At 70.6% G+C, this 56405-nt stretch carries 62 protein-coding genes, 2 pseudogenes and 1 riboswitch (2 of these 65 running past the window's edge); of the genes and pseudogenes, 20 read left to right on the forward strand and 44 right to left on the reverse strand.

Features of this window, described 5'->3' with window-relative positions; translation table 11 throughout:
• The 25 genes from KK483_RS26090 to KK483_RS26210 form a co-directional block, all read right to left on the reverse strand.
• A protein-coding gene (locus tag KK483_RS26090; RefSeq protein ID WP_262007647.1) for a helix-turn-helix domain-containing protein crosses the window boundary here: on the reverse strand, positions 1-832 show its 5' portion. Its footprint begins 398 nt before the window's first position; only the first 832 of its 1230 coding nucleotides appear in the window; it begins with the start codon at positions 830-832; the stop codon falls past the left edge of the window.
• A gap of 209 nt (positions 833-1041) precedes the next feature.
• Entirely contained in the window at positions 1042-1365 is a 324-nt protein-coding gene (locus KK483_RS26095) for a hypothetical protein (RefSeq protein WP_262007648.1), read from the reverse strand.
• Positions 1362-1595 carry a hypothetical protein gene (locus KK483_RS26100; RefSeq protein WP_262007649.1) on the reverse strand — a complete coding sequence of 78 codons (234 nt, stop codon included), beginning with the start codon at positions 1593-1595 and terminating at the stop codon, positions 1362-1364. The genes KK483_RS26095 and KK483_RS26100 overlap by 4 nt, the downstream gene beginning before the upstream one ends.
• Positions 1596-1623: 28 nt before the next feature.
• Entirely contained in the window at positions 1624-2544 is a 921-nt protein-coding gene (locus KK483_RS26105; RefSeq protein ID WP_262007650.1) for an N-acetylmuramoyl-L-alanine amidase, read from the reverse strand.
• Positions 2545-2613: 69 nt separating this feature from the next.
• Positions 2614-4149, reverse strand: coding sequence for a collagen-like protein (locus tag KK483_RS26110; RefSeq protein ID WP_262007651.1), 1536 nt, complete (start codon positions 4147-4149; stop codon positions 2614-2616).
• 13 nt (positions 4150-4162) lie between these two features.
• Entirely contained in the window at positions 4163-4891 is a 729-nt protein-coding gene (locus tag KK483_RS26115; protein WP_262007652.1) for a hypothetical protein, read from the reverse strand.
• Positions 4892-5992 carry a hypothetical protein gene (locus KK483_RS26120; protein ID WP_399014940.1) on the reverse strand — a complete coding sequence of 367 codons (1101 nt, stop codon included), beginning with the start codon at positions 5990-5992 and terminating at the stop codon, positions 4892-4894.
• Positions 5993-6002: 10 nt separating this feature from the next.
• Positions 6003-7004, reverse strand: coding sequence for a hypothetical protein (locus KK483_RS26125; protein WP_262007654.1), 1002 nt, complete (start codon positions 7002-7004; stop codon positions 6003-6005).
• Positions 7005-7017: 13 nt separating this feature from the next.
• On the reverse strand, positions 7018-7938 hold the full coding sequence (locus KK483_RS26130) for a phage tail family protein (RefSeq protein ID WP_262007655.1): 921 nt from the start codon (positions 7936-7938) through the stop codon (positions 7018-7020).
• 4 nt (positions 7939-7942) lie between these two features.
• The gene (locus KK483_RS26135; RefSeq protein WP_262007656.1) at positions 7943-10111 is read right to left on the reverse strand and encodes a hypothetical protein; all 2169 of its coding nucleotides are present in this window, start codon (positions 10109-10111) and stop codon (positions 7943-7945) included.
• 245 nt (positions 10112-10356) lie between these two features.
• Entirely contained in the window at positions 10357-10818 is a 462-nt protein-coding gene (locus KK483_RS26140; RefSeq protein WP_262007657.1) for a hypothetical protein, read from the reverse strand.
• Entirely contained in the window at positions 10815-11279 is a 465-nt protein-coding gene (locus tag KK483_RS26145; RefSeq protein ID WP_262007658.1) for a phage tail tube protein, read from the reverse strand. Before KK483_RS26145 ends, KK483_RS26140 begins: the two co-directional genes overlap by 4 nt.
• A gap of 11 nt (positions 11280-11290) precedes the next feature.
• Positions 11291-11704, reverse strand: a complete 414-nt coding sequence (locus KK483_RS26150; protein WP_262007659.1) for a minor capsid protein — start codon at positions 11702-11704, stop codon at positions 11291-11293.
• Entirely contained in the window at positions 11697-12047 is a 351-nt protein-coding gene (locus KK483_RS26155; RefSeq protein WP_262007660.1) for a hypothetical protein, read from the reverse strand. Before KK483_RS26155 ends, KK483_RS26150 begins: the two co-directional genes overlap by 8 nt.
• On the reverse strand, positions 12044-12364 hold the full coding sequence (locus KK483_RS26160; protein WP_262007661.1) for a hypothetical protein: 321 nt from the start codon (positions 12362-12364) through the stop codon (positions 12044-12046). The genes KK483_RS26155 and KK483_RS26160 overlap by 4 nt, the downstream gene beginning before the upstream one ends.
• Entirely contained in the window at positions 12361-12750 is a 390-nt protein-coding gene (locus tag KK483_RS26165) for a hypothetical protein (protein ID WP_262007662.1), read from the reverse strand. The genes KK483_RS26160 and KK483_RS26165 overlap by 4 nt, the downstream gene beginning before the upstream one ends.
• 3 nt (positions 12751-12753) lie before the next feature.
• A complete protein-coding gene (locus tag KK483_RS26170; RefSeq protein WP_262007663.1) occupies positions 12754-12900 on the reverse strand; it encodes a hypothetical protein in 147 nt (48 codons plus the stop codon).
• Positions 12897-13754: a N4-gp56 family major capsid protein gene (locus tag KK483_RS26175; RefSeq protein WP_262007664.1), complete on the reverse strand. Its 858-nt coding sequence runs from the start codon at positions 13752-13754 to the stop codon at positions 12897-12899. Before KK483_RS26175 ends, KK483_RS26170 begins: the two co-directional genes overlap by 4 nt.
• A gap of 12 nt (positions 13755-13766) precedes the next feature.
• Entirely contained in the window at positions 13767-14453 is a 687-nt protein-coding gene (locus tag KK483_RS26180) for a hypothetical protein (RefSeq protein ID WP_262007665.1), read from the reverse strand.
• 91 nt (positions 14454-14544) lie between these two features.
• Positions 14545-14700: an Rmf/CrpP fold protein gene (locus tag KK483_RS26185; protein WP_262007666.1), complete on the reverse strand. Its 156-nt coding sequence runs from the start codon at positions 14698-14700 to the stop codon at positions 14545-14547.
• 13 nt (positions 14701-14713) lie between these two features.
• Entirely contained in the window at positions 14714-16669 is a 1956-nt protein-coding gene (locus tag KK483_RS26190; RefSeq protein WP_262007667.1) for a phage minor capsid protein, read from the reverse strand.
• Positions 16670-16682: 13 nt separating this feature from the next.
• Positions 16683-18161 carry a phage portal protein gene (locus KK483_RS26195; RefSeq protein WP_262007668.1) on the reverse strand — a complete coding sequence of 493 codons (1479 nt, stop codon included), beginning with the start codon at positions 18159-18161 and terminating at the stop codon, positions 16683-16685.
• Positions 18158-18319: a hypothetical protein gene (locus KK483_RS26200; protein WP_262007669.1), complete on the reverse strand. Its 162-nt coding sequence runs from the start codon at positions 18317-18319 to the stop codon at positions 18158-18160. Before KK483_RS26200 ends, KK483_RS26195 begins: the two co-directional genes overlap by 4 nt.
• Positions 18316-19575: a PBSX family phage terminase large subunit gene (locus KK483_RS26205; RefSeq protein WP_262007670.1), complete on the reverse strand. Its 1260-nt coding sequence runs from the start codon at positions 19573-19575 to the stop codon at positions 18316-18318. Before KK483_RS26205 ends, KK483_RS26200 begins: the two co-directional genes overlap by 4 nt.
• A gap of 3 nt (positions 19576-19578) precedes the next feature.
• Positions 19579-20091: a helix-turn-helix domain-containing protein gene (locus KK483_RS26210; RefSeq protein ID WP_262007671.1), complete on the reverse strand. Its 513-nt coding sequence runs from the start codon at positions 20089-20091 to the stop codon at positions 19579-19581.
• Between the two features lie 32 nt (positions 20092-20123).
• Here KK483_RS26210 and KK483_RS26215 point away from each other — a divergent pair, with 32 nt between their 5' ends.
• Positions 20124-20774, forward strand: a complete 651-nt coding sequence (locus KK483_RS26215; RefSeq protein WP_262007672.1) for a hypothetical protein — start codon at positions 20124-20126, stop codon at positions 20772-20774.
• Between the two features lie 144 nt (positions 20775-20918).
• On the opposite strand, the gene KK483_RS26220 is transcribed toward KK483_RS26215, so the two are convergent.
• The 10 genes from KK483_RS26220 to KK483_RS26265 form a co-directional block, all read right to left on the reverse strand.
• Positions 20919-21479: a DUF2637 domain-containing protein gene (locus tag KK483_RS26220; RefSeq protein ID WP_262007673.1), complete on the reverse strand. Its 561-nt coding sequence runs from the start codon at positions 21477-21479 to the stop codon at positions 20919-20921.
• A gap of 111 nt (positions 21480-21590) precedes the next feature.
• Positions 21591-21884: a hypothetical protein gene (locus tag KK483_RS26225; RefSeq protein WP_262007674.1), complete on the reverse strand. Its 294-nt coding sequence runs from the start codon at positions 21882-21884 to the stop codon at positions 21591-21593.
• A 96-nt stretch (positions 21885-21980) separates the two neighbouring features.
• Positions 21981-22217, reverse strand: a complete 237-nt coding sequence (locus KK483_RS26230) for a hypothetical protein (RefSeq protein WP_262007675.1) — start codon at positions 22215-22217, stop codon at positions 21981-21983.
• A gap of 564 nt (positions 22218-22781) precedes the next feature.
• Positions 22782-23579 carry a hypothetical protein gene (locus KK483_RS26235; RefSeq protein ID WP_262007676.1) on the reverse strand — a complete coding sequence of 266 codons (798 nt, stop codon included), beginning with the start codon at positions 23577-23579 and terminating at the stop codon, positions 22782-22784.
• 1384 nt (positions 23580-24963) lie between these two features.
• A complete protein-coding gene (locus KK483_RS26240; protein WP_262007677.1) occupies positions 24964-25728 on the reverse strand; it encodes a cell surface glycoprotein in 765 nt (254 codons plus the stop codon).
• Positions 25725-26681 (reverse strand): mucin-2, encoded by a 957-nt coding sequence (locus KK483_RS26245; protein ID WP_262007678.1) that lies wholly within the window; start codon positions 26679-26681, stop codon positions 25725-25727. Before KK483_RS26245 ends, KK483_RS26240 begins: the two co-directional genes overlap by 4 nt.
• Positions 26682-26755: 74 nt before the next feature.
• Positions 26756-27379 (reverse strand): hypothetical protein, encoded by a 624-nt coding sequence (locus KK483_RS26250; RefSeq protein WP_262007679.1) that lies wholly within the window; start codon positions 27377-27379, stop codon positions 26756-26758.
• Positions 27376-27774 (reverse strand): hypothetical protein, encoded by a 399-nt coding sequence (locus KK483_RS26255; protein ID WP_262007680.1) that lies wholly within the window; start codon positions 27772-27774, stop codon positions 27376-27378. The genes KK483_RS26250 and KK483_RS26255 overlap by 4 nt, the downstream gene beginning before the upstream one ends.
• Positions 27771-28148 carry a hypothetical protein gene (locus KK483_RS26260; protein ID WP_262007681.1) on the reverse strand — a complete coding sequence of 126 codons (378 nt, stop codon included), beginning with the start codon at positions 28146-28148 and terminating at the stop codon, positions 27771-27773. Before KK483_RS26260 ends, KK483_RS26255 begins: the two co-directional genes overlap by 4 nt.
• Before the next feature lie 33 nt (positions 28149-28181).
• Entirely contained in the window at positions 28182-28373 is a 192-nt protein-coding gene (locus tag KK483_RS26265) for a hypothetical protein (RefSeq protein WP_262007682.1), read from the reverse strand.
• A gap of 464 nt (positions 28374-28837) precedes the next feature.
• Here KK483_RS26265 and KK483_RS26270 point away from each other — a divergent pair, with 464 nt between their 5' ends.
• The 7 genes and pseudogenes from KK483_RS26270 (at position 28838) to KK483_RS26300 (ending at position 35034) form a co-directional block, all read left to right on the forward strand.
• Positions 28838-29287, forward strand: a complete 450-nt coding sequence (locus KK483_RS26270; RefSeq protein WP_262007683.1) for a helix-turn-helix transcriptional regulator — start codon at positions 28838-28840, stop codon at positions 29285-29287.
• 30 nt (positions 29288-29317) lie between these two features.
• On the forward strand, positions 29318-29668 hold the full coding sequence (locus tag KK483_RS26275) for a hypothetical protein (protein WP_262007684.1): 351 nt from the start codon (positions 29318-29320) through the stop codon (positions 29666-29668).
• Complete coding sequence (locus KK483_RS26280; protein ID WP_262007685.1) at positions 29665-31317, forward strand: recombinase family protein; 1653 nt, start codon at positions 29665-29667, stop codon at positions 31315-31317. Before KK483_RS26275 ends, KK483_RS26280 begins: the two co-directional genes overlap by 4 nt.
• Positions 31318-31355: 38 nt before the next feature.
• A pseudogene (locus KK483_RS26285) lies at positions 31356-32009 on the forward strand (ATP-binding protein); the annotation flags it as partial.
• An 85-nt stretch (positions 32010-32094) separates the two neighbouring features.
• A complete protein-coding gene (gene dprA / locus KK483_RS26290) occupies positions 32095-33261 on the forward strand; it encodes a DNA-processing protein DprA (RefSeq protein WP_262007686.1) in 1167 nt (388 codons plus the stop codon).
• Between the two features lie 255 nt (positions 33262-33516).
• The gene (whiG, locus tag KK483_RS26295; RefSeq protein WP_262007687.1) at positions 33517-34353 is read left to right on the forward strand and encodes an RNA polymerase sigma factor WhiG; all 837 of its coding nucleotides are present in this window, start codon (positions 33517-33519) and stop codon (positions 34351-34353) included.
• A 120-nt stretch (positions 34354-34473) separates the two neighbouring features.
• Complete coding sequence (locus tag KK483_RS26300; protein WP_262009699.1) at positions 34474-35034, forward strand: TetR/AcrR family transcriptional regulator; 561 nt, start codon at positions 34474-34476, stop codon at positions 35032-35034.
• A 422-nt stretch (positions 35035-35456) separates the two neighbouring features.
• Here KK483_RS26300 and KK483_RS26305 read toward each other — a convergent pair.
• Positions 35457-35936, reverse strand: a pseudogene (locus KK483_RS26305) (peptidoglycan DD-metalloendopeptidase family protein); the annotation flags it as partial.
• Between the two features lie 259 nt (positions 35937-36195).
• Between KK483_RS26305 and rpsB the strand changes: the two are divergent.
• The 6 genes from rpsB to KK483_RS26335 all read left to right on the forward strand — a co-directional run bounded on the left by rpsB (position 36196) and on the right by KK483_RS26335 (position 42093).
• Entirely contained in the window at positions 36196-37083 is an 888-nt protein-coding gene (rpsB, locus tag KK483_RS26310) for a 30S ribosomal protein S2 (RefSeq protein WP_262007688.1), read from the forward strand.
• Between the two features lie 110 nt (positions 37084-37193).
• A complete protein-coding gene (gene tsf, locus KK483_RS26315) occupies positions 37194-38030 on the forward strand; it encodes a translation elongation factor Ts (protein ID WP_262007689.1) in 837 nt (278 codons plus the stop codon).
• A 158-nt stretch (positions 38031-38188) separates the two neighbouring features.
• Positions 38189-38971, forward strand: coding sequence for a UMP kinase (pyrH, locus tag KK483_RS26320; RefSeq protein ID WP_262007690.1), 783 nt, complete (start codon positions 38189-38191; stop codon positions 38969-38971).
• A gap of 169 nt (positions 38972-39140) precedes the next feature.
• A complete protein-coding gene (gene frr / locus KK483_RS26325) occupies positions 39141-39698 on the forward strand; it encodes a ribosome recycling factor (protein WP_262007691.1) in 558 nt (185 codons plus the stop codon).
• A complete protein-coding gene (locus tag KK483_RS26330; protein WP_262007692.1) occupies positions 39698-40825 on the forward strand; it encodes a phosphatidate cytidylyltransferase in 1128 nt (375 codons plus the stop codon). The genes frr and KK483_RS26330 overlap by 1 nt, the downstream gene beginning before the upstream one ends.
• Positions 40826-41154: 329 nt before the next feature.
• Positions 41155-42093 carry an endonuclease/exonuclease/phosphatase family protein gene (locus KK483_RS26335; protein WP_262007693.1) on the forward strand — a complete coding sequence of 313 codons (939 nt, stop codon included), beginning with the start codon at positions 41155-41157 and terminating at the stop codon, positions 42091-42093.
• Here KK483_RS26335 and KK483_RS26340 read toward each other — a convergent pair.
• The 3 genes from KK483_RS26340 to KK483_RS26350 form a co-directional block, all read right to left on the reverse strand.
• The gene (locus KK483_RS26340) at positions 42090-43022 is read right to left on the reverse strand and encodes an aminoglycoside phosphotransferase family protein (protein WP_262007694.1); all 933 of its coding nucleotides are present in this window, start codon (positions 43020-43022) and stop codon (positions 42090-42092) included. The two genes, KK483_RS26335 and KK483_RS26340, sit on opposite strands and share 4 nt — an antisense overlap.
• A 31-nt stretch (positions 43023-43053) precedes the next feature.
• Positions 43054-43197, reverse strand: coding sequence for a hypothetical protein (locus KK483_RS26345; RefSeq protein WP_262009826.1), 144 nt, complete (start codon positions 43195-43197; stop codon positions 43054-43056).
• Positions 43198-43292: 95 nt separating this feature from the next.
• On the reverse strand, positions 43293-43637 hold the full coding sequence (locus tag KK483_RS26350; RefSeq protein WP_262007695.1) for a DUF6233 domain-containing protein: 345 nt from the start codon (positions 43635-43637) through the stop codon (positions 43293-43295).
• Positions 43638-43789: 152 nt separating this feature from the next.
• Here KK483_RS26350 and rlmN point away from each other — a divergent pair, with 152 nt between their 5' ends.
• The 4 genes from rlmN (at position 43790) to KK483_RS26370 (ending at position 48954) form a co-directional block, all read left to right on the forward strand.
• Positions 43790-44896 carry a 23S rRNA (adenine(2503)-C(2))-methyltransferase RlmN gene (gene rlmN / locus KK483_RS26355; RefSeq protein WP_262007696.1) on the forward strand — a complete coding sequence of 369 codons (1107 nt, stop codon included), beginning with the start codon at positions 43790-43792 and terminating at the stop codon, positions 44894-44896.
• Between the two features lie 30 nt (positions 44897-44926).
• A riboswitch (TPP riboswitch) is annotated at positions 44927-45037 on the forward strand.
• Between the two features lie 82 nt (positions 45038-45119).
• The gene (locus tag KK483_RS26360) at positions 45120-46247 is read left to right on the forward strand and encodes a thiamine ABC transporter substrate binding subunit (protein ID WP_262007697.1); all 1128 of its coding nucleotides are present in this window, start codon (positions 45120-45122) and stop codon (positions 46245-46247) included.
• A gap of 53 nt (positions 46248-46300) precedes the next feature.
• Complete coding sequence (locus tag KK483_RS26365; protein ID WP_262009700.1) at positions 46301-47926, forward strand: iron ABC transporter permease; 1626 nt, start codon at positions 46301-46303, stop codon at positions 47924-47926.
• Positions 47926-48954, forward strand: coding sequence for an ABC transporter ATP-binding protein (locus KK483_RS26370; RefSeq protein WP_262007698.1), 1029 nt, complete (start codon positions 47926-47928; stop codon positions 48952-48954). The genes KK483_RS26365 and KK483_RS26370 overlap by 1 nt, the downstream gene beginning before the upstream one ends.
• Positions 48955-48991: 37 nt before the next feature.
• Here KK483_RS26370 and KK483_RS26375 read toward each other — a convergent pair whose 3' ends face one another.
• The 5 genes from KK483_RS26375 to KK483_RS26395 form a co-directional block, all read right to left on the reverse strand.
• Positions 48992-50143, reverse strand: a complete 1152-nt coding sequence (locus tag KK483_RS26375; protein ID WP_262007699.1) for an LOG family protein — start codon at positions 50141-50143, stop codon at positions 48992-48994.
• Positions 50144-50193: 50 nt separating this feature from the next.
• Positions 50194-51348 (reverse strand): hypothetical protein, encoded by a 1155-nt coding sequence (locus tag KK483_RS26380; protein WP_262007700.1) that lies wholly within the window; start codon positions 51346-51348, stop codon positions 50194-50196.
• Positions 51330-52058 (reverse strand): ABC transporter ATP-binding protein, encoded by a 729-nt coding sequence (locus KK483_RS26385; RefSeq protein ID WP_262007701.1) that lies wholly within the window; start codon positions 52056-52058, stop codon positions 51330-51332. Before KK483_RS26385 ends, KK483_RS26380 begins: the two co-directional genes overlap by 19 nt.
• A 241-nt stretch (positions 52059-52299) precedes the next feature.
• Positions 52300-53688, reverse strand: coding sequence for an aspartate aminotransferase family protein (locus KK483_RS26390; protein ID WP_399014965.1), 1389 nt, complete (start codon positions 53686-53688; stop codon positions 52300-52302).
• On the reverse strand, positions 53673-54164 hold the full coding sequence (locus KK483_RS26395) for an Lrp/AsnC family transcriptional regulator (RefSeq protein WP_262007703.1): 492 nt from the start codon (positions 54162-54164) through the stop codon (positions 53673-53675). The genes KK483_RS26390 and KK483_RS26395 overlap by 16 nt, the downstream gene beginning before the upstream one ends.
• Positions 54165-54366: 202 nt before the next feature.
• Here KK483_RS26395 and KK483_RS26400 point away from each other — a divergent pair, with 202 nt between their 5' ends.
• The gene (locus KK483_RS26400) at positions 54367-55806 is read left to right on the forward strand and encodes a gamma-aminobutyraldehyde dehydrogenase (protein ID WP_262007704.1); all 1440 of its coding nucleotides are present in this window, start codon (positions 54367-54369) and stop codon (positions 55804-55806) included.
• 275 nt (positions 55807-56081) lie between these two features.
• On the forward strand, positions 56082-56405 hold the beginning of the coding sequence (locus KK483_RS26405; protein ID WP_262007705.1) for a PotD/PotF family extracellular solute-binding protein. 861 nt of this gene lie beyond the right edge of the window; 324 of the gene's 1185 nt are visible here — the first part of the coding sequence; the start codon lies at positions 56082-56084; the stop codon falls past the right edge of the window.

Consider the following 56405-nt stretch of genomic DNA (forward strand, 5'->3'; position numbering starts at 1 on the left):
CGGCGGCTGCCTTTGCGTGTCCGATGCGGTCCTCGGCCTCTGCCGTGCGATTGCCCCGTGCCGCGGACACGGCCGCGCGGAGCTGGAGAGATCCCCACGCGCGCACGGCGAGCGGCTCGCCCTGTTCGTATTCCTGTTGGACGCTGGCGATGGCCCGATCTGAAAGGGCGACAGCGTCCGCCCAATCCGCGGTTGCCCACATGTCCCAGACACGCATCCAGTCAGCCACGGCCGGCATGACGGAGTCGCCAGACAGGCGGGCCGACCAGGCAGCCCGTTCACAGGACATGGCGACCAACTCGGGATGTCCGAGTGCGTGCGCGGCGGTATGCGCAAACTTGCAGCACACGGCGTAGATGGTGAACGCTTCCTCGCGCTCGTGGCCGGTGGACACCTCGGCGAGGGCGCGGGCTTCTCGGAACAGGTCGGGAAGTACCTGCATGATCGCCACGTTCGCCGCGGTGTCTCGCAGGCGGTGAAGTCGGGTTGTCTCCCGCCAAAGTTGACCCGACGGCCGGGGGGTGCCCTCAAAGACTGGGGCGAGGTCGTACCGGCGCAGTTCGCGCAGGATGGACGACGCGGCTACTTGCCATTGGTTCTCGTCCGGCGAGCTGTTGTACGGACGGCCGATCAGGTCGTTGGGGTGTACGTGCAGCTCGGCGGCAACCTGGTTGAGCAGGCCGACGCGGTCGAGCTCGATCAGGCCGTTTTCCATCTTCGACACCCACCCCTGAGACTTTCCCAGGGCGACGGCGAGGTCTGCCTGCGGCATTCCGAGACGGAGCCGTGCGCGACGGACGCGGCGGCCGATCTCCTCGGCTTCTTCCAACATCAGCGTGCCCCCCTTGCGGCGAGGGGCCGGCGGCTTGCAAGCGTTCGGCGAGGCATCCGTGCTCCATCCGTCGGACTCATACTCATGACGGTACAGAGCGCACACGGTGCGTGTGGAGGGCTACAGGTCGGGAAGTGCGCGGAAACGACAAGGGCGCCCCTGCCCCGGCACATGGCCGGGTACGGGGGCGCGGTGCTGCTCGGGGCGAGCTACTTGTCAACGATGCGGCGGGTGCGGGCGTCGACGCGGTCGACGGCGTCGCGCAGGCTGGCCCCGCTGTTCGGGTGCAGTTCGTGCTCGACGGCGGCGAGGCGGTCCTCGATGGCGCCGAGTCGTTGCATGACGCCCGGCCGGTCCGGTACACCAGGGCGGCCGGGTACGCCTTGCCAGTCGTCGGCCACCTGGCCGAGCCGCTCGGCGAGGTGCCGCGCTCCTCGGCTTGCCCGGTAGAGCAGGCCGAGGGCGCCCCCGACGGCGACGACGACGCCGGACCAGACGACGGTGAGGTCGACGCCCGGGATTCCTGTGGTCACGAGCGCGGCGCCTCCTCGTCGACCAGGCCCAGGCCGACACGGTCGAGCAGGGCCTCGACACTCGGCAGGGCCATGACGCGGGCGAGGCCACCTGCGACGGCGAGGGCGCCGGCGACCCACGGAAGGGATGCCGGGATGCCGGACGCGTCGACGATGGCGGGCAGGGCGAGGGCGAGACCGACGGCGCCCTGAATCAGGGTCCGTGCGGTGCGCTTGGTGGCGGGGCTCATGGGGTGGTGTCTCCTGTTCGTGAGGGGGTCAGTTGCCGTAGGCGAGGCGGTGCAGGTACGCCCAGCCCTTCGCGCCGATAGCGGGGTCGTAGGACTTTCCGGCGCTGCGGTAGGACGGGTGGGCGTTGTGGAAGCGGGCGACGCTGGCCTGCGTGATCGGTCCGTAGTTGTCCGACTCGGTGACGCTCTTGGGCATGTAGCCGGTGGCCTTGAGGGCGTGCTGCAACGTCTTGGCCGAGGGCTTTGCCTTGTTCGGGGCGAGGCCGGCCGGGAACGCGGGCGGGGTGTACGGCTTCGGCTTGCTCGGGGTCGAGGGCTTGCTCGGCGTCTTCTGGTCGAGCAGCTCGGCGACGCGGGCCCGGATCTTGGCCATGGTGAGCGCGGGCCCGCCCTTCTTGCCGATGGGGCCGCGCGGGTCGATCTTGCCGGGCTGCCACTCGCTGTGTCCGATGACGGACTCGGCGCCCCACCCGTGCGCGCGGCAGATTCCGGCGGCGGCCCGGGCGATGGCCTCGACCTGTGCGTCGGGCCACGGGTCGATGTTGTCGCCCAGGTTGATGCACTCGAACCCGTAGAAGCGGCTGTTCCCGTCGGTGTTGGCCTCATTGTCGGCGGGCAGGGTGCGCTCGGCGATGACGGCGGCGAGCACGTCGTCGTCGCCGAGTCCGGCGTGATTGGCGCGGCCGTATCCGACCAGGTGCACGGTGCCGGCCTTGTCGATCACGCCGTGACACAGCGGGCCGGGGAGGGTGCTGTACCCGTCGCGGCAGATGGCGACCGAGTGCGCGGTGCCCTCGGTCACGGTGTGGTGGATCATGACGCCGTGCATGGGACCCCATGCGCCGTGTCCGGCGCGGTTGTGGGTGCGCCATGATCCGACTTCGACGACGTCGAGCTGCTCGCCCCGCAGGGCGGCGAGGAACGCGGACGCGCTGAGCGGTGTTGCCATGGGTGGGTGTCTCCAGACATGAAAAAACGCCCTCGGCGGCTGCCGGGGCGTGCGGTTGAAGGAGTGGGGCTAGACCATGGCGAGGGCCATGATTGCCGGGTCGAGGCCAACCTCGCCGGTGGCCTGGTTGACCGTGGCCGGTAGCGAGGTCTGCGTGTTGAGGCACCAGGCGCGCTGAAATGCCGTGCCGAGGAAGAAGTTCGCGGGTGCGCTCGGCGACTCGTTCTGAATGTGCATGTAGTAGAAATCCGTGGCGCTTCCGGCGGACAGCAGGAAGGCGGCCCAGTAGCGGCCTGGGGCGAGTGCCGCCGTGGCGGTAAGCGGAATGGGCACGGCGCCGATGTGGTTGTCTGCGGCGCCCGGGGCGGTCCCGGTGATCTGGCCGGCGGCGGGGAGACTGGACACCAGGCCGGATGTTGCGACCCGTGTTCCCGACTCGTTGTAGATGCCGGCGTAGAAGCGGGCCGCGGGGATGGCGGTGGAGCCGGTCCACCCTCGCGCGAAGATCACCACCCGGTTTACCTGGGTGCTCTCCGTGATGTTGATGCCGCTCATGTAGATGCGCTGGACTACCGCGGCTTTGGTCGTGGTCGGGTTGCTGACGTGCGCGGGGTCGCACGACCAGGCCGCGAATCCGAGGGCCTGCGGGGTCCACGTGTTCCGCGGGACGACGGTGGGGAGCTGCGCGACGGGGATACGGGTGGACGCGTCGAGGGACGCGACGCCGTTTGCGGTTCCCCGGGTGGTCGTCGCGAGGGCGCCCACCTGCGCGGCGGAGTGGGTGTGGTCGGACGGTGAGGCGCCCACGTCGGCCGCGGCGAGGACGACGTCGCCCGTCTTGGTGTTGACGGAGGTCACGGCGCCCCCGCCGGACGATGTCGGGAGCTGTGCGGCGGGAACTTTTCCGGACGCGTCGAGCTGCGCCACGCCCCCGGCGGCCCCGGCCGCGGTCGAGGGGATCGCCCCGACGTCGGCCGCGGCGAGGACGACGTCGGGCGCCGACTTTCCGTTGACGGACTGCACGACGCCGGGCGCCCCGTCGGTCCCGTTCGTGCCCGGTGTTCCGGGGTCACCCTTGGGGCCTGTGGCGCCGGCCGGTCCGGTGGCGCCGGTTGCTCCCGGGGCCCCGGTGGCGCCGGTTGCCCCGGGGGCGCCCTGTGGGCCGACCAGGGATGCGAGCCATTGCTGCACCGTGCCGGCGAATCCCTGCTCGACGGCTACCTCGTACGCGCTGTCGCCCCTTACCGAAACGTAATTGGGCTTGCCCGGGTCCGTCGGTGCGATGTCGGCGAGGTCGACGGCGGGACGTTCGGCCGGTAGCAGGATGGCGTACGAACGGTTCGAGGCGACGCCGGCGAGCTGCTCGGTTACGACGTACGCCCATCCGTCCGGGTCCATGCCAGGGGCGTCGGTGGCGGGGACGGTGACGGAGATTGCGCCCGTGGCGTCGAGTTGCGCGACGACGGGGCCGCCGAGGATCACATCGGAGTCGGGGAACGTCAGGACGGCCGGGGCTCGGAAGGTGACGGAGCCGGTAAGCGGGGTGCCGTCGGGGGTGAGATACCGACCGGTCACGGTCACGGTGGGGATGGACTCGGGCAGCACTATGCGGGTTCTCCTAATTGGCTTCGTCGGCGGTGATGGTGTTGACGCCCCAGATGCCGCGGACACGTAGGGAGCAGGTGCCGGTACCGGCGGTGCGGTGGGCCCACATGACGACCGAGACGTCGCGGCCGTACGGGAAGTCGGCGGCAGGGAGCGTGATGCGATCGTTGACGTCCTTGACCGTGGCCGAACTGGTTAGGGTCCAGGTCGGCCCGTACTGAACGTTTCCGATCTTCATAACGACCTGCGCGGCCGTGCCCGATGGGCCGGCGAGTTGCAGATTGACGCGCAGGACCTTGTGTTGCGTGAGCATCTGCCCGGAGTACAGGGCGACTTCGGCATCGTTGGTGAAGTTGATGAATGGGGCGCAGGGGATCGGAACCCATGGCCGGCCGAGGTAGTCGTCGGCGTATCCGTCGTCCATCACAATCACTTGGCCTGTACGGGAGAACGTCCGCACCATCTGTCCGCCGGTGTTGATGTCGTCGCCGACGGTCAGTGCCGCGGAACCGTCTTCCCGGGCCATGCCGACGGCCCAATCGCCCTCGGGGGTCTGGCCGGTCATGAAGATGCGGTTGCCGTTGGGGGCCTGCGCGATGATCTGTCCGCCCTCGCCGATGACGATGTCGCCGTGAAGAATCTTGGTCAGGGCTGGCCGTATCTGAGCGCGGCCGGACAGCTCGCGCACCTGCCGTTCGAGACTTCGGATGCGGTCGAGGATGTCCTGCGGGATTGCTGCCATCTATGCGGCCTCCAAGTACAGGCGGGCGGACTCGGGCCGGCCGCGTTCGGGCGGGTTGATGGACATGCCGACGACGCGGTACCGAGCGTCGAGCTGCTCGGGGTGCCACAGGTCCCGTACGCGCAGGCGCACACTCGCGCCGAGCAGCGCGGGCGAGACCGGGGCGCGGGACATGTCGACGGTCACCTCGGGCACGACCGTGCCGGCCCGGGCGGCGGCGAGGTCCGCTGATGCGTGCGCGTTGAGCGTGGTCTGCTTCTCGACGGTTGAGTAATCGCTGCTGCCGTCAAGGCGGGGCCATCCGTCGGCGATGTCCTGATCGGCGACGAGCAGGTCGGACATGATCGGGACACTGTCTGCGGCCTGGTTGCTGTTGTCGGTGGCGCCCCTGGACTGCCACGCGTTCGCGCGCTTCGTGGCGTCGACAGGCCACGTGTATGAGACGACCGGGCCCGGGTGGTCGAGGACGATGTCGCTCGTACCGGTGCGGATGGTCGGGGTGCCGAGCTGGAGCCGTTTCACACGGCGCCCGTCGGCGTCCCGGAACGACGCGATGCGCCATTCGAAACCGCCCGCGACGGCGCCGAGCTGGTCGAGCAGGTCCCGGACGAGGGGCAGGTCGAATCGGCTGTATGTGCGGTCGCGGGTGATGCCAGATGTTTCGGTGCCGTACTCGATGCCGATGTCGCCGCCGGGGGTGGCCTGGACGTAGTCGAGCAGGCCGCGGGCGATGTCGTACTGATCGACGCCGGCCGCGGTGAACGTGTCGTACAGCATCCGGTGCGAGAGGTAGGTGTCCCAGGTTCCGGCCTGGATCTGGACGCTGAGGAATCCGCGGGCGTCGGACTGTACGGCCGCGGTCCACAGGATGCCGCCCCACCACACGTCGAGCCCGCGTTCGAGCCATACGGCTGTGCGGCCGGGCACGATGGCGGCGCGGGCCCGCGCGGCTATCGACGCGTTCGGGATCGGCACCGTGCCGGACATGGCGCCCGGCTTGCCGATGTAGTCGTCGAGGGCGAGCTGCTGCACGGGCAGGGCGTCGATTACCTGATCGGTGCGCAGGTCGCACAGCAGCAGCCGGTACGAGGGGGAGAGCACGTTCACCTCCTCATAGGACGTAGGCGGCCGAGATCCGGATGTTCCGGCCGCTCTGGATGGTTCCGGCGGGTGACCACGTGCGCAGGGTTACGGTGCCGTTGGTGCCGATGCGTGCGCCTCCGTCGCCGTATCCGTCGGATGCCGCGCCCTCGACGTCGTACGCGGGGCGCCACCCGGCGGGGATGGTGGCGACGAGCTGATCGGCGATGTTTCCGCCGGCTGGTGACGTGATTGTGGTACCGGTGCGGGTCACCTCGACGACGAACGAGCAGGCGCCCCCGGCGCGGCGGGCTGCGAACTGCGTCACGCCGTATCCCGTCGAGGCAACGGCGCCGGCGGTGGTCGTCTCGATGTTGAGCGGGGGCCGGTAGGTCTCCCACTTTGCCGTTGTGGCGTTCCACCGTTCGAGGACGCCCCCGACGTCGCGGTACTGCCCGTCGTAGGCGCCGGTGAAGTTGGTTCCCCATCCGCGCGGGATGATCCCGCCGTAAGCAGCGGTGTAGCGGCGCCGGTCGGCGAGGGCGGACGCCCAGTTGATACCGCCGGTACCTGCGGATGCCCCGGCCGGGACGGTGATGGACCACAGGCGCAGGGTCGACGGGGGCAGGGTCGGCTCGACAGGGGACGGCGCCGGGTCGCCGGTGAGCAGTTCGACGGCGACAGCGGTCTGCCCCTCGGCGTCGAACAGGCCGTCGTACACGCGCAGCACGAGGGAGTCGACGCGCGGGTTTTGGGCGTCTCCGTCGGTGACGGTGAGCGTTTCGGGGGCGGTTACGGCAATTGGATAGGCACCCTGTGCGCTCGTGCCCTGCACCAGGGCGCGGCCGACGCCGAGCTGAACCTGCATGGGGCCGGCACCGGTCGCCAATAGCGGGGAGCCGCCGGCGACCACTCCGTCGCGGGTGGTCAGTTCGCCCTCGGGTACGAAGGTGCCGAGGGGAGCGAGGCGGGTGTCAGCGCGGCTCTGCCCGTTCGGGGGTCCGGTGAGCAGCCACGCGGCGCGCACAGTCAAGGCGGCGCCCTCCTTACCAGTAGGCCGAGCGCCACCGGACGGCGACGGACGCGGCGGGGTCGGATGATCCGGGCGCGGCCCGGTACGCCATGTCGGCAGTTCCGGGCCACAGGGCCCAGGACTGCTCGGGGACGCTGCGGGCGGTCGCGGTGTAGAGACGCGACGTCGTGCCGTTGAGCGTCACGGTTCCGGCGCCGGTGTCGACGGCGAGCAGGTCGTCGGCAGCGAGATCGAGGTCGTATTCGAGGACGTCGCCCGTGGCAAGGTTGGTCAGGCTCGGCAAGGACACCGGACCGCGGAACTCGACGACGGGATGCGCGGGGGCGGTGCCGTCATTACGGGCGGTCAAGGTGCCGGTGCTGCCCGGCGGGCCGAAGTCGAGGCCGGACTCGCCGTTGAAGTCGAGGCCGGCGTCGAGGCCGCCCTCGGCGGTGTTCCAGTCGAGGCCGGGCTCGGCGGTAGGCAGGCCAGCCCGGGCGGTGCGTTCAAGCAGCTCGTACCGGCGAGGGTCGCTCGCGGTGAGCTGCACGGCGGCCCCGGTGATGGTGCCGAGGGTGTACCCGCGCTCGACGGGGATTGCCCGGGCTGTCGCCCGGACCCACGCGAGCAAGGGCCCGCGCTCGTCGAGCTGCACGACGAACGGCACCTCGCCATCGATGACGGACGTTGCGGCGCCAAGCTGCTGCACGACGGCCCCGATTTCACCGCGGCGGGCCCGGATCAGGATCCCGTCGAGGGTGATGACGCGCGGCTGTGCAAGCAGCCGGCCCAGGATTGCGCCGTGCGCGTCGGCCCGGTTGACGCTCCCGGAGTCGAGGCCGGGCAGATCTTCCCACCCGGACAGGGAGCGCCACCGGTAGGGGGTGCCGCGGCCGAGCAGCAGCTCGCCGAGCTGCACATGCCCGAGGGCGGTCACCTGGTCGCCGATCGCCACAGCGTCACCCCCTTGCCTTCATGCGCCATTCGAGGGCCGCTGCGTTTTCCTCAGGGGTCTGGTCTCCGCCGTGCCAGTGCTCGATATGGACCGAGGCGCCGCGGGGGGCGCCTGTGCCGAACAGCGCGCCGCCTGCCCCGTACGCGCCGACGGCGGGCTGTGCCATGGCGGGCGCGGCGGGCGGGGTGACGAGTCGGCGCATGGTGCGGTCGACCGCGCTCTGCCCGCTCTCGATTCCGCGCACGAGTCCGGCGGGAATCCAGCGGCCGACGTCCTTCGCCATGACCCGCGAGGGCGAGGCGATGCCAAGTGCCTTCGCGATCGAGCCGGGGATCATGTTCTTGGCCCAGCCGATGAGCTTGTCTTTGATCCACGAGCCCATCGATTTGATGCCGGACCACAGCCCGCGGACGATGTCCCTGCCCTTGTCGAGCAGGAGATTTCCAAGATTGCCAACAGCGCCGGCGAGGCGGCCGGGCAGTCCGCGCAGCCAGTCGACGGCGGCGAGCGCGAGCTGAATCTGTCCGTCGCGGAAGCGGCGGAATGCGGCTGTCGCGGTGTTCCACAGCTTTGAGCCGAGACTCGCCAGTGCGCCAACGATGCGGCCCGGCAGCGCGGCAACCCATGAGACAGCGGATGCGCCGAGGTCGCGCACGGCGGACCACGCAGCACCGAAAGCGGCTGTGATCTTGTCCCAGTATCTGACGATCAGCCCGACCGCAATGCCGATCGGGCCAGTCAAGATCGCAAGCAGCATCGGCCAGTTGGCCTTGACGAAGTCGATCACCCAACCGACGGCCGACACGATCCCCTCAAACGCTGCCTTGAGCAGCTCCCAGGCCGCCGATGCTGCGGTCTGGATGCCGGACCACGCAGCCTGCACGATCTGCCGGAAGGTCTCCGACTTCTGGTAAGCGAGGACGACGCCAGCGACAAGCAGCGCGATCAACCCGACAACGAGCAGGATCGGGTTCGCGACCATGACCGCGTTCCACGCTGCTTGCGTCGCGGCCCACGCACGGGTGGCGGTCGCGCTGATCGTCTGCGCGAGCGTCCACGCCTTGACCGCGATCGTTACGACGGTGATCACGGTCGCCAGTACCGACAGGACCGGGGTTGGTACGGCGCTGATCACCTGCGCAAACGCGTTGATCAGTAGGGCGGTGGTGCCGAGCAGCGGGGCGAGTGCGACGAGCAGGTTTGCGACGGCGCCGCCGAGGTTGCCGAGGGTCTGCGCGCCGGTGCGGGCGAAGTCGAGGAACGCCTCGAAGCCGGAGGAGTCGCGTAGCCCTTGTCCGAACGCGGCGAACTTCGCTGTCAGGTCGGCGAGTCCGCCCGACATGCCGGTCGAGACCGGCATGAACGCCGAGAGGATGCCGGCGAATCCGACCGCGATGTTCTTGAGGATGGCAAGGAAGTTCGCGAGGTTCGGCCCGGCGGCCTCGCCCATGTCGGCGGCGAACCGCTTGAACGGGGCCGACTCGATGCCGGCGCGTACCTCGTCGAGGAACGAACCGAACGCGGCTGCTGCGCCCTTGACGAACGGGGTCAGGGTCGGCAACAGGTCGCGCAGTAGCTCGATGCCCTTGGTGAAAACGGGCATGGTGGTGGAACTCAGGGAGTCCGACCACTGCTTGACGTCCTCTTTGAGGCCGATGAACGACCGCGCGGTATCGCGCGTTGCCGGCGGCATCTCGGCGAGAGCGTCCTTGTACGCCTTCTGCGCTGCGGCGGCTTCCTCGCCGCCCTTCGCGGCGGCCTCTTGCGCTGCGGTGTAGAGCTCGTAAGCGCCGGTGACCTCTTCGAGCTGCGGTCCGGCGGCCAGCGTGAACGCCTTGACCGCGGCCAGTGCCGAGGCTGCTGCGGCGGCGAGTCCGCCGACTGCGACGCCGACAGCGGCGACGGCGGGCAGACCTATGCCGATCCCGGCAACGGCCTTTCCGAGCAGCGCGAGGCGGCCGGATGCTTGATCGGCGCCGTCGCCGACGCCCTCGCCGAGTGAGGCGCCCATCTGCGCGGCCTCGGTGACGAACCGGCCGCGCAGATCGCGCAGCCGGCCATCGGTGCCGCGCTGCAAGTCGCGCAGCGCGGCCTCGGTCGACTGGACGCCGCGCCGGGCGCCGGAATCGTCGAGGTCGATAAAGCCTGTGAGTTCACCGATCGTGATGGCCAAGGAGAGATCACCCCCTTGGCGCTACTCAGTTATTCAGTGATCAATGGGCACTCCGGTGAGTCGTGCGATCTCGGTCGGGTCGGTCACGGCGCGGGGGGTGCGCTGCCACAGGCGGGCGAACGCAGACTCGGCGGGCAGGCCGCAGAGCAGGACAAGGAACCGTCTGGTCGACAGGCGGGCGAGCTGCCCGGCGTCGAGGTGGTACTCGCGGGCGAGATCGGACTCGATCGCCGACCAATGCCGGATTACCGCTTGCCAGAGGTCGCCGGCTTCTTCCCCTTGCTCTTGGCCCGGCGCTCCGCCCGGTTGCCCGGTGCTTTTCCCGCCGCTCCGCCCTCGCGCTCGTCGTACAGGCGCGCCGCCTCGGCCATGGAAACCGCGCCAGGGCGGCGGCAGTTGGCGGTCGACCACACCAGGACGACGCCGAGCTGCCGGTCGGTCATGCCGCGGGCGGCCCACTCGTCGAGCGCGTCCGGACCGAACAATGAGGCGAGCATCTTGCGAATGTCGTCGGGATCGGCCGAGTCCTTGAGCCGCTCCATTTGCAGCGTGAACAGCAGTGGAAGCGACGTCGGCAGCACGTACTCACGGCCGTACAGCTTGAGCGGGACGCCCGTGCGCTGCTCGGCCTGCTCGGTGAAAAAGGCGTCGAAGTCGGCGACGTCGACGAGCTGCTCGTCGACCTGGCCGAGGTTCTGCTCGCTCACGCGGTCACCACCATCGTGGTAGCCGTGCCGCACTTGGTGACGGTGCAGCTCCAACTCGTCTTGTCGTTGTTGCCTCCGCCCTGCTCGCCCGGGGTCACGGTGGCATCCCACACAACCCACACGGTCTGCGTCTCATGGCGCCACCGAATACGGTTACGGGAGTCGATACCAAGACGCTGCGCCCAATCGTGGTCGATGTACGCCTGCCCTGGGTCCTGCGCTTTGGTGGTCTTGTCGATGCGGTACTGCCCCTCGACGGCCAGCGTGGCGCCGCGCTGCATCACGTCTTGCTCGTACTGTCCGTCGCTCTCAAACGCGGTCGTCTCGACCGTTTCCTCGTTCTCGGCGGGGTTGTGCGTGAAGCTGGTTATGCCGGCGATCGGCAGCCAAGCGTCGGGCTCGGATTCGACGTCCTCGACCTCGAACAGCCAGCCGCGGGCATCAATAGGGCGTGAAGCCACGGGGATACTCCTTACGGAACGGTGGGGGCCGACACATCGAGATCGAAACTCACGACATGCTCGTGCCAGCCGGACGAATCAGGGCCCAGAGGGGCGGGGGTGCCGCGGGCCGCGGCGAGGATGAGCCACGTACCGTCGGGCAACTCGACCCCGGCGAGGCCATGTAGGGCCCGATACAGGGCCGTACAGCGGCGGCGCGATACCCGCGGGTCGGCGTTGCCGCGCACGCGCACCTGTAGGCGGAGGCTTTCGGCGTCATCCCGCGCAACCGGCGCCGGCCCGCCGTAGAGGGCGAGGGACACGGCGAGATCCGGCGCCGGGGGCATGGCTTCGACGAACGTGTCGCCCGTGCGGCCGGTCGGGTCGTAGGTGAGCAGGCCGCGGTCGTCGAGCCATCGGGCAATGCCGTCGAGCAGGTCAACCACGGAGGGACCTCCGCACCTGCGCGGCGATGATCTCGCCGACGTTGCCGGCTTCCTCTGCCATCGGGCCTTCCAGGTACTTGGCGGTCCTGCCGGCGTCGTGGTGGTAGTCGAGCCGCTCATGCTGGGCGACTGCGTACGGGGTGTCGTAGGACACGGCCGCGGTCATGCTCTGCTCGTCAACGGTGGCGACGCCGGAACGTTCGAGCGTGGCTTCCTCGATCGGCACGCGGGCGCGGGAGCGTTCGAGGACGTACTCGGCGGCCAGTCGCAGGCCGCGTATGGCGCCGGCCCGGGTGCCGCGCAGGGCGGCGTCGCCATTCCAGCGCAGGCGAGCACGCTTCATTCGCACATCACCTCCGTGCAGGCCGGTACGGGCAGGCCGGGCGCGGTGTGCTCGGCGGTCGACAGAGCGCTCGTTACGCGGCCGTTGGGCAGGGTCACGCGTGATCCAGGCGGGCAGTCGAGGCCGGGCGCGGTGATCACCTGCGCGGTGCTGACGACTTCGCGGCCGTCCGTTGCTCGTCGCACCTGCTTGGTGGCGGCGGCGACCAGGGCGCGGACGTGTGGAACGGGCGGCCCGTACTGCGGTCCGTATGCCGAGTCGCCTAGGTAGGGCTCGATAGTCACGCGGTGGCGCAGCAGGGCGTCGGGGACTCTCACCAAATCACCCCCGGGAGTAGGCCGGCACGCCGTAGAGCGCGGTGGGCGCGGGGGGCGAGGTCGACGCCGGACGCTGCGGGCGGGCCCGACTTGCGCCCGGACAGGCTGACGGGGCCGATGGATACGGAGTCCCACGCCCCCGCGGCGCCGGTGCCGTCGTCGCCCGTGGCGAGTTGCCATTCGATCTGTGCGCATGTGGCATCGCGCAGGGCCTCGACGACGGGCTGCTCGGTCGGGTCTCCGTCGTCGTCGACGGCATAGCAGGCGGTGAGCAGGGCGGCGTCGACGTCCTCACTCGCGCGGGCGAGCAGCCGCTCGACGCCCTCGGGCGCCGGGGCCCCGGTGTACGCGGCGAGTTGCTCGGGGGTGGCGTAGACGCGGCCCATGGTTCACCCCTTGTCGGCCTTCTTGGCCTTGCTCGGGGCAGCAGAACGTCCCGCCGGCTTGGCCTGCGGTGCGTTGTCGGGCTGCTCGTCGGCGGCCTTCTCGGGTGACTCGTCGGCGTCCGGCGGCCGGTGGTACCGGCGCAGGATCACGCGGCGGCTCCCTTCGTCTTGAGCACGACCACGCCCTCGTCGTCGAGTCGGTGCGTCGCATAGTGCACGTTCGTGGTGACGACCGTGGTGCGCGCGAGGATGTCCCGGTCCGTCTCGACCAGGGGGCGCCGCTTGTAGAGCAGGCCGAGGGAGCCGCGCCGAATCAACAGGGCGTTGTACGTGGTGTCGGCCCCGGTCCCGGCCGTGGTGACACGGTCCGAGACGTAGATGTTCACGCCTCCCACCTGGCCGATCACGCCGCGGGGGATGACCGCGCCGGGGCCGAGCTTGTCGGCGCTGATGAAGTTCGGGTCACGCAGCAGGGCGGCGCGCTGCACGGAGTGGATGACTAGGCCGGCCATGTTCTCCGGGTCCCACTCGTCGCCGAACTTCTCGATGCCGGACACCATGACGTCCCACGACAGGGCGGCCGTCGAGGCGTCCACGGTGATCACGCCGGGAGCCTCGGCCGCGGCGGTCAGGTCCTTGTCGATCTTTCGCGCGATAAGTACGCCGAGCTGCCGCTGCGTCTCCGCGTACGGGTCGCCGAACGCGACAAGGCGGGCCTTGTCGGTGATTTCGACGGCCTTACCGGCCTCCTTAATGGTGGCCGAGTTGCCCGGGTCGGTGCCGAGCTGCTCGGGGCTCATTGGCGTGCCCTCGGTCAAGTCTTCCGCCTCGCCAAGTGCCGACCACTTGGGGAAGTTGACGGAGTCGCCGGGCTTGCCTTCGAGGGTGTTGTCGTCCGTGGCGAGCGTGCCCAGGATGAGCGCGCCCTTGAACTTCGCCTGCACCATGTCGGCCCAGACGTCGGGCACGATCATCTGTGCCGCCGTGGTCTTTCCTGCGGGCATCGAATGCCCTCCTTACTCGTTGGCGGCCGACAGCCGCGCGTACAGATCGGGGTCGGACTGGTGGAGCGCGACGCGCTCGCCGTAGGACATGCGGGCGAACTGCTCGGTGGTCGGCGCCGGAGTGCCGCCGGGGGTGAAGTCGGCGCCGCCCTTGGCAGGGCCGGCCGGGGCGGTGCCCTCGGCGCGCAGGTGCGGGGCGGCCTCGACTGCGGACGCGATGACGGCGGCGAGGTTGTCGCCGAACTTCGCGTCGTCGGGGTCGAGGGCGGCGAGCTGCTTCTCGACGGTGCGCGAGTCGAGCAGGCGGGCCGGGTCGGCGCCAGCGGCGTGCGCGGCCTGGTGCGCGGCAAGTTCGACGCGGAGCTGCCGCACTTCCGCCCGGGCGGCGTCGCGCTCGGTGGCGGCCTGCTCGGCGAGGCGGGCGGGGTCCTCTTCGGCGGCGGCCCCGTCCGGGTCGAGCACGCGGCGCAGGCCGGCGAGCAGCTCGTCGCGCTCGGTCTTGGCCTGCTGCGCGGTCTGCTCGGCAGCGCTCACGCGCTGCTCGGCGGCCGGGTCCGGCACGGCCGGGGCGGACGGTGCGGCGGGGGCCGGCTGCCCGGTCGGGGCGGGCGGCGTGGCGGGGGCCGCGGGGGTGTTCGGCGCCGTGCCCGGGTCGGTGGACGGTGCGGCCGGGGCGGCGGGGGTCTGGCTCTCGGGCATGGTTGTTCGGCCCTCCGTGACCGTGTGGGGACATGCGAAAGGGCCCACCAGACGGCGGGCCCTTGGGTGCGGTTGGTTGTGGTGCGGTGCGCTACTCGGCGGGCGAGACTTCTTGACCGTATCCGCGGAGCCACGCAGTACGCAGCAGCGTGCGCGGCGGGTGGGGGCAGTCGGTCATGGGCTGCTCGGCGCGGGCCGCGGCGCGGCCGGCGAGCAGTGCGCGGGTGAGTTCAACGCGGCTTCCCATGTCGCCCCCTCCGTCATCCGTCGTGCTTGCTTTGAGCATCCCACAACGCCTGTTGCGCTGCCCGGATGTCGCTCATGTTCTGGCCTGTGACCTCGGCGACGAACTGCTGCTGCGTCTTGCGCTCGTGCTTCCGCCAGAACGCTTTGAGTTCGTCCGACGCGTACGCGTAGGCGATGCGTGCGGGACCGGTAAACAGGCTTCCCGGGCCGATGCCCCGCGCCTGTCCGTGGCGGTTGAGTAGGTACCCGTTCGTCGCGTTCTCGGCGGCCTGGTACTGGAGCATGGCCCACTCGAAATACATCTCGCGGGCCTCCCGCCTGGTGACCTTGTGCACCGGTTCGTCGGCCGGTTCCTCGTCTGCGAGTTGGCGCGCGGCGGCGAGCAGTGCGTCGTCGGCGACGTCCGTGTACTGCTGCCACTCGGCCGGCGGCGCCCCCGGGGCGAGGGCGTCGTCGAGGGCGGCGGATGCGGCGAGGACGTCGGCGACGTCGTCGCCCATCGGCAGGGGGTAGTCGGGGATTGGCCCCGGGTACCGGCGGTCGAGTTCCTCGGCGATGCGCAGCAGCTCGTCGTCGGTGGCGTGCTGCTGTGCCCATGCGAGGACTTCGTCGCCCGTGGTGGACAGGTCGGCGAGCAGGTGCCCGTCGGGGAACACACGGGCCCGTAGGTCGGCGGCGTCCCGGCGGTCCGCCTCGGCCTCGATGCGGGCAACGTCGCGCTCGTCCAGGACTGCGGGGCGGGTGGCGAGGGCGAGCTGCTCGTCGGTCATCTCGTGCAGGGCCGCGTCGTCGCCGGCGCGCACGCGGGCGGCCTGCATGACGTCGTCGGCTGGGGCGGTGTACGCGCTCGGGAGGTTCGAGGCTCCGGGCTGCTCACGGTGGCGCAGGCGGCGCAGGTCGGGGTGTGCGGCGAGGTGGTCGCGCATGGCGCCTTGCCACTGGCGTACCTTGGCCTCGGCCGCGGGCTTGCCTTCAGGGGTGACGGCTGCGGCGGCGCGGCGCTTGTGCTTGCGGATGTGCCGCTCGATCTCGCGCTGTCGCTGTCCTGCTTCGTAGCCGGCTGGGTCGGGGGTGGCGTTCTCGATGCGGGTAAGGCCCGGGGTGTAACTGCTGACGCTGTGACGGCAGTTGGGGTGTTGCAGTCCGGCGCGGCGCGCTTCGTCGAGCGATCCGGCGACGTTCACCCGGATCATGCGTCCGTCGATGGTGGCGTGCTCGACCTCGACGGTACGGGGTCCGTCGGGGCCGTTGATGGACAACACCTTGCGCTCCCATGGCCGGCACAGCGGGCATTCGCGCGGGCTGTTGCTGACGACGACCAAGTCGACGCCGGCGGCGGCAAGGGTGGTCATGTGTGCCTCGGTCGCCGCTCGGGCAACGGACGTGCGCACGGCCATTTCGGCATACGACGTGAGTTGCCAACGGCGGCCGGCGCGGTCGCGGAACGCGGTAATGCCGCGGTCGGCAAACTGGCGCATAGCGTCCTGCGTGGCCTGCCTGCGCGTACCAGTGCCCAGTAGAGGGGTCGCGGTCACGCGGGCAACGATGTCCCGGACTCCGTCGAGCACTGCCCGCAGAATGCTGCGGTGCGTCGACGTGATGAGTTCGGCTGTCTCGGCGGCGAGGCGGTCGACGGCCTGTGTTCCGGGTGTCCGCTCGGCAACGGTGCGCCGGTCTTCGTCGGACAGTACGCCGAGTTCTTCGAGGGCGGACGTGCGTCCGGAGTCGTACGCCTCGGCGACGACTTGCCGCACCTCGTCGGATACCTGCCCTGCGAGGGTGCCGAGCAGCATGTCGGCGGCGCGGCGCAGGGGGCCGAGGGCGGCGAGCTTGGCGACGGCCCACCCGGGCGCCTCCAGTCCGGCGGCGAGCTGCTGCGCAACCAGGGCGAGCAGCCGCTGCTCGGCGTCGGCGTACAGGTCGGCGGTGTGCGCGGCGAGGTACTCGACCTGATCAGGGGATACGGGCACTGTGCACCCCCGATCAGGCGGCGAGCGGGAAACTCCCGACGGGGTCGGGGGCGGCCTGCCCGGTCTCGTCGAGGATGCGGGCGACCTCCGCGGCGACCGCGGTGTCGTCCCAATCCGGGTGCAGTAGACGCACCTTCGTGTCGGTGCTCACGGCCTGCGCCTGCGCGAGCAGGGACAGGGTTTGCGCGGTGCTCCCGGGGTCCTCTGCGACTCCGTCGCCGATGTCAACCACGGGCCGCTCGTCGACGGTCTTCCCGCCGAACTGGGCCCGGTCGACGGCGAGCAGGACACGCAGAATGTCCGCGATGGCGCGGCGCCAGTACCGGGCCTTCTTGCCCCTGGTCACCATCGACCGATGGAGACGGGCGGCAACCTCGGTTGCTGTGACGGCGGCCCCGTCTCCGTCGAGTCCGACGGACGCCGGGGAGTAGCCGGCCGCGGTCGTGGCCTGCCTCACGATGGCCTCGGCCGTCGCGCGGTGCTCTTCAACGCGGATAGCGAACTGAGAAAGCGTGATCCCGTTGCCCTGCTCGGTGGGCGGAATGGCGAGGCTCTGCCATACCTCCCGGTCGTCGTCGAATGTGGCGCCCCGGCCGGGGCCCTGACTGCGCAGGTACCCGTCGGGGACGATGATGCGGGACCGCGCGAGGCGGATGTCGCGCAACCACGATGACCACGTTTCGTCGAGGGCGTCGAGCAGGTCGTGCATGCCCTGTAGGTCACTGCGCCCCCACGGTGCGCCCCGGTGCTTCCGGTTCGGGGCGATGTTGGGGACGTATACGGCGGTGAGCAGGTCGACCCCGGTTGCGATGCTGTCGCCCTCGGAGCCGAGCGATTCGGCGAGGGCGGCCGTGTCGGGGTGTTCGGTGAGCGGCACGCGGCGGCCGAGCTGGTCCTCGGTGCCCTCGTACAGGCCGTGCAGGATTGCGCCCCGCTCGTGCCGTTCGAGGTGGCGCCACACCGTCGACGTCGTCGAGGGCAGGGTGCGCCAGAAGGTGACGGCCGTCATGATCCCGAACCGCCACTCGGGGGCGGCCTGGTCGGGGTGCACGGCAGTGATCAGGGGACGGTCAGGGGCGGCGTCGCGGTCCCAGGTGACACGCAGGAACACGCCCGACAGAGCGGCGGCAGTCTCGGCCGCGGCGAGCAGCAACTCGGGCACGCCCCCGGCGTCGAGCAGCTCGTCGAGGCGGTCCTGCGTCACGGTGTCCTCGACAGTGACGACGGGGGTGTCGGCGAACAAGAGATCCGCACTCGTCTGCGCTATCTCGCCGGCGAGGGGGATGTGCAGGCGCCTGTCGGATTTGCCCGGCTGACGGTGACGGCCCCACAGCCGGCGGCGGCCGTCGGCCCGGTGCTGCGGGGCATGCCGGTAGACCTTGGCGAGGCGGTCGGGGTCTCCGGAGTACCACGCGTCGTCGACCTTGATATCGGCGTACAGCGGGGCGAGGTTCCGCGGCGGCCACGCGGTCCCGTTGTCGGGCAGGCTCACGTCGGCGCCTCCTCTCCGGGGCCGGCGGCGAGCTGCTCCGCGGCGGTGCGCAGCAACTCGGCGACGGCGTGTGGGAGTTCCGCCGGGGCGTCCGTGGTCACGGTGCCGACTTCGGCCTCGGTGCCGCCGACGCGCAGGTGCACGGGCAGGGTGATCATGCGGCGGTCGCCTCCTTCGGCACGGTGAGCAGGTGGCGCCACTCGTGGGCGGTCGAGTGCACGACGTAGCGCAGGGCGTCGACGGAGTGGTCGGCCGTCTTGATCGGCTTGTCTTCACCCTTGGCGGATGCGGCCGGGTCCCATGAGTAACCGGGGATCTCGTCGAGCAGGCCGGTACAGGACTCGTGCACGCGCAGCAGGCCGGCGCCGAGGGCGGACGACACGGACCGGATGCCGGCCTTCACGTCGTTGTCGGCCCGAGTGACGCCCGGGTGCCCGTCGGCCCATAGCTGCGTCTGGAAACTCGCGGCCGAGGGGTCAATGAACGTCCATTCCGGCTCGACCTGCTGCCCGTCCAGCCATGCCCGGACGGCCTCGCTGTACTGCGCGTCGGTCATCTGCCGGTGCGCGGTCTTGCTGTCGTGGCGCCACTCGCTCACCACGTACAGGCGGTCGTCGGCGCCGAGTCCCAGCACCAGGGCGGCGAACGGGTTGGTAGTGCCGTAGTCCGCGGCGGCCCAGTACCGGAGCATCGGCGGCAGGGTGTCGACGACGTGCTGCTGCTCGTCCCAGGTGTCGAACACTGCGCCCTCGGCGACGACCCATGCCCCGTCGATCATGCGGCGGCGCCACAGGCCGACGTATTCGGCGGTGAGGTCGGCGACGTATTGCCGCGTGAGCGACGGGTTGTCGGCGAGCTTGAAGTGCCAAGAGCGCAGGTTGAGTTCGCCGGCCCTGTCGAGATATCCGACTTTGAGCCAGTGCCGCGGGCTGTCCGGGTTGGTCGTGGCGAGCAGCCGCGCCCCGGGGGTCGACAGGCGGGCGAGTAGCTGTGTCCAGAACGATTCTGGAACGAGGGTTGCCTCGTCGACGTAGGCGAGTTGGGCCGTGAGTCCTCGCAGGCGGCCTTCGGCGCGGACGTCGGATGCGCCGATCAGGTGCACCGTGCGGCCGAGGATCGTTGCCGTGGTGGCGCCCCGGGTGTGGTGGATGTGGCGGGCGAGGGGGCCGAACAGGGCCGGATCGGTGAGCGGTTCGAACACGTTCCGCTCGATGGTCTGCAAGCTGCGGCCACAGATCAGGACGAGTCCCGACGGGCCGGCGGCGGCGACGGCGATAACGAACGCAAGGAGGGATGCAACGGTCTTGCCTGATCGGACGCTGCCGTGCCAAAGGTTGATACGGGCGGTCGCACGGCCGATGCTGCGCAACTGCTTGCAGGACAGGGGCAGGTCGAGTTCGGGGGGCAGGTGCACGGTTCACCCCCCGTCGTCGGCCCCCTCGTCGTCGGCGAACGCTTCGGTAAGGACCGTTCCGAGGGTGCCGAGCATCGAACGGACGTCCTCGGCGTTGTCTCCGCCCTCGGCCGGGGCGAGCTTCAACGACTTGTCCACAGCGGTGGATACCGCGGCGAGGATCTGCCGTTGATCGGTGAACGTTGGCCGGTCGAGGGCCTGCTCGCTCCAAACGTTGTCCTTGCCTCCGAACGAGCCGATGGTGCAGGGGGCAAAGAGCTGTGCGTGCAGCCGCTCGGCTGACTTGTGCAGGGACTCGGCGAACCGAGCGCGCCGCTCGGCGAGGTCGACGCGTCGGGCCTCGGTCGCGGCGACCACTTCGGGCCCGCGCTCGAATGACAGGTCCAGTTCGCGGGCGATCTTGGAAACGGTCGAGCCGCTGCGCCCGATGGTGCGCGCGATTTCATTTCGGCTCTTGCCCTCGGAGTGCAGCCGGCGGACCTGGTCGCGGTCGGCATCGGTGATCGGTTCGCGCACAGTTCACCCCCGAGTGACGTCACACTGTCCGCGTGAATGCTGCTTGGGATCTCATAGTCAAGATCACAACGGGTGCCTTGGGCGGAGCCGTTGTTGTCCTGCTCTTCGCCCCCTATGTGGCGCATCGACAGGAGGTCGGTAAGGCGCGAGCGACCGCGCTACTGGAGCTGCGAGCGCGAGTGGGGGCGGACCTTTCGTATCTCCGGTACAACCACCTGAGAATACGGGCGAAAGGGAGCTATGTGGGTGACCCGTTCTCCGTGACCCATCGGGCTGCGCTCGCCATGCAACTTGCATCCTCGGCTTGGGGGTTGTCTCCCGGGATGCAAGAAAAGGTCCGCTCTCGCTTGGTCCCCATCTTCGGCGAGGCCACCCTCAGAGTTGCTGAGCGGTTCGCCTTGGCTCCGTTCGAGAAAGGAAGCCCCGCGTCAGATGCTGCAACGTGGAGCGCCGCAATGCTTGCGGTCGGGGAAGAGTTTCTCGACGTGGGTGCACCAGTCGAGGGCAGTTACGCCCTGCTTGCTGACGACCCGTTGAACAACGGCAGGTATGAACAGGTTGAGGCGGACCTCGTGAAGCTACTCAATTGCCTTGGGGGACAAGCGCAGTTGGGGAGGCGGCGTCCCAAGGGTGTGCGGCTTTCCTTCGGGTGGTCGCGGCGACGCCCCGCTGCCGGGGGGTGACAGCGGGGCGTCGAGTCGAGGGGGAGTTTCCGGGCACGCCGGAGACGCCTCCCATTAGATCACGGATTGATAACGGTGACAATGTGGGTTCCGAGGCTGACTCGACGATGTCGCGCAGCTCGCTGCCTCGGGTGCGCTTGAGTTTCAACGCCTTGTCGAGGGCCTCGGCCGTTGGTTGCTCGCCGGTCTCCCTGGGCAGGCGCCGGTACGCGGAGACGGGCATCCGCCAGGGCGTCGACGACGACGGGTGGTGCCTCGACGGCGGCGGCTGAGGCCGAGCAGGGCAAGCGGCGACGCGGCGGCGTCGACCGCGACCGCGTCGATGTCGGCGGCAGGCAGCTTCCGCACGAGTAGCTCGGTGGCGACAAGCTGCGTCACGGGCGGCACGACGGCGATAGCGACACCGAGCAGGATTCCGTCGGAGTGCGCCACGTTGAACGCGAGGGACACCGCGGCGAACGCGACAACGGTTGCCCAGTAGGTGGCGACGGGGCGGCCGGCATGCTTGGCGGCGACCACTCCCACGGTGCCGACGACGGCGCCTCCGTCGACGAGAATGGCGAACATCCGTCCGACGTCCGGGTCGACTCCGTGCTCGGCGGCGAGGGCGGTAAGCGCCTCGAACGGCAGGCGGAACGCGAGGAACGTGAATGCCCCGGTTGCGAGGATGGCCGCGGCGATGGGTGCGCGCGACGCGCTACTCACGCCCGGGCGTGCGTAGGTAGGTGATGCGTAGCCATGGCGGGGATAGCTCCCGTAGTGGTCAGGATCCGGTCGGTGATGTGCAGTCACCGGTCGGGCCTGCTTCATACGGTGCTACTCGGCGCGGTGCTCGCGCAACTTCCGGTAGACGTATGTTGGCGTCACGCCGAATGCGTCTGCGATCCGATCGGCCGTCCACCCTTCTCGGCTCGCCTCGGTCATGAGGTCGGGCAGTGTGGGCTCAACTGCTTTCCAGATCAGGCGGGCCGACGCGGCGCGCAGCAACCGGTGATCGAGGGACTCGGCGGCGGCCTGCTCCGCGGCCTTCCGGGTGTCGTACTCGTGCAGCGCCTCGCGCATCTGCTCGGCGAGACGCTGCTCGGCGGTGGATGGCCGCTTGCTGCTCATGCCGGCTGCTCCTTTGAGGACGGGGCCCGCCCCGTGGCGTGCGGGGCGGGCGAAACGGTACCGGCCGTCAGGCGAACAATGCGCCCTGCTCGGCGCCTACCCGGGCGAGGTCGAACAGGGCAGCATCGGCCGGCGCGGCGCTGATCCACTCGCCGCGCCACGTTCCCGCGGGGCGCTGCTGCGCACAACGCGACTCGTGGTCGTCGGGGCCTGCTCGGAGGCGGTGGCCTCGATGGTGTCGACCAGGTCGACGGTTGCGGCGACGAGGGGGGACTCGGCGGCGAGGCGGGCGGCCTCGGCGCGCTTCTCGGCGGCGCGGTGGCAGGGGCGCACAGCTCATATCCCTTGTCGAACAGGGCGATGGCTTCCTCGTCGGACAGGTACGTGGTGATCCCGCGACCACACATGCCGTCGTCGTTGCTCGGCGAGTAGTGCACGCGCTTGCCCCTGCCGATGACGGCGCACCTGACGCCGGCCTGCTCGGTGAACGTCTGCTGCTCCATGGGGTTGGCTTCCGTGGCTGTGGTGGGTGCCGGTATTCAGCCGGCGGGTTTCCGGTGTCGACCGTACTAGGTTCTGAACTAAGTTCACAACGGGTCAGATCAGGATTCGCCACCAACTCCCTTGGGTACGGTGGGGGTTGTCTGCGCGCGCCTTTTGCGGGAGGGGGATCCCACCTGTGATCCCCCAACGGAAGGGGTGCAGACATGGGGGATGACCAGCGGTCAACCCGACGGGCAAAGCTGACGGCCGAGATTGCTAAGCGAATTGCCGTGGCACTGAGCGCACGTGCTCTGTGGGCGGTAATCGTTGAGCTGATGCGAGGTGAAGGCTGATGCTCGGGAGAAGGTACGTCGGGCGCTCCATCCCGTGAGGCGCCCGCCGCGCCTTCTCCGCCTAGGCCGCACGCTGCTCGTGGTCCTCAGCCTGCCCGTTGGCGAGCAGCAGGGGGAGGCAGGCCGGCCACTCCCATACGCGACGGCCGCGGGCGTCCCGGCTGGTGTCCGCTCCGCACGCCTCCCCCGTCCGGCATGTCACCGTCGGCGGCTCGGTCAGGGCCGCACGGACGACCAGGGCACCCCCACACGCCGGGCACGGGGTCGGCAGGGTGCGGCTCCCGGTGATTGCGTCCGCGGCAACGATGCGGGCGACGCGCTGCTCGCACGCCCGGGCCACCCGCGCGGCTTCGTCCAGCGCCCACTCGGGGAGCGGGGAGTATGGGGCGGCCATCAGCCGGCCGTCGAGCAACTCGGGCTCGGTGTCCTCGTCGAGCACACGCCCCTCGATGAACAGGGCGGCCCAGTGCAGCCCATGCGCGCGGGACCCTATGGCCGTGCGCGCGTCCGGCGCTCCCGGGTCTACGAACGTCCATCGGCGCGGGTCGTCAACGCCGGCGTGCTGCACGGTCGCGGCGAGGGTGTCAGCGAGGTCGAACACCTGCTGCTCGACGAACAGGCACGCGTCGAGGGCGTCGAGGTTCGCCGGCGCCGGGTGCTGGCGCAGGGTGAGCGGCGTCCGGTCCTCGACCAACAGGGCCCCGTCGTCGGCGGCGCCCGTGTTCAGGAATGCGCGGGTCTCGGCCGGCGGCCACGTCGAGGGAGCGGGCGGCGTCTCGACGGCGGCGAGCAGGGCGCCCCACTGCTCCCGGATAGTGCGTAGGCGGGCGGCGGTACGGATGGCGACGGGGTGCTGCATGGCTGGTGTCTCCTTGGCGGAGTGTGGCTGGTGTGCGGGGTGCGGCGGGTTGTGCGGCGGTCTGGTTGAACAGCTCGGCGGCGGTAAGGCGTTGCTTGTCGACCAGGGCGACGACGTCGAGCAGTGCGAGGGCGTGCTCGGTACGGGTGATGTGGATAGTGCGGCGGCTCAGGCTCGGTAGGGGGTGACTGTCCGGGGGCGGGTGAGGGGGGAGCAGTCCGGCCGCACCCTGCGCGCGGGGGCGGCTGCGACCGGTCGCGGGGGCTGATCAGAGCGGGGGCTTGTGGGATGTACCTCCGACGGGATGTAGTCGTTCCGAATTCTATTATTCCATGGCCGGCGCATTCCGCCCATGGATGGAAGATGCATGGTGGGATAGCGCTGCCCGTTCGGATTCTCCCGATGGGGTCGCATGGGCGCTGGTCGAGACCGCGGCCATATGGGCTGCGGCCGGCGCGGCACTCGGTGATCGCGTAATGGTTCCGGTCGATCACCTCGGGGCGATCTGGCGCGCGACTCTACGGTCCGGGGGTGTCAATGCGACCCGGTCTAGTCGAGTGAACTAACTGTCCGTGTCTCGGCCGCTGTTGGTGCTGCTCGTTCTGTCGGTTACCGGGGCCGGGTGGCGGTTCGGGGTGCGCTCGGGTGCCCTCTTGCCCTGGGCGGGGTGGCGGTGCGGGCAAACAGTTTGGCCGCATTGTGATCTGCATCACTGCTAGCGGTGACTGCTCTGGTCCGAGTTTCGTGTGGGCGTGAATCGCCGTGCGGCCCTTGCTCGAATGACCTGCGGTTTTGACGACCGCCTATTAACAACAATACCCCCTATAGGTCACGTGTGTGCTGTGCATGTAAAAGCTTGTCTGGGTGCTCCCCTAGTTCCGTGGTGTAGCGTATTAACACCCTTGAAGGCTGTCTCGCGTGAATGTGAGACCCGGCCGTGAAGGGAGGTGAAAGGCGTATGGCTGCCGGACCGGAGCCCGATCGGGACCCCAGGCCGGCGGAGGTCGCACGTCGCCGTTGGGCGCGAGTTCCTCGCGTGCTGCGGCCCGTGGTTGTGATCGTGCAGCTCACCTACTACGCGCTCTGCGTATGGCGGGAGTTGTAAGCTCTTGACCTCGGTAAATGTGTCGAGGGTCCACCCGGGAGCGGGTAGACCCTCGTAGGCCACGCCTGCCGTGGGCTCCGTGCCGTTCTTCCGGGCGGGTACGGAGCCCACGCTTCTGAGCGTGGACTGTGACAGCTACTGTAGCACTAATACCCTCAAGTTTTGGGCCGCATTCCGGCTGATTATTCGCAAGCTATTGGCGAATCTAATTCGCGAAATAAATCGGCAAACTATTCGGCTCAGGATTCCGCAACGTTTTCGGTGCTCGTCCGAGCGGTACTAGCCCGCGGCATGGTTCAGATGGCCCCGCGCGGACGTCGAGGCACAACGCCCTCCCAGAGCATCAGACCTACTGTCAGAGCGGCATGCGGCCGACTCCGGCGCGTAGCGGCGGGTGGTGGCGAGGTCTAGCCGCGAGGGATGCGCGGTGCGGCGCGGTGTGCGGCGGTAGGTCATGCACGGCTCGCCTGCGCGAGCTCGGCACTGTTCGTACGGACATGCCACGTCGAGAGGGTCGGGCAGATTGGCGGCGGCGAGGCGTTCCCGCTCGGTGCGGCGTGGCCGATGGACGGAGATCTCCTGGGTGACGCTGCGAGGGATGTACTCGCCGAGGGCGGCGAGGCGTTCGGCGACTTCGGGGGTGGGCCCGCCGGTCAGTTCTTTGATGGTCGAGGCGGTCAGTGCGCCGGTCGCGACGGCGTGCCGGGTGTCGAGCAGTTCGGCGCGGTAGGCGGCCGGGTCGTCCGGGTCGGCGGCGGGAACGGGGTCGTGGTGGCGGTCGACCACGTCGCGGCGGAAGTCGTGCCACGGGCGGGACACGTCTGACGGTTTGATCGGGTACGGGCTGGTCGCGATGTGGTGGCGCACGATCTGTGCGGCGTCCCAGTGGCGGCCTGCTGGGTGGGGTGCGGTCGGCGGCACGTCGGTGAGCAGGTCGGCCCACTGGTCGAGGGTTTCGTCGGCGGCGGCCTGGTCGGCAGGGGCGCTGCGCGGGTCGAGGCGCACTGCGTAGGCGAGCAGGGCGGCGACTTCCTGGCGGTTCACTGGGCGGACTCCTGGGGGTCGTCGAGGGCGGCCGTGCGGAACAGGTCGGCGGCGCGCTGTACGCGGCCGGGGCGGGCAGTATTGAGGGGGATCACGTCGGCACCGGGCGAGGTCGGGGCGCCGGTGGGCACCGGGGGGAGCGCGGTCCAGCCGGGCACGAAATATCGGACCGACCGCGGGCGGGAACGGGCGCGGCGCCACTGCTCGCGGGCGTGGTCGACCAGGGCCGGCACGGCCGTGCGCTTCACGATCGCTTCAAGGTGGAACCAATCGGCCTCGGTGAGGGACCACTCGACGACGACGCCGGCGGCGGTGAGCGCGTCCCGCAACGGCCGAAGGTTCGGCGGGACGGCCGGGGTCGAGCCGTAGCTAGCTGGCTGTACCTCCGTAGGAGGTACAGCGGGACGGGCCGGGTCGGGTCGGGGGGACCGTGACGGGTCGAGGTTGTCACGCTGTGACTGGTCGCCCTGACCTGCGATGTCTTCCGGAAACTCGATTTGATTCGCGGACGGTTCGCGCTTTTCCGGCCTCGGATCGTCGTCGATTCGCGGACGATTCGCCGACGGATCGAGCGGATTACGCTCCTGGTTCCGCTGCTCCGCGGCCCGTTCGCGGGCCCGCTGCTGGCGCTCGGCGGCCTTGGCGCGGTCGTCCTCGACGCGCGCGCGGGTCGGGTTGTAGATCAGGAAGTCGTGCATCACGTAGTCGCCGGCGGGCGGCTGCTTGCACCGGGTGCAGTCGTGGCCGGCGGCGTGCCACAGGCTGGACGCGACCAGCTTCCGGGCCTGGGGCGCGGTGCCGTACAGCTGGGCGACGACGCCCGGTATCACGCCTTCGGTGAGGTGCTGGGCGGCGTAGGCGCCGGCGCGGACCCACAGGCCGAGGGCGGCGTTTCCGGCTCTCAACAGCTTGGGGTGCGCGTGCGCGGTGTCGTCGACTTTGAACCACGTCACGGGGGTTGTGCTCCTGTCGGGGTGGGGCGCCGGCGGCGAGGGGCGTTGGTGGCCCGTCCTCGCCGCCGGGCCAGTCATGCGGCGGTGAAGTAGGGGCGGGTTCGTGCCGGCTGGTGCTCGTCGCATCGCCACCCGCACGAGTAGGGCCGTACGGGCTGGGCGCCGCACCGGGGGTTCCCGTGAGCGCAACCGTCCGCGGTCGCGGGGTTGTTGCACGCGTTGCAGTACCGGCGGCCGTCGGCGCGGTGCCGGCCGTGTACGGCCTGGTCGTGGTCGCACGACGGGGCACGGTGCTGCATGCCCTTGACGGCGGCGAGGCTGGTGCGGTCGCGCTGCCGGGTGGCCTGGTCATCGACGTGCGCGGGGTCGCAGCACTGCGGCCGGTCGCACGACGGTCGGACGTTGCCCACAGGCTCGAGGCCGGTCCGCAGGATGAACGCGGCCTGAAACGCGGTGTAGTCGCGGCCTCGGTGGCGAAACCTTCCGCCCCCCTTGGCGGGCCGGCCGGTCCACTCGCGGTGTCCGTTGTCGGTCGAGCGGGTGCGGGCGGCGAATGCCTTCGCCAGTCCCTCGGGCGCGCGCGGGGCGGCGGCCTGGTCGGCGTCGACGGCGAGCTGTCCGGGCACCTGCTCGACCGGTCCGGAGTCGAGAAGTCGGCGCATGCGGTCGAGGCTGGCCTCGGTGGTGCGGGCGGTCACTGCTCACCCCCGGTGGTGATCGCGGCGAGCTGGTGCGCGAGGGCGCCCGTGCGCCACGCCTCGGCCGTCGCGTCCTTCCCGCCCTTGCGCCACGTGAGGGCGTGCGTGCGGGCGCGGGTCGGCTTGATGACGATGCCCGGCACGTCGTGTACTTCACCGGTCGTCTTGTCGGCGACCTTCGGGGCGCCGGCGGCCTCCATCTCGGCGACGAACTCGGCGAGTTTCCACGGCTTGACCGTGCGCATCACGGCGTTGATCGCGGTGAACACGCGCGGTGCGTCGGTCGGGGCGCCCTCGGGTGCCAGCACGTACACCACGTCGGGCGTGCGGGCGGGGGCCGAGGGGGCGATCGCGCGCGGGTCAGTAAGGGCGGTAGGCAGGGTGGTGACAGTCACGGGCGCGTGCTCCGGTTCGTGCGGTGGTGGCGTATGTGGGCGGCGAGGCGGGTGATTCGGCCGGCGAGGGTGATCGCCCTATCGGGGTCGAGCAGGTCGTCGAGGTCGGCGGCGATCGGCGCCTCGGCGGCGAGGGCTTCGCGGCTTCCATCCGCGGCGGCGGCGCGCATCGCCCGAACGTGGTCGGGCATGTCGTGCGCGTAGATCGCGTGGTCGAGGGCGCGCACGTTCTCGCCGTGGTGGGCGAGCAGGGCGCCGAGGTCGTCGGGCGCCTCGACGTAGGCGAGGGCGAGGTCGTCGAGCAACTGCTCGGCGTGGGCGGCGATCGGCAGACGGACGGCGAGGCCGTCGGCGGTGAGCTGGGGTCGGATCATCGGTGCAGCTCCTCGGGCATGGTCGGCGCCTCTTCAGGCGGCGGCGCGGTCCTCGACGGTGAGCGCCTGCTGGCGCTGCTGGCGTTCGAGGCGGCGCAGGATCAGTTCGACCTCTGTGGGGAGCCGACCCGCGGCGCGGTCGCGGTCGCGGCGGCGCCGGGCGGCATCGAGGATGCGGCGGGCGTTAGCAATGGCCTGCTCACGGGGGATCACGGCGCCGGTCATGCGGCTGCTCGCTTCACCAGCTGACTGGCGGAAATGCCGTAGTGCTCCTCAACAGCTGCGGCAACTGCGGCACTTGGGGCGGTATGCCCGTTCCACAATCGCCATGCAGTGTTACGTGCAACCTGCAACCGATTTGCGGTGTCTGATGGGGTGCGGTCACCCGCCTTACGGGCGGCAGTAACCAGTTGAGCGCGGTCGTACATGCGAAAACCGTCCTTCCGTGGACGACGTGTTTCCGTCCACGGGTGGAACGTTACATGATCCAAGCGTTCGGGAGTCAAATTTTCTTCCGGGTCCTCACGGGTGAAGTACGTTGACAGACGGCATATGTCCGACAACAATCGATCATGAGTTCGACGACATTAATGCAGCTCAAGAGGGGTGAACCGTGTTGAATCGAGATGCCGCCGAGAGGGTCGGCTGATCGTGTGCGCGCCACGGTCCACACGAGGTATGTTCCATCCATGGAACACATGAACCCACGCGGGGATGATCTCGCAACCCCGGAAGAGTTCGCCGCCTGGTTGAAGCGTCAACTAGAGCAGCGCGGATACGACCTACGACCGAGGGGCGGCGGACAAACCAAGTTCGCCACGGATTCCGGCATCGGCGCCGGCACCGTCAGCCGCATGCTGCGCGGTCAGTCCGCAACCGAAACCCGCGTACTCCAGACGCTCGCTCAGTCCCTGCAGTTGCCGCTCTCCGAGGTACTTGTCGCAGCCGGTGTCCTCAACCGCGTCGAACTGGAAAACGTCCGCCACCCCGCCCCCCGCACCAACCCGCTGACCCCGGAGCAAGCAGCCGACGAACTAGGCATCACCGACCCCCAATCTCGCCGGCTCTTCATCTCCATGACCGAGACCCTGCGCCAGCAGCGCGCCGAGAACGGCGAGGGACGCATCGCCGAGAACTAACCCGACGGAGGCACAGTGACCCACCGATACATGCCCGTATTCGCCTTCATCCTGCTGCTGGTGGGGCTGTCAGCGGGCGTTGTCGGACTGCTCGGCAACAACGACTACACATGGCGCGCCGGACTCTTCATCGTCCTGACTGCCGTCCCCCTGCTCATCATCCGCACTGTGCATAACTCTGAGCGCGCCACAGCCGAACAACTTGCTGACGCCGACCGCGCCGGCTACATCCGCGCCCTGGACCACGTTGCGCGCGGCCTGCTCGACGCCCCCGCCTCACCCACTCCCGGGCACCGTATCGACCACACCGAGCAGGCCGCGGGCAACGTGATCACACTGTGCCCACGTCAGCTACAGCAACCCGAACGGAAGGCGCTGTGACGACCCTCAACACACCAACCACGCTCCGCAGCTCACCAGCCGCAGACAACGACGCCGAACCGTGGCTCGCCTACCTGCGCGTCTCCACATGGCGCGAGGACAAGATCAGCCTTGACCTACAGCGCACGGCGATTCAGGCATGGGAACGGCGCGGACCACGCCGGGTCACCGAGTACATAGAAGACCCGGACGTGACAGGCCGAAACTTCAAACGCAAGATCATGGGCTGTATCCGACGCGTCGAAGCCGGCGAAGCCCGCGGCATCGTCGTATGGAAGTTCAGCCGATTCGGCCGCAACGACATGGGCATCGCCGTCAACCTCGCCCGCGTCGAGAAAGCCGGCGGCGACCTGGTGTCCGCCACAGAAGACGTAGACGCCCGGACCGCCGTAGGACGCTTCAACCGCCGCATCCTGTTCGACCTCGCCACCTTCGAAAGCGACCGCGCCGGCGAGCAGTGGAAGGAAACGCACCAGTGGCGGCGGACCCACGGCCTACCCGCGACCGGCGGCCGGCGCCTCGGCTACATCTGGCACCCGCGACGAATCCCTCACCCCACCGACCCCGGACAGTGGACGACACAGAAGGAGTGGTACGAAGTCGAGGGCAGCGCGCGCGACCATATAGAGGACCTGTACGCGCGCAAACTCGGCGACGGCTACCCCACCGCCGAGGGGTACGGCAGCCTCGCCACATGGCTAAACGGCCTCGGTCACCGGACCGGCGATGGGAACCCATGGCGAGCCGACAGCTTGCGCCGCTACATGCTGTCCGGATTCGCGGCCGGAATGCTGCGCGTGCATCACCCAGACTGCCGATGTGACTACACGGCCAACGGCGGCCGATGTACGCGGTGGGTACACATCGATGGTGCACACGAGGCGATCATCACCCCGGAGACATGGGAGCGGTACGAGGCGCACGTCCTCGAACGCCGACGGATGACACCAAGGGCCCGGAACCCTACTTATCCGCTGACCGGACTCATTCGGTGCGGAGGATGCCGCGAGGGCGCCGCCGCGACCTCGGCTCGTCGGAAGTCCGGCCAGGTCCTCGGGTACGCCTACATGTGCGGCCAGAGCCGAAACGGCCTGTGCGAGAACCCGGTATGGGTTCAGCGGTACATAGTCGAAGACGAGGTACGCGGGTGGCTCGCCCGCGAGGTCGCAGACGATATCGACGCCGCTCCAGCAACGCCCGAACCGGTAGAGAAGGACAATCAACGGGGACGCGAAGAGAGGGAACGCGCACGGCTGGAGGGTGAACACACCCGCTTGACGAACGCGTTGACGAACCTCGCCGTTGACCGCGCCATGAACCCAGAGTCGTATCCCGAGGGCGTGTTCGAGGCCGCGCGGGAACGGATCGTGAAACAGAAGCAAGTCGTTACGGAAGCACTCGAAGCCCATGCCGCGGTTGAGGCCATCCCCGAGCGCGCCGCGCTGATGCCTCTTGCCGTTGGTCTACTGGCGGAGTGGGACACCTTCCACGTTCCCGAGATGAACGGCATGCTTCGGTCCCTGATCCGACGCGTGGTACTCACCCGCGGCGCCAAGGGGCAAAAGGGTGTCGAGGGTAGCGGAGAGACCCGGATCGAGGTCCATCCCCTTTTCAAGCCCGACCCTTGGGCGGACGACGCCCCGCAGTAACACGCGGCACGCACCGGGCGTAGCCACCTGTTTTACACGTCTCGTTCCTGGACGAGGCCCCCGAATTCTCCACCAAAGTGCTCGACGCCCTGCGGCAGCCACTGGAGTCCGGCCGTGTGATCGTCGCGCGCAGCGCGGGCGTGGTGCGGCTGCCGGCCCGCTTCCTCATGGTGCTGGCCGCCAACCCTTGCCCGTGCGGACGGCACACCCTGCACGGTTCCGGATGCGAGTGTCCCGCCTCGGTGATCCGGCGCTACCAGGCGCGGCTGTCCGGGCCGCTCCTCGACCGGGTCGACCTGCGGGTCGAGGTGGAGCCGGTGAGCCGTTCCGATCTGCTCGGCCAGGGCGGCCGGGGCGAGTCCACGGAGACCGTCGCCGACCGGGTCCGTGAGGCCAGGGACCGGGCGGCCGCGCGGCTGGACGGCACGCCCTGGAGCGTCAACAGCGAGGTGCCCGGCCATGAGCTCCGCACCCGCTGGCAGGTGGCTCCCGGCGCCCTCGCCGCCGCCGAGCGCGACATGGAGCGGGGCATGCTCACCGCCCGCGGTATGGACCGCGTCCTGCGCGTCGCCTGGACCGCCGCCGACCTCGCCGGCCGCGACCGTCCCACCGTCCAGGACGTCGCCCTCGCCCTCCAGCTGCGCACCGGCATCGCGCGGGGCGCCCTGGTCCTGATCGGGGCCGAGCCGTGACGGGGAGCGGTGCGGGGGCCGGGAGCCGCAGCGCCGGGACCGCCGGGCAGGGCGGCGTCGCCACGGTGCGGGTCAGGGGTGGCGCATGGCCGCCGGTGTGAGCGACGAGGAGCGGCTGGCACGTGCAGCGTTGACGCGGGTCGTCGAACCGGGTGACGAGCACGGCGGCAGGTGGCTGCGGGAGCACGGGGCCATGGAGCTCATGGCGCGGCTCACCGCGCCCGTGCTTCCCGAGGGCACTCTCCGGGGTGCGGGCGAGCAGCGGATCGCGAGCTACCGGACTCGGGCCGCGGCGGCCGACCCCGCGCGCGATCTCGACACGGCGGAAGCGGCCGGGGGCCGGTTCCTCTGTCCGGGTGACCCGGAGTGGCCGAGCCAGCTCGACGACCTCGGGGACGCCAGACCCGTGGGGCTGTGGGTGAGAGGCCGCTTCGACCTGCGGATATGGGCGCTGCGCTCGGTCGCCGTCGTCGGCGCACGGGCCTGCACACCGTACGGCGCCCATATGGCCGCGAGCCTCGGCTCGGGGCTCGCCGAGCGGGGCTGGGTCGTCGTCTCCGGTGCCGCGCACGGCGTCGACGGCGCCGCCCACCGCGGCGCGCTCGCCGCCGCGGGAGCGACCGTCGGGGTGCTGGCCTGCGGGGTCGACGTCGTCTACCCGCGTTCCCACGCCGAGTTGATCGGCCGCATCGCGGAACAGGGCCTGCTCGTCGGCGAGTTGCCGCCGGGCGGCCACCCGACGCGCAGCCGGTTCGTCCTGAGGAACCGGGTGATCGCCGCCCTCACCCGCGGCACCGTCGTCGTGGAGGCCGAATACCGCAGCGGGTCGCTCGTCACCGCACGCGCCGCCCAGCGCCTCGGCCGCTTCACGATGGGCGTTCCCGGCCCGGTGACCAGCGGACTCTCGGCCGGAGTGCATGAACTCCTGCGCGGAGAGGCCGTGCTCGTCACCGACGCCGACGAAGTCGTCGAGCTGGTCGGGGACATCGGCGAACTCGCCCCGGCCCGCAGCGGCCCCGTCTTCGCCCGGGACCTCGTCGGGCCCGCCGGAGCACGGATTCTGGAGGCATTCCCGGCCCGGGGTGTCCTCGGTGCGGGTGACATTGCGCGCGGTGCCGGCGTCACGACGGACGAGGCGCTCGGCAGGCTGTACGAACTGCACTCGCTGGGGTTCGTCGAACGGCACGGCGACGGCTGGACGTTGACGCAGGCCGCGATACAGCCGTCGAACACCCGGCGAGGCGGTGCTTGACCTGGCGCATTCGGGTGAAAGGGTGAGGCCGATGACCTCCGCGGCTCACCCCGGACATCCCCAGGGGGCCGGCGCACACAGCGTCGGCCCTTGTTCGAAGGTGTGCCCGACGGCCCCTACCCGCCCAGGCGCGATCCGCCGGTCTTCGCGCACCGCAACCGCGCAGTCACGCTACGCTCACCGGGTTCCCCGCCCAGCCACCCGCCCAGAGAGACATCCCTCCCCACCTCACAGCAGAACGGCTCAAGGCAACGCATGCCCCAGCACACCTCCGGGTCTGACCGCGCGGCAGTGCCCCCCGCTGCCCGTGGCACCGTGCGGCCGCCCGCCCCCTCGTCGCTCGACGAGTTGTGGCGGTCGTACAAGGCGACGGGCGACGGGCGGCTGCGGGAGCAGCTGATCCTGCACTACTCACCGCTGGTGAAGTACGTCGCGGGCCGGGTGAGCGTCGGGCTGCCGTCCAACGTCGAGCAGGCGGACTTCGTCTCCTCGGGGGTGTTCGGACTCATCGACGCCATCGAGAAGTTCGACATCGAGCGGTCGATCAAGTTCGAGACGTACGCGATCACCCGCATCCGGGGAGCCATGATCGACGAGCTCCGGGCGCTGGACTGGATCCCCCGCTCGGTGCGGCAGAAGGCCCGCGCCGTCGAGCGCGCCTACGCCACCCTGGAGGCGCAGCTGCGGCGCACCCCCTCCGAGAGCGAGGTCGCCGCCGAGATGGGCATCGGTCTGGAGGAACTGCACTCGGTCTTCAGCCAGTTGTCCCTGGCGAACGTCGTGGCCCTGGAGGAGCTGCTGCACGTCGGCGGGGAGGGCGGCGACCGGCTCAGCCTGATGGACACGCTGGAGGACACCGCGGCGGACAACCCGGTCGAGGTCGCCGAGGACCGTGAGCTGCGCCGGCTCCTCGCCCGCGCGATCAACACGCTTCCCGACCGCGAGAAGACCGTCGTCACCCTTTACTACTACGAGGGCCTCACACTCGCCGAGATCGGCAACGTCCTCGGGGTCACCGAGAGCCGCGTCAGCCAGATCCACACCAAGTCGGTCCTCCAGCTGAGAGCGAAGCTGGCCGACGTCGGCCGCTGAAAAGCGGCAGGTGACACGTGGCCGGGGGCGGGCGCCCGGGCGCCGATTCGTCCCCGACCCCGCCCGCCCGTGCAGTCCCGCCCGTAAAGTGGACCCGTGCCCAGGATTCGAGCGGCCTCCGTGGCCGAGCACCGGACCATGCAGCGCGGCGCCCTGCTGGATGCCGCGCGTTCCCTGCTGTCCGAAGGCGGTACCGAGGCGCTGACCTTCCCCGCTCTCGCCGAGCGCACGGGCCTCGCCAGGTCTTCCGTGTACGAGTACTTCCGCTCGCGCGCCGCTGTGGTCGAAGAGCTCTGCGCCGTCGACTTCCCCGTCTGGGCGGCCGAGGTGGAAGCGGCCATGGAGCAGGCCGGGACGCCCGAGGGCAAGGTCGAGGCGTATGTGCGCCAGCAGCTCGGGCTGGTCGGTGACCGGCGCCACCGGGCAGTCGTCGCCATCTCCGCGAGCGAGCTCGACGCGGGGGCCCGAGAGAAGATCCGCGCCGCCCACGGCGGCCTCGTGGCGATGATCGTCGAGGCCCTCGGAGAGCTCGGCCACGAGCAGCCCCGCCTGGCCGCGATGCTGCTCCAGGGCGTCGTCGACGCGGCCGTCCGCCGGATCGAGCTCGGCGCGGCGGAAGACCCGTCCGCGATCGCCGATGCCGCGGTGTCGATGGCCCTCCGCGGCGTCCGCGGCGACTGAGCCCGCACACCTCGCCCACCCCGCACACCCCGCCCTCCTCGCCCACCCCATCGCACGCGCCCTTCGGGTGCCCCACCAGCCGTCCGCGCGACCCCGACACCGCTCCGCCGTGGCAGGGTCCGCGCCGTACGGCTCCGCAGGGGTCGACGGAGCGCCCTGTGCGACCAGATGGCCGCCGCGGCCAGCACGATCGCCTGGAGCGAGCCCCCACCGGCATGCGACACAGCCGCCGCGGGCACAGCTGCCGCCGCGGGAACCGGCTCCACCGCGGGCACCGGCTCCGAGGGCGGGGCAGGGACACCGAAGACCGGCAGCAGCCGCGACGGACCGCGGCGCAGCGCCGACGGGGGCAGCAGGGACAGCGGGTCGAGGTACTGCTCGCCGCGGCGCAGACCCCAGTGCAGACAACCCTGCGGACAGTGCGAAGGACCGTCCGCGACCACCGCCACCACCTGTCCCTCGGCCACTTCGTCACCCGCCCGGACCATCGCCCGTACCGGCTCGTAGGTGGTGCGCAGCGGCGGATCGCCCGTGCCCGGCAGGGTGACCGACAGGACACCTCGCCCGGCCACCGCCCCCGCGAAGGACACCCGGCCCGCCACGGCGGCCCGCACCTCCGTGCCCCCAGGGGCCGCCAGGTCGACGCCGCGATGCCCCCGCCCGTACGGACCGGCCGGTGGCTCCCAGCCCCGCACCACCGCCGGACGCGGCGGGCCCACGGGCCAGACGCCCGCCTCCGGCCGGACGCCCGCCTCCGGCCGGACGCCCGCCTCCGGCCCGACGCCCGCCGCCGGCGCCGCCGCCCACGCCGCCGCGCCCGGGACCGCCGCAGGCGTCGCCGCCGGAAGCAGCGCAACGACCACGGCCACCAGTGCGACCGTCACGACTCGTACGCGATTCATGACGCAGACGGTCCCGCATCCGCCCCGTTCTCGCTGATCACGGCCCGGATCTGTGGACAACCAGCCGGTTGTGGACAGCGCCGTCACCCGGCACTGCGCCGGTCCCGTACACTTCTTCTGGCGATCCGGGTCACCGGGTCGACTTCGCACGCCCCGCCACCACCCACATCAGCGGAAGGTGGCCGCGCCTCTCGGTCCTCTGCGGCACGGCGCGCCGGGGCGTCAGGACACAACCGAGAAAACTCAAGGAGATACGGCCATGGCCGTCGTCACGATGCGGGAGCTGCTGGAGAGCGGCGTCCACTTCGGTCACCAGACCCGTCGCTGGAACCCGAAGATGAAGCGCTTCATCTTCACCGAGCGCAACGGCATCTACATCATCGACCTGCTCCAGTCGCTGTCGTACATCGACCGCGCCTACGAGTTCGTCAAGGAGACCGTCGCGCACGGCGGCTCCATCATGTTCATCGGCACCAAGAAGCAGGCCCAGGAGGCCATCGCCGAGCAGGCGACCCGCGTCGGGATGCCGTACGTCAACCAGCGCTGGCTGGGCGGCATGCTCACCAACTTCTCCACCGTCTACAAGCGCCTTCAGCGTCTGAAGGAGCTCGAGGCGATCGACTTCGAGGACGTGGCCGCCTCCGGCCTCACCAAGAAGGAGCTCCTGGTCCTCTCCCGCGAGAAGGCCAAGCTGGAGAAGACCCTCGGTGGTATCCGCGAGATGCAGAAGGTGCCGAGCGCCGTCTGGATCGTCGACACCAAGAAGGAGCACATCGCCGTCGGTGAGGCGCGCAAGCTCCACATCCCGGTCGTCGCGATCCTCGACACCAACTGCGACCCCGACGAGGTCGACTACAAGATCCCGGGCAACGACGACGCGATCCGCTCCGTCACGCTGCTCACCCGCGTGATCGCCGACGCCGTCGCCGAGGGCCTCATCGCCCGCTCCGGTGTCGCCGCCGGTGACCAGAAGCCGGGCGACAAGGCCGCGGGCGAGCCGCTGGCCGAGTGGGAGCGCGACCTCCTCGAGGGCGAGAAGAAGGCCGACGAGACCCCCGCCGCCGAGGCCGAGACCCCGGCTGCCGAGGCCGAGAAGCCGGCCGAGGCTGTTGCCGAGGCGCCGGCCGCGGACGCCGAGCAGGCCTGACACCCCAGGTTCGGATGTTGACGGCGGGGGCCCATGAAGCCCCCGCCGTCGACCCGTAGATCGTTCGAATCTTCGACCTCAGCTCTTCGACTTCAGAGAGATTCCCAGACATGGCGAACTACACCGCCGCTGATGTAAAGAAGCTCCGCGAGCTCACCGGCGCGGGCATGATGGACTGCAAGAAGGCGCTCGACGAGGCCGAGGGCAACGTCGACAAGGCCGTCGAGGCCCTGCGCATCAAGGGCCAGAAGGGCGTCGCCAAGCGCGAGGGCCGTTCCGCCGAGAACGGCGCGGTCGTCTCCCTGATCGCCGACGACAACACCTCCGGTGTCATCGTCGAGCTGAAGTGCGAGACGGACTTCGTCGCCAAGGGCGAGAAGTTCCAGGCCGTCGCGGGCTCGCTCGCCACCCACATCGCGAAGACCAACCCGGCCGACGTCGAGGCGCTGCTCGCCTCCGAGATCGAGCCCGGCAAGACCGTCCAGGCGTACGTCGACGAGGCCAACGCCAACCTCGGCGAGAAGATCGTCCTGGAGCGCTTCGCGCAGTTCTCCGACGGCTACGTCGCCGCCTACATGCACCGCACCATGCCCGACCTGCCCCCGCAGATCGGTGTGCTCGTCGAGCTCGACAAGCCGAACGCCGAGGTCGCCAAGGGCGTCGCCCAGCACATCGCCGCCTTCGCGCCGAAGTACCTCTCCCGTGAGGACGTCCCGGCCGAGGTCGTCGAGGCGGAGCGCCGCGTCGCCGAGGAGACCACCCGCGCCGAGGGCAAGCCCGAGGCCGCCCTGCCGAAGATCGTCGAGGGTCGCCTCAACGGCTTCTTCAAGGACGCCACCCTGCTCGGCCAGCCGTACGCGCTGGACAACAAGAAGTCCGTCCAGCAGATCCTGGACGACGCCGGTGTCAGCCTGAAGCGCTTCGCGCGCATCAAGGTCGGCATCTGAGCCGGTACGCGACCGGCATGGGACCCCGCTAGGGTTTCCCAGCAGTCGTCGGCCGCGTGGACGCCGGACGACCGCAGATCTGACGAGGAGGCCATTGCCGCAGGGACACCAGCACCCACCGGCAATGGCCTTCTTCGTATGTGCACGAGGAGATCTCCATGAACAAGGGCGCGGAAGCCAACCAGGCTGCCGACGACAAGAGCGACCACACCGGCAAGAAAGCCGGCCGCTTCATGCTGAAGCTGTCCGGGGAAGCCTTCTCCGGCGGCACCGGCCTGGGCGTCGACCCCGACGTCGTCCACGCCATCGCACGTGAGATCGCCGCGGTCGTCCGGGACGGCGCACAGATCGCGATCGTGATCGGCGGCGGCAACTTCTTCCGTGGCGCGGAGCTCCAGCAGCGCGGCATGGACCGGGCCCGCTCCGACTACATGGGCATGCTCGGGACGGTTATGAACTGCCTCGCGCTCCAGGACTTCCTGGAGAAGGAGGGCATCGACTCCCGCGTCCAGACCGCCATCACCATGGGCCAGGTCGCGGAGCCGTACATCCCGCTGCGGGCCGTGCGCCACCTGGAGAAGGGCCGCGTGGTCATCTTCGGCGCCGGTATGGGCATGCCGTACTTCTCCACCGACACCACCGCGGCCCAGCGCGCCCTGGAGATCGACGCCGAAGCCCTGCTCATGGGCAAGAACGGAGTCGACGGGGTCTACGACTCCGACCCCAAGGCCAACCCGGACGCGGTGAAGTTCGACGCGCTGGAGTACGGCGAGGTGATCACCCGCAATCTCAAGGTCGCGGACGCCACCGCCGTCACCCTCTGCCGCGACAACGATCTGCCCATCCTCGTCTTCGAACTCCTCGCGCCGGGCAATATCGCGCGGGCCGTCCGGGGTGAGAAGATCGGCACGCTCGTGAGCGACCAGGGCACCCGGGCCTGAACCGGGGCACCGCCCCCGTGCGCGGGGACGGGCCACCGCCCCGAGAGGGGATGGACAAAGCCCTGCCGGTCGGACACCGTGCAGGGGAACGCGCCGCCAAGATTCGCCGGCCTCGTACGGACCGATACGCGTACACGCCGGGCCTACTCAAGACACGCAGGAGCAAGTGGTGATCGAAGAGACCCTCCTCGAGGCCGAGGAGAAGATGGAGAAGGCCGTCGTGGTCGCCAAGGAGGACTTCGCCGCGATCCGCACCGGTCGTGCGCACCCGGCGATGTTCAACAAGATCGTGGCCGACTACTACGGCGCGCTGACGCCGATCAACCAGCTGGCCTCGTTCTCGGTGCCGGAGCCGCGGATGGCCGTGGTGACCCCGTTCGACAAGAGCGCCCTGCGCAACATCGAGCAGGCGATCCGCGACTCCGACCTGGGCGTCAACCCCAGCAATGACGGCAACATCATCCGGGTGGTGTTCCCCGAGCTCACGGAGGAGCGCCGCCGCGAGTTCATCAAGGTCGCCAAGGGCAAGGCCGAGGACTCCCGGATCTCGATCCGCTCCGTGCGCCGCAAGGCCAAGGAGACCATCGACAAGCTGATCAAGGACGGCGAGGTCGGCGAGGACGAGGGCCGCCGTGCCGAGAAGGAGCTCGACGACACCACCGCGAAGTACGTGGCGCAGGTCGACGAGCTGCTCAAGCACAAGGAAGCCGAGCTGCTCGAAGTCTGATGAACGACTCCTCCTGGGGGGCCCCGCCGCGCGCGGGCTACAGCCCCGGTTACTGGGGGCCGCCCCGCCAGGGGGCCGCCCCGGCGGGTCCCGCCTACGATGAGCGTGTCGCCCAGCACACTCGGCCCATGCCCATCGTGCCGGACGATCCCGACGCAGGTAGAGACGCAGAAGACCGCGACGACCGCGACCGGGGGGCCGCTCGGTGGAGCGGTCCCCTGTTCCGCGACGAGATGCCGCAGGAGCCCATGCCCACCCCCCCGCCGCCTGCGGCGTCCGAGCCGCCGCAGCCCTCACAGCCGCCGCAGAAGAAGCGTGCCGGCCGTGATCTGCGGGCCGCGATAGGGGTCGGCGCCGGGCTCGGTGCTGTGATCATCGCCGCCCTCTTCGTCGTCAAGGCCGTCTTCGTCGGCGTCATCGCCGTCGCCGTGGTCGTCGGCCTGTGGGAGCTCACCTCCCGGCTCGACGAGCGCAAGGGGATCAAGGCGCCGCTGGTGCCGCTCGCCGTCGGCGGGGCGGCCATGATCGTCGCCGGCTACGTCCGCGGTGCCGAAGGTGCCTGGGTCGCCATGGCCTTCACCGCGCTCGCGGTGCTCGTCTGGCGGATGACCGAACCGCCCGAGGGCTACCTCAAGGACGTCACGGCGGGGCTGTTCGCCGCGTTCTACGTGCCCTTCCTGGCCACCTTCGTCGCGATGATGCTGACCGCCGACGACGGGCCGCAGCGGGTGTTCACGTTCCTGCTGCTGACCGTGGTCAGCGACACCGGCGCGTACGCGATCGGCTGGCGCTTCGGCAAGCACAAGCTGGCTCCGCGCATCAGCCCCGGGAAGACCCGGGAGGGTCTCGTCGGGGCCGTGACCTTCGGCATGGCGGCGGGCGCGGTCTGCATGCCGCTCCTGATCGACGGCGGCACCTGGTGGCAGGGGCTGCTCCTCGGCCTCGCGGTCGCGGTCAGCGCGACCCTCGGCGACCTGGGTGAGTCGATGATCAAGCGGGACCTCGGGATCAAGGACATGGGCACGCTGCTGCCGGGGCACGGCGGCATCATGGACCGGCTGGACTCGCTGCTGCCGACGGCACCGGTCGTCTGGCTGCTGTTCGTGCTCTTCGTAGGGTCCGGCTGAGCCGGTCCTGATCCTGCACAGGGGCTCGTCGTCCACGGGACGGCGGGCCCCTCGCGTTGTGCGACGCCCGCGGGCCGCCCCGACACCGGCACCGACATCCCCGCCGACCTCGCGGAGGTCCACGAGTCGCTGCCGCCGCTGATGTGACCCCGAGCGGAGCCCGAGCCTGTGGTCCGCAACCCGAGCCTCCGGTGGTGCGTCGTACGAGGCACGTCGCGCTCATGACCGTGGGGTGACGAAGGGCCTGGGCGGATGGGAGGGACCTGGTGGAGCGGGCGAACAGCTCTGTGGCGCCGGATCGGCCGACTCCGGCGCTCCGGTCGTGGGCCGTGGGAGGCCGGTCGCGCTGGGCACGCGGGCGGATCGTCGCGTCGCTCGCTGTCCTCACCGCCGGCTTGCTGGCCTGCCACTCGGCTGTGCCCAACGTCCTGGGCGGCGCCGGCAGCCTTCTGGAGACGTTCCTGCCCTGGCTCGGGCCGGCCGTTGCGCTGCTGCTCGTCCTCGCCCTGCTGCGCCGCTCGGCCGTCGCGCTGGTGGCTCTGCTGCTGCCCGCGGCCGTCTGGGGCGAGCTCTTCGGCGGGATGCTGCGGGCCGAGGAACGCGGCCCGCACGACATCGTCGTGCTTCAGCACAACGTCAGTGACGAGAACGCCGACCCTGCGGGCACCGCGAGTGCGCTGATCGAGTCCGCACCGGATCTCGTGGCTCTGGAAGAGCTGACCCCCTCCGCGATGCCGATCTACGAGGCGGCCCTGGCAGCGGACTATCCCTACCGTGCGGTCGAGGGAACCGTCGGGCTCTGGTCGAAGTACCCGCTGTCGGATATCCGGCCGGTGGACATCAAACCGGAGGGGATCAAGGAGGAATGGAGCCGCGGGGTGCGCTCCACGGCACGTTCCCCATGGGGCGACATCGCCGTGTACGTCGCCCACCTGCCCTCGGTCCGCGTCCGATGGAACGGCTTCAGCTCCGGCCGGCGGGACGAAAGCGCCGGACTGCTGGGCGCGGCCATCGCCGCCGAGCAGCTGGACAGGGTGATCCTGCTCGGTGACCTCAACAGCACGCTGGACGATCGAGGGCTGGCCCCGGTCACCTCGCGGACGGGCTCCGCCGAAGGGGACTTCGCCTTCAGCTGGCCCGCACGTCTTCCCGTGGCCCGGATCGACCACGTCATGACCCGCTCGGCGACCGTCACCGACGTATGGACCCTGCCCGCCACCGGCAGCGACCACCTGCCGATCGCCGCCGGCATCGAGCTCACGCCCTAGACGCGCTCCGTGAGCAACTCGGCCAGGCGGTCGGCGAATTCGGTGAGCCTGGCCAACCGCGATCCGCCGCGGGCGATCCGGAATCCGTGACGGCGGCCCCAGAACGCAGCCTGGACGGCATGGAACTGGGCCCAGCGCTGGACGCGCGCGCGATCGACTTCCGCGGCTTCGGCGAAGACGTCCAGAACGCGGTGGACGGCCTTGCGCAGGTCGTGTGCTTCGAGCACCGTCAGCGCGCGTGTCTTGAGCAGCGTGCCGCCGTCGTAGGCGGGGTCTCCCGCGTACCCCTTGGGGTCGACGGCCAGCCATGGCTCACGGTCGGCGCGCAGGATGTTCCGGGCGTGGAGGTCGCCGTGGATCAGGGTGTCCGGCTGGTCGCGGCCCAGCTCGTGAACGGTGGCAACGGCGGCGTCGACCACGCGACGCGTCAGCGCATGGGGCAACTCCCCGGCGTCCTGGCGCAGCTGCTCCTCCCAGCCGTCGGCCTGTTTCCGCAGCCGGGGCAGGCCGGGCGGCGCGGGGACGGCCAGTCGGTGGCTGATCCGTCCCGCGACAGCCACGACCTCGTCGGCGTCCTCGACCTCCGCCAGGGTCGACGTCCGGACGCGTTCCAGGAGCATCGCGAAACGCGTGTCGTCGCGCTCGTGCAGCAGGACGGCCCCGCGCCCGCCCCACGCCGCGAACGCGTCCGGTTCATGGACGTTGCCGGGATGCGGAAACGACACCTTGAGGACAGAGGTTCCCTCGACCGGCCGTCGCACGGGAACGACGACCCCGACACCCCCGTGCATGACCGCGCCGTCCGGGACACACCCCCAACGCCCCAGCAGCTCGTCCACGATCCCGGGCAGCTCGGCGAGCCACGCCGCTCCGGCCCGCCCCTCACGCTCGACGGTGCTCCGCGCGAATGCCTCCGGTACCGCGATCATCCGGGCACCCTACGCGCCGGCCCGTCGCCGGTCAGCCCGCGCCGTACTCGTGCGGTCGCCCGCCCTGCCACTCCACCCACTGCGGGTCGTCCAGCAGGTCCCACGCCTCGGGGAGGCCCGCGCGGCGCAGGAACTCGACCAGGTCGGCGTCGCTGCGGGCCAGGCCGGCGGTCACGGTGCGGATCGTGACCCGGCGGCCGCGGGTGCCCGTCGCGCGATGTACGAAGACCGGCGCGGTGCCCGTGCCCCCCGGCCGCGGTGCTTCGTGGTTCACAGCACACCCAGGTCATTGTCGGGGCGGCAGTACGGGCAGGCGGCGACGCCGTCCTCGGTGAGGGCGCGGAGGGCCTGCTCGCGGGTCAGGACCTTCGTGGACGTGCCGGCCATACCGCAGTCGTTCCCGTGGACGGGGTCCGGCGCGGGCCCGCCGCCCGCCCGTCGCACCGAGAGCTTCCAGCCGGGCTCGGGTGAGGGCAGCGCTCGCGACGCCCGTACGGCCGCCGCCGCCTCCTTCCGCTCCAGCTCCGCGACGGTCTCGTCGGTGCGGCACAGCTGCCGGACGAGCCATTCACGGACACTGTGCAGACGCTCCAGACGCGACACTTTTTCGGACACGGGTTCGATTCTAGGTGCCAGGTGGCCCCCAGTGACAGCCCGCCCGAGCGGGGCGCTCGTCGAAGCGCCGGACGGCGACAACGCCCGCCGAGCCGGGCCGTCCGACCGACGCCACCGGGCCACCGGATTCCGTCTGCGACACTGGATGCACCATGCCCAAGCCCGGAGAACTCACTTTCGTCGCCCCGCGCGGAGCCAAGAAGCCCCCGCGGCACCTCGCCGACCTCACGCCCGCCGAGCGCAAGGAGGTCGTCGCCGCGATCGGCGAGAAGCCGTTCCGCGCCAAGCAGCTGTCGCAGCACTACTTCGCGCGGTACGCCCACGACCCCGCCCAGTGGACCGACATCCCCGCCGCCGCGCGCGAGCGGCTCGCGTCGGAGCTGCTGCCCGATCTGATGTCCGTCGTCCGGCACATCTCCTGCGACGACGACACCACCCGCAAGACGCTGTGGCGGCTGCACGACGGGACGCTGGTCGAGTCGGTGCTGATGCGCTACCCGGACCGGGTCACGATGTGCATCTCCTCGCAGGCCGGCTGCGGCATGAACTGCCCGTTCTGCGCCACCGGCCAGGCCGGGCTCGACCGGAACCTGTCGACCGCCGAGATCGTGCACCAGATCGTGGACGGCATGCGGGCCCTGCGTGACGGCGAGGTCCCGGGCGGCCCCGCCCGGCTCAGCAACATCGTCTTCATGGGCATGGGCGAGCCGCTCGCCAACTACAAGCGGGTCGTCGGCGCCATCCGCCGGCTCACCGACCCCGAGCCGGACGGGCTCGGCATCTCGCAGCGCGGGATCACCGTCTCCACCGTCGGCCTCGTCCCGGCCATGCTGCGCTTCGCAGACGAGGGCTTCAAGTGCCGTCTCGCCGTCTCGCTGCACGCCCCCGACGATGAGCTCCGCGACACCCTCGTGCCCGTGAACACGCGCTGGAAGGTCCGGGAGGTGCTGGACGCCGCCTGGGAGTACGCGGAGAAGTCCGGCCGCCGGATCTCCATCGAGTACGCGCTCATCCGCGACATCAACGACCAGGCGTGGCGCGGTGATCTACTCGGTCGGCTCCTCAAGGGCAAGCGGGTCCATGTCAACCTGATCCCGCTCAACCCGACGCCGGGCTCGAAGTGGACGGCCTCGCGCCCCGAGGACGAGAAGGCGTTCGTCGAGGCCATCGCCGCCCACGGCGTGCCGGTGACGGTCCGGGACACCCGGGGGCAGGAGATCGACGGAGCGTGCGGACAGCTCGCCGCTTCCGAGCGTTGACCCCCGTGTAATCTGAGTCGAACAATTCTCATAATCCGACAGGGGAGCGCCACAGCGCTGAGAGTGCGGTGACCGTCAGACCGCAGACCCTCTGAACCTCGCCCCGGTCATTCGGGGTAGGAAGTTCGGACGTTACTCAAGCTGTTGCGCCCTGCCCGGATCCCGAACGCGGGACCCGGGCAGGGCCGCGTCTCTTCCTGGCCACCCCCAGGAGGACATCTCAGTGAGCACCACGAGCACCACGAGCACCACCAGGAACACCAAGCGGCTCGCCGCAACGGCGCTCGCCGCGGCCCTGGGCGTCAGCGCCCTCGCGGCCTGCGGGGGCGCGTCCGACGACGCCGCCTCCGGTTCCGGTTCCGGCAAGGGCTCCAAGACCGTGACGCTTGTCAGCCACGACTCCTTCAACGCCACTCCGGCGGTGCTCAAGGAGTTCACCGAGCAGACCGGCTACACGGTCAAGGTGCTGAAGAGCGGTGACGCCGTCGAGGCGCTCAACAAGGAGATCCTCACCAAGGGCTCCCCGCAGGGCGACGTCTTCTTCGGCGTCGACAACACCACCCTCTCCCGCGCCCTCGACAACGGTCTCTTCACGCCGTACGAGGCCAAGGGCCTGGACCGGGTCCCCGAGAGCGCCCAGCTCGACAAGGGCCGGCACCGGGTCACGCCCGTCGACACCGGCGACATCTGCGTCAACTACGACAAGAAGTACTTCGCCGACAAGAAGCTGGCCCCGCCGGTGACCCTCGACGACCTGGCGAAGCCCGCCTACAAGGACCTCCTCGTCGTCGAGAACGCCGAGCGCTCCTCGCCCGGCCTCGGCTTCCTCCTCGGCACCGCCGCCGCCTACGGCGACGAGGGCTGGCAGGACTACTGGAAGAAGCTGAAGGCCAACGGCGTCAAGGTCGTCGACAGCTGGGAGCTCGCCTACAACCAGGAGTTCTCCGGCTCGGCGGGCGGCAAGGCCGCCAAGGGCGACCGGCCGCTCGTCGTCTCGTACGCCTCCAGCCCGCCCGTCGAGGTGCTGTTCGCGAAGCCGCAGCCCAAGGAGGCGCCGACCGGGGTCGCGACCGGCACCTGCTTCCGCCAGACCGAGGCCGCGGGCCTGCTGAAGGGCGCGAGGAACGAGGCCGGGGGCAAGGCCCTGCTGGACTTCCTGATCAGCAAGAAGTTCCAGGAGGACATGCCGCTCCAGATGTTCGTGAACCCGGTGGTGAACGACGCCGAGGTGCCCGCGCTCTTCACCGAGTTCGGTGCCGTGGTCGACAAGCCGCAGACCATGGCGCCCGAGAAGATCGCCGACAGCCGTGACCAGTGGATCCAGTCGTGGTCCTCGCTCGTCCTGAAGTAGAAGCGACCGAAGCGGGCAGGACACTCCGCGGGAACGCGGCACGGCTCGCCCTGATGGCCGTGCCCGCCGCGTTCTTCGCGGTCTTCTTCGCCTACCCCGTGACCGCGATCGTCGGCCGCGGGTTCACGGCGGACGGGGCCTGGCGGTTCGGCCGCATCGGCGAGGTGCTGACCCGGCCGGAGATCGTGGACGTCCTCTGGTTCACCCTCTGGCAGGCGCTCGCGTCCACCGGGCTCACGCTGCTGCTCGCGCTCCCCGGCGCGTATGTCTTCGCGCGCTTCGACTTCCCCGGGAAGCAGGTGCTGCGCGCGGTCGTCACCGTGCCGTTCGTGCTGCCGACCGTCGTCGTCGGCACCGCCTTCCTCGCGCTGCTCGGCCGCGGCGGGCTCCTCGACGAGCTGTGGGGCGTACGGCTCGACACCACGGTCTGGGCGATCCTGCTCGCCCATGTCTTCTTCAACTACGCCGTGGTCGTACGGACCGTGGGCGGCCTGTGGTCGCAGCTCGACCCCCGCCAGGAGGAGGCGGCACGGGTCCTCGGAGCCGGACGGTTCGCCGCCTGGTACCGCGTCACCCTGCCCGCGCTGGCCCCGTCCGTGGCCGCGGCCGCGCTGATGGTGTTCCTCTTCACCTTCACCTCCTTCGGCGTCGTGCAGATCCTCGGCGGACCCGCCTACTCCACGGTCGAGGTGGAGATCTACCGGCAGACCGCCGACCGCCTCGACCTGCCGACGGCCGCCGTGCTCACGCTGGTCCAGTTCGCGGCAGTCGGCGCGATCCTCGCCGTGCACGCCCGGACCGTACGGCGGCGCGAGAGCGCCCTGAGACTCGTCGACCCGTCCCTGGCCGCGCACCGGCCGCGCGGCGCGGGCCAGTGGACGCTGTTCGCGGGGGTCCTCGCCACGATCGTGGTGCTGATCCTGGCGCCGCTCGCGGTACTGGTCGAGCGGTCGTTCGCGGGGGCCGGCGGCCCAGGCACCTACGGAGCCGGCTTCTACCAGGCCCTGCGGTCGGTCGAGGCGAGCGGCGGCACCTTCCTCGTACCGCCGCTGGAGGCGGTACGGAACTCCCTCCAGTACGCGCTCGCGGCCACCGCCATCGCCCTGCTCGTCGGCGGGCTCGCGGCCGCCGCGCTCACCCGCAGGGCCGGCAGGCTCGTACGGGGCTTCGACGCGCTGCTGATGCTGCCGCTCGGGGTCTCCGCCGTGACCGTCGGCTTCGGCTTCCTCATCACCCTCGACGAGCCACCGCTCGATCTGCGTACCTCATGGATCCTGGTGCCGCTCGCCCAGGCCCTGGTCGGGGTGCCGTTCGTGGTCCGCACCATGCTTCCCGTGCTGCGGGCCGTCGACGCACGGCTGCGGGAGGCCGCCGCCGTCCTCGGCGCGTCTCCGCTGCGGGCCTGGCGCGAGGTCGACCTGCCCCTGGTGCGACGGGCGCTCCTCGTCGCCGCCGGATTCGCCTTCGCCGTATCGCTGGGCGAGTTCGGGGCGACCGTCTTCATCGCCCGGCCGGACAACCCGACGCTCCCGGTGGCCGTGGCCCGGCTCCTGGGTCGCCCCGGAGAGCTCAACTACGGCCAGGCGATGGCCCTTTCGACCATTCTCATGCTGGTCTGCGCGACGGCGCTGCTGCTGCTCGAACGCATCCGGCCCGACCGTTCCGCCGGGGAGTTCTGATGCTGACGCTGGACGGTGCGACCGTACGGTTCGGGCGGCGGGCGGCGCTCGACGCGGTGGACCTGGAGGTGGCCGACCACGAGATCGTCTGTGTCCTTGGGCCCAGCGGCGGCGGCAAGTCCACGCTGCTGCGGGCCGTGGCCGGACTCCAGCAGCTGGCCGGCGGCCGGGTGCTGCTCGGGGGCGCCGACCAGGCGGGCGTGCCGGTGCACCGCCGCGGGGTCGGGCTGATGTTCCAGGACCACCAGCTCTTCCCGCAGCGGGACGTCGGCGGCAACGTGGCCTTCGGGCTGCGGATGCACGGGGTGCCCAGGGCCGAGCAGACCCGGCGCGTGGAGGAACTGCTGGAGCTCGTCGGGCTCCCGGGCGCCGGGCGGCGCGCCGTCGCGACGCTCTCCGGGGGCGAGCAGCAGCGAGTCGCCCTCGCCCGAGCGCTCGCGCCGCGCCCCCGGCTGCTGATGCTCGACGAGCCGCTCGGCCAGCTCGACCGGACGCTCAGGGAACGACTCGTCCTCGAACTGCGCGGGCTCTTCGAGCGGTTGGGGACGACCGTGCTCGCCGTGACGCACGACCAGGGCGAGGCTTTCGCGCTCGCCGACCGGGTCGTCGTCATGCGGGACGGGAAGGTCGCGCAGAGCGGCACACCGCGCGAGGTGTGGCAGCGGCCCGCCTCCGAGTTCGTCGCCCGCTTCCTCGGCTTCGACAACGTAGTGCCCGCGACGGTGGCCGGTGAGGCGGCGGACACGGTGTGGGGCAGGATCCCCGTCCCGGCGGGCTCGCCCCAGGGCGCCTGCCGGCTGCTGGTCCGTCCGGCGGCGGTGCGGATCGGGCCGCCGACGGAAGGGCTGAGGTGCGCGGTGGAGTCGCTCACCTTCCGCGGGCACCACGTGGCGGTACGGGCGCGGCCCGTGGGCGCGCCCCCGCTGGAGGCGGAGTGCGGGCTGCGGGAGGCGCCGGAGGTGGGGACGCAGGTCGGCGTCGCGTTCGCGGCGGAGGACGTGGTGGTGCTGGCGTCGGAGGAGGGCTGAGGGCTGAGGGCGGGGGCCCTGTGGCGTGCCCCGGTCCTCAGGCGCCGGACGGGCCGGCCGGCTTCAGCCGTGACAGCGCCTCCGGGACCTCGTCCACCGAGTCGACGAGCGCGATACGGGTCTCCATCGCGCGGTCGGCGGCCAGGGACCGCAGGAGCGGCCAGGCCGGCAGCTTCTCCGTCCAGTGGGCGCGGTCGACCAGGACCATGGGGGTCGGCTCGCCGCGGGACCCGTAGTAGTTGGGGGTGGCGTTGTCGAAGATCTCCTGGACCGTGCCCGCCGCGCCCGGCAGGAAGACCACGCCGGCGTTGCAGCGGGCGAGGAGGCCGTCCTCGCGCGTGGCGTTGGCGAAGTACTTGGCGATGTGGTCCGCGAAGGGGTTCGGCGGCTCGTGGCCGTAGAACCAGGTGGGGATGCCGATCGATTCGCCGCCCTGCGGCCAGCGCGCACGCACCTCGAAGGCGGTGGTGGCCCATTCGGTGATCGAGGGGGTGAACGAGGGGGCCTTGGCGAGGATTTCGAGTGCCTCGTCGAGCATCTCGTCGGCGTGCGGGGCCGCGTACGCGCCCAGGTTCGCCGCCTCCATCGCGCCGGGGCCGCCGCCCGTGGCCACGATCAGCCCGGTGCGGGCGAGCTCGCGGCCGAGCCTTGCCGCCCCCGCGTATGCGTCCGAACCCCGGCCCATGGCGTGGCCGCCCATGACGCCCACCACCGGGACGCCGTCGAGCAGTTCGTCGAGGGCGTCCGAGACGGCGTCGTCGTGGATGGACCGCAGCATCGACGCGTATATGTCGCGGTCGGCCTTGGTCTCCTGGAACCACTCGTAGGTGAGCGCGTCGCGGGTGATCTCGTAAACGCCGTCGGCGAGCCCCTCGAACAGCTCGCCGGGGGAGTAGAGCAGGCCGCGGTACGGATCGAACGGCAGGTCCGGGATGGGCGGGAAGACCAGCGCGCCGTCGGCGCGGACCTTGGCGGCGGCGTCCGGCTCCATGGCGCAGCCGAAGAACAGCGTGCCGGTGGTGTCGGCGGAGAGCAGCGCGAAGGTGCGGCCGGTCAGATCGACCGACTGGACCCGGTGTCCCGCGAGGGTGCCGCGCTCGGCGACCCGGTCGAACTCCTCGATGGTCTCGATCTCGCGGTCGTCGTCGTGCGACGAGCCGAGCCTGCTCTTCCGCTGTCCCTGCGCCATGCCGCACCACCTTAGGCCCTGCCGGCGAACCGGAGTCCGCCGGGCCCGGGTCAGCGCCGCAGCGGCATCGCCGCCAGTTCCGCCACCGCCCAGGTGAGCGGAGCGAAGACCGCCAGCAGGACGACGGCGCGGAGCAGGACCGATGCGCGCAGGAGGGTGGCGGGGGCGGCCAGGTCCCGCAGCCCCGCCCGTGTGACCGCGCGGGAGTGCTTGGCCTCCAGGGCGGAGACGAGCAGCGTCGCCGTCGTACAGGCCAGGACCAAGGTGGCGCCGAGCGGGGTCAGTTCGCCGAACGGCCGGGGGCCGCCCCTCGGGCCGGAGAGCGCCGAGGCCGCGATCAGGGCGGAGGCGACGGCGCAGACGACGCCGAGCGGCCGGCCGAGCCGGGCCGCGTCGTCCATCAGGGCGCGGCCGGCGAGCAACCGTACCGCCCCGGGGCGCAGCGACTGCAGCACGCGCCCGCACACGTACACGATGCCGGGGCCGGCCATGGCCAGTCCGAGCGCGGTCAGCGCCCAGCCCATGAGCACCCCGCTCGGCGGGTTCCCGGTGAGGGCGCCGCCGGCGGCGGCTCCCCCGTACCCCTCGACCGCGAGGCCCGCGGCGGCGAGGGCCACGCCCCACGGCAGCCCGCCGGGCCCGGCTCCGGTGCGGGGTGCGGGGTCCTCCTCCTCGTATCCGGCGTCGGCCCTGGCCCCGCGTGGGCGCAGCGCGAGCGCTGCCGCGCCCGCGGCCGCCACCGGTACGCACGCGAGGAGGGTGAGCGCCGCGCCCAGCGGCAGCGGCCGCCCCGCGAAGACGAGCCGGGCCGCGGCCCCGTCGAACGGCATCCCCGTCAGATCACCCCGCAGGTGCAGGAACACCAGCAGCGCCGCCATGCTGCCGAGCGTGCAGGACACGGCGGTCGACACCGCGGCGAGTGCGGAGAGCCGCACGGGCCCGAGCCCGATCGCGGACAGCCCCTGCCGGGGCCGGGTGCTCGGGTCGGTACGCGCCACGGCGACCGCGAGGTGCACGGTCGCGGCGAGCGGCACGAGGCACCACAGCAGCCGCAGCGGCGCCTCGGGGGAGGGCTCCGACTGCGCTGCCGCGCCGGCGAGCGTGTAGAGCAGCAGAAAACCGACACCCCCCGATGCCGCGACGACCATCAGCCGCCGCAGCAGCACCAGGGGGCGGGTGCCGCGGGCTAGACGGAGAGCGAGCACGCGGCCCGGCCTTCCGCGTCGGCCCCGTGGAGGGAGTTGACCCGCCGGCCGTCGACCAGTGACACCGTGCGGTCGGCGAGCGTCGCCACCTCCGGGTCATGGCTGGCCAGGATGAGGGTGATGCGGTGCGAGCGGGCCGCGGTGGTGAGCGTGCGCAGGACCTGGGCGCGGTCCGTGGTGTGCAGCGTGGCGGTCGGCTCGTCGGCGAACAGCACGGCGGGCGTGGTGACGAGGGCCCGGGCGAGGGCGACGCGCTGCCGCTGGGACTGGAGCAGCGCACGGGGCCGCTTGCGCGCGCACGTCCCGATGTCGAGCCGCTCCAGCCACTCCACGGCGGCGGCCCTGGCGACGCGGTGGGACGAGCCGCGCAGCAGCAGCGGCAGGGCGGCGTTCTCCCAGGCGTTGAGTTCGGGGACCAGCTGGGGCTCGGGGCCGATCCAGCCGAAGCGCTCGCGGCGCAGCCGTTCGCGCGTGAGCGAGCCCATCGTGTGGACGGGGCTGCTGTTGAACCAGACCTCGCCCTGCTCCGGCACGATCTGGCCGGAGAGACAGCGCAGCAGCGTGGTCTTGCCGCAGCCGCGCGGGCCGTTCACGGCGAGGATCTCCCCCTCACGCACGCCGAGGGAGACTCCGGCGAGCGCGGGCGAGCCGCTCAGGGAGTGATGCAGGGAGCGCGCCCAGAGCACATCGTTGTCCGGCGGGGCCACCATGGCGTACACCTCGGTTCAGATCCGTTGGTTCCCTTCCCCCGTACGGGGGAACGACGTCGAGCCCGATCGGTCACAGCACCGTAGGGACTCGGAACCGGGTGTGCGCACAGCACGCGGCCCGGATGCACCCCTTCTCACTCGAAGGGGTGCATCCGGGCCGTGAAGGACCGGCTCCGGACGATCCCATGGCTGTCCGGAGCCGGTCGGTCGAGGACCCCGTCCGGGGCTCGGTCGTGTCTTCCTAGAGCTTCGTCCAGGCCTCCGTCAGGACCGAGCGCAGGATCTGCTCGATCTCGTCGAAGGTGGACTGGTCGGAGATCAGCGGCGGGGCCAGCTGGACGACCGGGTCGCCGCGGTCGTCGGCGCGGCAGTACAGACCGGCGTCGAAGAGCGCCTTGGAGAGGAAGCCGTACAGGACGCGCTCGGTCTCCTCCTCGTTGAAGGACTCCTTGGTGTGCTTGTCCTTCACCAGCTCGATGCCGTAGAAGAAGCCGTTGCCGCGGACGTCGCCGACGATCGGCAGGTCGTGCAGCTTCTGCAGCGTCGAGAGGAACGCGCCCTCGTTGTCGAGCACGTGCTGGTTGAGCTTCTCGCGCTCGAACAGTTCGAGGTTGGCGATGCCCACGGCCGCGGAGACCGGGTGGCCGCCGAAGGTGTAGCCGTGCAGGAAGGTGTTGTCGCCCTTGTAGAACGGCTCGGCGAGCCGGTCGGAGACGATGCAGGCACCGATGGGGGAGTAGCCCGAGGTCATGCCCTTGGCGCAGGTGATCATGTCCGGCACGTAGCCGAACTTGTCACAGGCGAAGGTCTTGCCGAGCCGGCCGAAGGCGCAGATGACCTCGTCCGACACGAGCAGCACGTCGTACTGGTCGCAGATCTCGCGGACCCGCTGGAAGTACCCGGGCGGCGGCGGGAAGCAGCCGCCGGCGTTCTGCACCGGCTCCAGGAAGACCGCGGCGACGGTGTCGGGGCCCTCGAAGAGGATCTCCTGCTCGATCTGGTCGGCGGCCCAGCGGCCGAACGCCTCGGGGTCGTCGCCGTGCAGCGGGGCGCGGTAGATGTTGGTGTTCGGCACCTTGTGCGCGCCGGGCACCAGCGGCTCGAACGGGGCCTTCAGGCCCGGCAGGCCGGTGATGGACAGGGCGCCCTGCGGGGTGCCGTGGTAGGCGACCGCGCGCGAGATGACCTTGTACTTGGTCGGCTTGCCGATGAGCTTGAAGTACTGCTTGGCGAGCTTCCAGGCGGTCTCGACCGCTTCGCCGCCGCCGGTGGTGAAGAAGACCTTGTTCAGGTCGCCGGGGGCCTCGTTCGCCAGCCGCTCGGCCAGTTCCACCGCCTGCGGGTGGGCGTACGACCACACGGGGAAGAACGCGAGCTGCTCGGCCTGCTTGGCGGCGACCTCGGCGAGTTCCCTGCGTCCGTGGCCGGCCTGCACCACGAACAGGCCGGCGAGGCCGTCGAGGTAGCGCTTGCCCTTGTCGTCGTAGATGTAAGTGCCCTCACCACGGACGATGGTGGGAACGGGCGAGTTCTCGTACGACGACATGCGGGTGAAGTGCATCCACAGGTGGTCGTAGGCGGACTTCGAAAGGTCGCTGCGGTCCTTGCTCACGGCTATCGGGTTCCCCACATATAGGTCTGCTTCTTGAGCTTGAGGTAGACGAAGCTCTCGGTGGAGCGCACACCGGGGAGGGTGCGGATGCGCCGGTTGATCACTTCCAGCAGGTGGTCGTCGTCCTCGCAGACGATCTCCACCATGAGGTCGAACGAGCCCGCCGTCATCACGACGTACTCGCACTCCGACATGGCAGTCAGTGCGTCGGCCACCGGGTCCAGGTCGCCCTCGACGTTGATCCCGACCATCGCCTGGCGCCGCAGACCCACGGTGAGCGGGTCGGTGACGGCGACGATCTGCATCACGCCCTGATCGAGCAGCTTCTGGACGCGCTGCCGGACGGCCGCTTCGGACAGGCCCACGGCCTTGCCGATCGCGGCGTACGGACGGCGTCCGTCCTCCTGGAGCTGCTCGATGATCGCCAGGGAGACGGCATCGATCGTCGGGGACGATCCGCTCCCGGTCCTGGAGTCTGTGCTTCGACTTGCCACGCCCACACTGTGCACCGGAGTCGTCGATACCGCAACCCGTCAGCGATGAAATTCGTTGTTCTCGGCTTCGAATCTCACCGATTTCGAAGTCGAGGGGGGTCGGGCCTGTCGAAAGCGTCGCCTGGCGGGCTAGCCTGGGCGGCATAGGCTCGTGGGTGGGGTGAGGGCGTCTCACCCATCGGACATCTGAGGAGGGGTGGCTGTGACCACCGAACTGCGTCGTCTGCGCAATTACATCGACGGGGAGTTCCGGGACGCCGCGGACGGGCGGACCATCGAGGTGGTCAACCCGGCCACCGGCGAGGCGTACGCGACGTCGCCGCTCTCCGGTCAGGCGGACGTCGACGCCGCCATGGCCGCCGCCGCCGCGGCCTTCCCGGCCTGGCGCGACACCACGCCCGCCGAGCGCCAGAAGGTCCTGCTGAAGATCGCGGACGCCTTCGAGGAGCGGGCCGAGGAGCTGATCGCCGCCGAGTCCGAGAACACGGGCAAGCCGATCGAGCTCACCCGCACCGAAGAGATCCCTCCGATGGTCGACCAGATCCGCTTCTTCGCGGGCGCGGCGCGGATGCTGGAGGGCCGCTCGGCCGGTGAGTACATGGAGGGGATGACCTCGATCATCCGCCGTGAGCCGGTCGGCGTCTGCGCCCAGGTCGCGCCGTGGAACTACCCGATGATGATGGCGGTGTGGAAGTTCGCGCCGGCGCTGGCCGCGGGCAACACCGTGGTGCTGAAGCCCTCGGACACCACCCCGGCGTCCACCGTCCTCATCGCCGAGATCATCGGCTCGGTCGTGCCCAAGGGCGTCTTCAACGTCCTGTGCGGCGACCGCGACACGGGCCGCATGATGGTCGAGCACCCGGTCCCGGCGATGGCCTCCATCACCGGCTCGGTACGGGCCGGCATGCAGGTCGCCGAGTCCGCGGCCAAGGACGTCAAGCGCGTCCACCTGGAGCTGGGCGGCAAGGCGCCGGTCGTCGTCTTCGAGGACACCGACATCGCGAAGGCCGTCGAGGACATCTCGGTGGCGGGCTTCTTCAACGCGGGCCAGGACTGTACGGCGGCGACGCGCGTGCTCGTGCACGAGTCGATCCACGACGAGTTCGTGGCGGCGCTCGCGAAGGCGGCCAAGGACACCAAGACCGGGCAGCCGGACGACGCGGACGTGCTCTACGGCCCGCTGAACAACGCCAACCAGCTCAAGCAGGTCTCCGGCTTCGTCGACCGGCTGCCGGCGCACGCGAAGGTGGAGGCGGGGGGCCACCAGGTCGGCGACAAGGGCTACTTCTACGCCCCGACGGTCGTGTCCGGGCTGAAGCAGGACGACGAGATCATCCAGAACGAGGTCTTCGGTCCCGTCATCACGGTCCAGTCCTTCCGCGACGAGGAGCAGGCGCTCGAGTACGCGAACGGCGTGGAGTACGCGCTGGCCTCTTCCGTGTGGACGAAGGACCACGCGCGGGCGATGCGGATGTCCAGGTCGCTGGACTTCGGCTGCGTGTGGATCAACACGCACATCCCGCTGGTCGCGGAGATGCCGCACGGCGGCTTCAAGAAGTCGGGCTACGGCAAGGACCTGTCGGCGTACGGGTTCGACGACTACACGCGCATCAAGCACGTGATGACGTCCCTGGACGCGTAGCACCTCCGGGTAGCGCCTCCTGCGGGCAGGGGCCGAGGGGTCCCGGGGGCGCTGCCCCCGGGACCCGTACCACGGGACTCTGCCTCGCCTCCGCCCCCGACTCCGCCCTTCGGCGCCCGGTGGCCCCGAACTCCCCTACGCCCCCACGGGCGTGGGGAGCGGGCGCGGCTGCTTCACGCGCTCGTCCGGCGATCGACACGATGTCGCGTCCTGTGCCGGGTGCTCGACGCAGCGTCCATTGCCGCGGGGGCGGGGCGCTCGGCATCCTGCCGGACATGCCGGCGACGACGACGTACCCACGTGCCCGCTTCTCCCGCCGCTCCGTGCTGACCGGAGCCGCGGGGCTCCTGCTCGCGGGCTGCGGGGTGCCCGCGGCCTACGTCGAGCCGGGGGACCGCGCGCGACGCGATCTCTCCCGCCGCGACAAGCGGCTCGACTTCGCCAACTGGCCGCTGTACATCGACACGGACGACGAGGACGAGTCCCGGCGCCCCACCCTCGACGCCTTCACCGACCGCACGGGGATCTCCGTCCGCTACACCGAGGAGATCAACGACAACGACGAGTTCTTCGGCAAGATCAGCCCCGCGCTGATGAAC

Origin of the sequence: Streptomyces sp. FIT100 (assembly GCF_024584805.1) — a bacterium.
Classification (GTDB): Bacteria; Actinomycetota; Actinomycetes; order Streptomycetales; family Streptomycetaceae; genus Streptomyces.

What these genes read in the sequence shown, in the direction of transcription:
- KK483_RS26155 (WP_262007660.1), bottom strand. Translation starts at nt 12,047, where the DNA reads ATGAAGCGTGCTCGCCTGCGCTGGAATGGCGACGCCGCCCTGCGCGGC.
- KK483_RS26175 (WP_262007664.1), bottom strand. Translation starts at nt 13,754, where the DNA reads ATGCCCGCAGGAAAGACCACGGCGGCACAGATGATCGTGCCCGACGTC.
- KK483_RS26340 (WP_262007694.1), bottom strand. Translation starts at nt 43,022, where the DNA reads ATGATCGCGGTACCGGAGGCATTCGCGCGGAGCACCGTCGAGCGTGAG.
- rpsB (WP_262007688.1), top strand. Translation starts at nt 36,196, where the DNA reads ATGGCCGTCGTCACGATGCGGGAGCTGCTGGAGAGCGGCGTCCACTTC.
- whiG (WP_262007687.1), top strand. Translation starts at nt 33,517, where the DNA reads ATGCCCCAGCACACCTCCGGGTCTGACCGCGCGGCAGTGCCCCCCGCT.
- KK483_RS26185 (WP_262007666.1), bottom strand. Translation starts at nt 14,700, where the DNA reads ATGGGAAGCCGCGTTGAACTCACCCGCGCACTGCTCGCCGGCCGCGCC.
- KK483_RS26370 (WP_262007698.1), top strand. Translation starts at nt 47,926, where the DNA reads ATGCTGACGCTGGACGGTGCGACCGTACGGTTCGGGCGGCGGGCGGCG.
- pyrH (WP_262007690.1), top strand. Translation starts at nt 38,189, where the DNA reads ATGAACAAGGGCGCGGAAGCCAACCAGGCTGCCGACGACAAGAGCGAC.
- KK483_RS26200 (WP_262007669.1), bottom strand. Translation starts at nt 18,319, where the DNA reads ATGATCACCCTGCCCGTGCACCTGCGCGTCGGCGGCACCGAGGCCGAA.
- KK483_RS26235 (WP_262007676.1), bottom strand. Translation starts at nt 23,579, where the DNA reads ATGCAGCACCCCGTCGCCATCCGTACCGCCGCCCGCCTACGCACTATC.
- KK483_RS26275 (WP_262007684.1), top strand. Translation starts at nt 29,318, where the DNA reads ATGCCCGTATTCGCCTTCATCCTGCTGCTGGTGGGGCTGTCAGCGGGC.
- KK483_RS26265 (WP_262007682.1), bottom strand. Translation starts at nt 28,373, where the DNA reads ATGACCGGCGCCGTGATCCCCCGTGAGCAGGCCATTGCTAACGCCCGC.
- KK483_RS26330 (WP_262007692.1), top strand. Translation starts at nt 39,698, where the DNA reads ATGAACGACTCCTCCTGGGGGGCCCCGCCGCGCGCGGGCTACAGCCCC.
- dprA (WP_262007686.1), top strand. Translation starts at nt 32,095, where the DNA reads ATGGCCGCCGGTGTGAGCGACGAGGAGCGGCTGGCACGTGCAGCGTTG.
- KK483_RS26375 (WP_262007699.1), bottom strand. Translation starts at nt 50,143, where the DNA reads ATGGCGCAGGGACAGCGGAAGAGCAGGCTCGGCTCGTCGCACGACGAC.
- KK483_RS26260 (WP_262007681.1), bottom strand. Translation starts at nt 28,148, where the DNA reads ATGATCCGACCCCAGCTCACCGCCGACGGCCTCGCCGTCCGTCTGCCG.
- rlmN (WP_262007696.1), top strand. Translation starts at nt 43,790, where the DNA reads ATGCCCAAGCCCGGAGAACTCACTTTCGTCGCCCCGCGCGGAGCCAAG.
- KK483_RS26105 (WP_262007650.1), bottom strand. Translation starts at nt 2,544, where the DNA reads ATGGCAACACCGCTCAGCGCGTCCGCGTTCCTCGCCGCCCTGCGGGGC.
- KK483_RS26270 (WP_262007683.1), top strand. Translation starts at nt 28,838, where the DNA reads ATGGAACACATGAACCCACGCGGGGATGATCTCGCAACCCCGGAAGAG.
- KK483_RS26115 (WP_262007652.1), bottom strand. Translation starts at nt 4,891, where the DNA reads ATGGCAGCAATCCCGCAGGACATCCTCGACCGCATCCGAAGTCTCGAA.
- KK483_RS26100 (WP_262007649.1), bottom strand. Translation starts at nt 1,595, where the DNA reads ATGAGCCCCGCCACCAAGCGCACCGCACGGACCCTGATTCAGGGCGCC.
- KK483_RS26365 (WP_262009700.1), top strand. Translation starts at nt 46,301, where the DNA reads ATGGCCGTGCCCGCCGCGTTCTTCGCGGTCTTCTTCGCCTACCCCGTG.
- KK483_RS26180 (WP_262007665.1), bottom strand. Translation starts at nt 14,453, where the DNA reads ATGCCCGAGAGCCAGACCCCCGCCGCCCCGGCCGCACCGTCCACCGAC.
- KK483_RS26165 (WP_262007662.1), bottom strand. Translation starts at nt 12,750, where the DNA reads ATGGGCCGCGTCTACGCCACCCCCGAGCAACTCGCCGCGTACACCGGG.
- KK483_RS26225 (WP_262007674.1), bottom strand. Translation starts at nt 21,884, where the DNA reads ATGAGCAGCAAGCGGCCATCCACCGCCGAGCAGCGTCTCGCCGAGCAG.
- KK483_RS26385 (WP_262007701.1), bottom strand. Translation starts at nt 52,058, where the DNA reads ATGGTGGCCCCGCCGGACAACGATGTGCTCTGGGCGCGCTCCCTGCAT.
- tsf (WP_262007689.1), top strand. Translation starts at nt 37,194, where the DNA reads ATGGCGAACTACACCGCCGCTGATGTAAAGAAGCTCCGCGAGCTCACC.